The following is a 57,671-nucleotide window of genomic DNA, read 5'->3' as shown; positions in this document are numbered from 1 at the left end:
CACTCAGCGAAATTAACCAGACGGTTGGCTTTACGGATTCGTAAATCCAGCGAAAACCTTCGGGCGGCAGGGGCGAACCTGTTGAGCCGATCGTTCGTAAATGGCTTAGGTTTACAGTGTCGATGGGCCGTAATCCCGCTCGTAAACAAGCCAGATAATAGGCTGCCCCACCACCAAAATGATTGATTCGGGCCGTATCGGCCAGTTTCCAAAGTATATTCTGATTGGGGTAACCCGGCGCTCCGTCGTACAACACAAGGGTGGCCCCAACGAGCATGGAGCCAACGGCGTAATTCCACATCATCCAGCCAGTGGTGGAATACCAGAAATAGCGCTCACCCATGCGGACATCCTGATGCAGCCCCAACGCTTTCATGTGTTCGAGTAAACAGCCACCAACGCTATGTGTAATGGCTTTCGGTTTACCGGTGGTACCTGATGAGTAAAGGATCCAAATTGGATGGTCGAATGGAACCGGTTCAAACGTCAGGCCATCGGGTGCGGGAGTTTCCAGAGCGTCGTGCCAATTTGTTGTACCCCTTAGCTCACTTTCCTGATCGAGGTAAGGTACCCAAATCACATGTTGAAGTGTTGGCAATTGAGCGCGAAGCTCCCGAATGGATTCGGTCTTGTCAATCGCTTTGCCGTTGTAACTATAGCCGTCGGCCGCAATCAACAGTTTGGGTTCGATCTGCTGAAACCGGTCAATGACACCCGATGTACCGAAATCGGGCGAACAGCTCGACCAGACGGCCCCAATGGCGTTTGTGGCCAGAAAGGCGATAATGGCCTCGGGTCCATTTGGCAATACCGCTACCACGCGGTCACCAACGCCTACGCGCTGTTGGCGCAGAAAAGCAGCCATGGCCGCTACCTGCCGTTCCAGCGTTTCCCAGGATAAGCTGGTTACGGCGGGTTGTCGCTCCGAAGAAAAAAGAATGGCCGGACGCTGGGGGCTTCGGTGACGAAAAATATGCTCGGCATAATTCAGCGTTGCTTCCGAAAACCAGCTGACGCCAATCATATCTTCCCGGTTTGGCCTGAAAATTACCTGATGATAGGGTGTATGGCTTTGGACATCAAAAAACTGCCAGATGCTTTCCCAGAAATCTTCCAGATCCGTTACCGACCAGTCCCACAAATCGTCGTAATCCCGAAAATAAAGACCTTTTTTTACGAAAAGCCAGTCCATGTATCGTTTTAAAAGCGACTGTCCGATAGCGTTTCTGGTGGGTGTGTAGAGTGGCGTTAAAGTGGGTCGGGACATAAACGTAGTTTTCGATTGAATGAGGGATGTTGGGAGCCGGTATGACCACGTTGGAAAATAGCTGTACCAATAGCTCGGTATTGACTAACGACTAAGGCCTTCTGCGGATTGTTTTTAGAATAAAAAGCGTTTCAACAAAGCAGCCATGGTCGGGTTATCTTTAAAAGCCCTACCTTTGTAGCCCATTTTGTATTTTCTAGTAACAGCTATGCTGACAATCAGTCAGATTTCTCAAAATAAAATCTGATTTACTGTATTATTCCATGAGTCAAGATTCAGAACAGAACGATCGGGGAGGCAGACCAAACCGTGATGGTGATCCGCAACGGCGGGACGGTCGTTCATTCGGGCGTCGGGATGACGCCCGCTCCAGTGGTCCAACGGGATCACGCACAAATTCGGACCGGAGTGATGATCGCCCCCGGTTTAGTCGGGACAACAACGACCGCCCGAAATTCAATCGCCCTGCTGATGGCGATCGGCCCCGCTTTAATCGAGACGACCGCAACAGTGGACCACGTAGTACCGATTCGCGCGACTCCGGATCATCCAGCCGACCTTTCCGGCCAGCCGGATCACGCGATAATAACCGTAATGACGGACCACGTAATGACGGACCACGTAATGACGGACCACGCTTTGATCGTGGTCAGAATGATCGCCCAAAATTTAACCGTCCTGCCGATGGTGACCGCCCTCGGTTTAGTCGGGATAATGACCGTTCTACGTTTAATCGGCCTGCTGACAGTGATCGCACGGGAGGTAGTAGCCGGGATAATGACCGCCCAAAATTCAATCGGCCTAATGATGGCGATCGGCCTCGCTTTAACCGGGACGACCGCACCTATCGGCCAGCCAGTGCCGGACCGCGCAGCGATAAGCCCGCCGGTACACCACGCTTCAACCGGGAAGATCGTCCGGACCAACGTAACCGGGATACAGACTCTCCGCGTTTTTCAAATGATCGGAGCCGTAGCAATGATCGTTTCGGCAGCGAGCGTCCGAAACGGGAAGATCGTCCAGATGGGGATCGCCCACGCATAAATCGGAGTGATTCTTCTCGTTCGAATGACCGTAGAAGCGATTCCCGCAGTACGGGTTCGTCCCGTTTTTCGCGCGATGGCGGATCGGCCAGACCTGATAAACCAGCTTTCAAGCGGGTGGGTGGTTTCAGCCGCGAAGCCGATGAACGAAATCGATTTGGCAGCGCCGATCAGGAGCGGAATAATCGCCGTAATGACGGACCACGTAATGACGGACCACGTAATGATTGGGATACCGAAAGCCGGTTTACGGGTAAGCAACGGAAAGAATCTGGTGATCGGCGCACGGGCAATTACACGAAAGCCCCCGATTATAATCTGGAGCAGACCCGCGCTGCCGACACGTTTAAACGGAGTCGGTCAGATGACAAACGCCAGTCAGATCATAACGACGGACCAGGAACGACTCGTCTGAATCGGTATATCGCCAATTCGGGTGTTTGTTCCCGCCGGGAAGCTGATGAACTCATTGCCCGAGGTGATATTTCAGTAAACGGCAAAGTGGTAACTGAGATGGGTTATAAGGTGAAAGAAGGCGATACGGTTAAGTATGGTACGAAGGTGCTGAATCCTGAGCGGTTCGTGTATGTACTGCTGAATAAACCGAAAGATTACATTACGACGACCGAAGATCCCGAAGAGCGCAAAACCGTAATGGAGTTAGTAGCTGATGCGGGCAACTTCCGGATGTATCCGGTCGGGCGCCTGGACCGCAACACAACGGGTCTCTTGCTGGTAACCAATGACGGTGAACTGGCCGATAAACTGACGCACCCATCGAACAACATCCGTAAAATCTACCAGGTTGAGTTGGATAAACCCATCACGGAGGAGCACCTGAATGCCATCAAGCAAGGCATTGAACTGGAAGATGGCCCGATTAAGCCCGATGCAGTAAGTATTGTCACGCCTGATGCCTATGTCGTGGGGATTGAAATTCATTCGGGTCGTAACCGTATTGTGCGCCGGATATTCGAAAGCCTTGGTTATGAAGTAACTAAGCTCGATCGTACAACCTATGCCGGTTTGACCAAGAAAGAGTTGCCCCGTGGTAAATGGCGCTTCCTCGATCCGAAGGAGGTTGTAAAGCTGAAGTACCTGAACGCATAATTTCTAATGAGCGAAAGAAAGAATGAGTGAAAGAGCGACGCCGAATGGCACTCTTTCACTCATTCTTTCTTTCGCTCTTTTATTTATGAACCACCTTTTCCCGTATATCGAACGAACTTTGCTGCATCCTGGGGTGACCATCGGAGAGCAGTATGACGCACTCGATGAGGTGATCCAGTTAGGCATGGCAGGACTGACGGTTGCGCCCTTTTGGGTGAAGAAGTTCCGGCGCGAATTGGGCGATACTCATCCCGCCATCTTGTCCACCGTCGTCGGATTTCCGTTTGGTTATCAGCGCACTGAAGCCAAGCAAACCGAAATTGAGTGGGCACTGCGCGACGGAGCCAGCGAGATTGAAGTGGTTCTGAATACGTCGGCTCTGTTCTCGCCATCGTCCGTTTGGTTGAAGATCGAACTGGCCAAGCTGGTTGCGCTGGTTCACGCACAGGAAAAGTTTTTTACAGTTATTATGGAAACCTCGCTGCTCGATCAGGAGCAGATGCAAAAGACGGTTAAACTCGCTGCCGATGCCGGGGCTGATTTCATTAAAAATGCGACCGGGGCGCTCAACAATGCGTTTTCGCTTGATGCGGCCCAACACTTTCGCCAGCTTGTTCCTAAATCGGTAGGTGTCAAGATCGTAGCTGACAACGCTACGGAGCCTCAACTGGAAGCCCTGATCTCGGCGGGTGTAGAGCGGTTGTCAATAGGCCGCCTTTAACTAAGTACCTTTAGGGTTCTGGAAGCCATTTTTATATATTTCGGTCGATTCATTGATCGTCTCGTTATGAAATTCTGGCTTACTTTATCCCTGTTTCTCAGGATCTCATGGGCTGTTGCTCAAACGACCATTTATCAGCCGTTCGAAGCTGATAGTGCGGCCGAACCTCGTGGTGGTATTCCCTTTTTCAACACATTTCTCCAGACGAATCTGCGCAAACCCACAGCGGCCGAAGCAAAAGGGGAAGGTGGGCGCGTGATTGTGAGCGGCATTGTTGAAACCGACGGCCGCCTAACGGATGTAAAGCTTGGCAAAACCTTTCGGCCTGATTGTGACCACGAAGCCTTACGGGTATTCAAGCTGTTTAATGCCTGGAAACCAGCTTTGAAAGGTGGTAGACCAGTCAGACAACAAGTCACTATGCCAATAACATTCAAACCTAATACACCTTTCATCTACGAAAACGGTACGCGAACCGACTATTTCGACGCGAATAACAAACCGCTTCCAGACAGTAGCCGGGCGCGTTATAAACAAGTTTCACCGATTGATTCAATTGGTATTCCTACCGGCGATGCGGTTGTGTACAAAGCCAGTAAGAATTCCTGGAAAGAAGAGTTTCGTCTGCCACTGGTTCGTAAAGAGAATGGCTTTCGGGGAAAGTCGGGGAAGACCGGTTACCTGATTGGCTATCAAAACGCAATTAGTCAACTTGATGGGCAACTAATCAGTGTGGATGATCGCGGGGCGTTACTTAGACAAGCTTATTTCAAGGACGGAAAACGGGTAGGTGCTGAATTGATTTACTATTCGAATGGTCTTGTTGCTGAAAAAATAGAAGAATTCGACGCAACGACTATAATTAATTCCTGGTATATGAACGGGCAAATAAAGCAGGTGCGAACGGTTGCCAAATTTAAGCCCCAGCAAGTTGGTAGCCCGGAACAGGTAAATGCCTATTGGGATAGCACAGGCCACCAGCAAATTGTAGCAGGTATGGGCCGCGTAACGTACAGCACGCGAGTACGGTCATCAAGCGATACGACCCAGTTTAAGCTTTTTCTTGAAGAAGGAGCTTATCAAAATGGATACAAACAGGGCGTTTGGACGGGCCATTATGAGGATGGTTCCTATTTCTACGAAGAGCAGTATGAAAAAGGAATCTGTCAGACAGGTAAAGCCTCAACGATGGGTGGGGCCATGACGCACTATACCGTGGTACAGCAGCCGCCAGAGTTTATTGGGGGTATGCAGGCATTGGGCCAGTTTCTGAGTCAGAATCTACAGTATCCACCAGATGCCGTTCGAGCCCGAGTGCAGGGTAAGGTATTTATCTCGTTTGTGATAAACGCCGAGGGGGCCGTTGAGAATGTTCGCGTCTTAAAAGGAATCGGCTATGGTGCCGATGAAGAAGCCCTGCGTGTTGTGAAGAAGACCAATGGGCATTGGAAACCCGGCGTTCAGCGGGGAAGAAAGGTAAATACAAACTATAATTTGCCGATCAATTTTAACATGCCTTAACCTTATTCGAAGGCTATACCACAGAAACCCACGTTTTTCGGTAAATTTGCCGGATAACCTCTCAGTACATGTCGCTTAAGCAAGTCCCACTTCATCACATTCACCAACAGTTAGGTGCGAAAATTGTGCCGTTTGCGGGTTTTGAGATGCCCGTTCGCTACTCCTCCGATCTCGATGAACACAATACCGTCCGCAATGGCGTTGGTATTTTCGACGTGTCGCACATGGGCGAATTCATCCTCAAAGGAGAGGGCGCTCTGGCCCTGATCCAGCGGGTGTCGGCCAACGATGCCAGCATTCTGTTCGATGGCAAAGTGCAATATAGCTACCTGCCAAATGGCCGGGGCGGCATCGTCGACGATCTATTGGTGTATCGGATCGGCGAGCTGGAATATATGCTCGTAGTCAATGCCTCCAATATTGAAAAAGACTGGAACTGGATTAGTCAATACGCGCCTGACTATGACCAGGCAGGCGCACCGCTCACCATAGTGAATGTATCCGATGACATGTGCCTGTTTGCGGTGCAGGGTCCGTTGGCGGCCAAAGCCCTTCAGTCGCTCACAAACGTCGATCTGGACTCGATGGAGTATTACACCTTTGAGAAAACCGATTTTGCCGGTTATGCCAACGTCATCGTATCGGCAACGGGCTATACCGGCGCGGGTGGCTTCGAAATTTACGTATCCAACCACCAGGCCGAAGGCGTTTGGCATGCTATTATGCAGGCTGGTGCGCCGTTTGGCATCAAGCCAATCGGCCTTGGCGCCCGCGATACCCTCCGTCTCGAAATGGGCTATAACCTGTACGGAAACGACATTACCGACGAAACATCGCCCATTGAAGCGGGTTTGGGCTGGGTTACTAAGTTCACGCATGACTTCATTGATGCCGATCTTCTGAAGGAGCAAAAGCAGCAGGGCGTTCCACGTAAACTCGTTGGCTTTGAACTGCTTGAGCGGGGTGTTCCGCGCGGTCATTACGAACTTGCAGATGCTACCGGCGCGGTCATTGGCGAGGTCACGTCGGGTACGCAGTCGCCTACACTGGGCAAAGGCGTTGGCCTGGGTTACATTCAAACCGCGTTTAGTAAGCCAGGTTCCGAGATTTTTGTTAGAGTTCGTGATCGCCTGTTAAAAGCACAGGTCATCAAACCTCCTTTCGTGAAAAAATAACTTATTCTTTTGTTCTGCCGACGCAGGAAGCATCGTAAGGTGTCCTAAACGAGCCTGTTACGATGCTTCCTGCGTCGGCAGAACAAAAAAGCTTATGAAACAAATTGATGTTTGCTTAACGCCTGATTTACTGCACCTGCACAAGGTTGAAAATACGATTGTCGTTGTTGCCGATGTGTTTCGGGCGACTTCGTGCATGGTGACTGCGTTTGCCTATGGTGTCAACAGCATTATTCCTGTTGCTACTATCGAGGAGTGTCAACTGTATCAGGAGCGTGGGTACCTGGCCGCTGCCGAACGAAACGCCCGAAAGGTCGACGGGTTTGAGTTGGATAATTCGCCGTTCACCTACATGGACGAACGAATTCGGGGGGCTAATGTGGCCATGACAACCACCAATGGCACGCTGGCGATTACCAAGTCACGCTCGGCAGTGAAAGTGCTTGTCGGATCGTTCCTGAATTTAGATGCGGTCGTTCAGTTCCTGAAAACGGAGCGCTATGACGTCATGGTGTTATGTGCCGGCTGGAAAGGACGTGTCAATATGGAAGACACGCTCTTTGCGGGTGCGCTGGTCGAACGCCTAAAAGATAGCTATGCCATGGCCGAGGATAGCGCTATTATGGCATGGCGGCTTTACTGCCAGGGGAAAGATAACCTGCCAAGTTATCTGTCCAGTTCGTCGCATATTCAGCGGCTTCAACGGCTGGGTATACAGAAGGACATAACGTATTGCCTGCAGCATGACCTTTACGACGTTGTTCCGGTGTTAAGGGGCAATGCGCTGGTGAGTATGCAGATCTAATATAAACGAAAAGGGAGGCTGATGAAGCCTCCCTTTTCGTTTATATTACAGTCAGTTCGTGTAGTTCGTTATTGGCGAAACGGGTGCTGAACCCTATGGTCAGGCAGTTGCCTGTTCGGATTCCAGATAGGTTAATACGCCCTGCATGGTTGTTAATTTTCCGTAGTCTTCATCAGGAATGCGAATGCCGAATTCCTTTTCGAGTTGCATAATCAAGTCAACCGAATCCAGACTGTCAAGACCCAGATCGCGTGAGAAATGAGTTTGGTCAGTTATCGCTGACTCTTGTACACCAAATTCTTTCAGAATTCCTATCACTCGTTTTTTCATGATGCGTTGTTCGTTTATCAACCAGTGTCTTTTGTATAGAATCCTTCCTTTCCGCAGTTTAGTATGTACGCCCGTGCATTTTTAACATACTTTAATGTTAGGGATCTTTTCGGTTAGCTCGGTCGGAGCTAAACCAAAGGCCTGTCTTAAAATAAATTTTCGCCCAGTAAGCGTTTCAGTTCCAGTTGGTTAAGCATGAGTTGATACTGGAAGTTTAGCCGGCCGAGCTCAGCCTCTTCTACACCCGTTTCAGCACTCTGTAATTCAACATTTGTGATAACGCCGTTTCGTAGACGGGCGTTGGCAATCTGGAGTGCCTTGCGGGCCTGCTCTACCTGGGTTTCCAGGTTAGCCAGCCGAGTCTGATTGCTTCTAATGTCGGCATTGACCTGGGCGATGCTCTGACGTAACTGAGCACTGGCATTCTCAACAGCGTAGCGGCTGGCATTTAACGTAAGTTGAGCGGCCTGATTTTGTAATTTGTAGCGCTTGCCAGCATAAAGCGGAGCAATAAAATTAATGCCAGCAGCCGTATTGGCCCGTAGTTTTTCAACCTGGAGCGGATACCCGTTTTTATAACCAGCCGTACCACTGAACGTAATACTCGGCTGACCAGCCCGATTTATAACCAATACGTCTGTTTCAGCCGCCCGAACCTGATCCTGTGCCAATAATACAGCTTTGTTGCCCGCAACGGCCGTTTGAAACTGACCATTGAGGTCAAACAGAGATACCGTTCCTGACTGAACGCCAAGCTGAAATTGCTCAATAGCGCGGCTCGTTTCCGGCTGTGGGTTCCCCGTCAGGTAAATCAGGACAGCCAATTGCCGCTCTAACTGATTCTGAATCTCAATTCTACGGTTCTGCGCTGCTTTTACCCGTACGGCTTCTGTCAGTACATCGTATTGAAGTGCATCACCATTCTGTAGTCGTGTCGATAAAAGCCTGACGTTGGCCGTTGCTGTTCTGATAACTGAGTCCTGAACAATCAGGCCACGTTGTAAAAAGCCAACGCCATAGTAAGCAGCCGCCACCTGATAAGCCAGTGATTGCTGGGTTAGTTCGAAATTTCGACGCAGGATCTGTACATTATCCGTGGCTTGCCGAATGGCCGCGTCTGTACGGCCGAAGTCATAAATCGTTTGCCCAACCGACACGTTTGCGTTCACGTTATTGTTAGGAGCCAGTTTGGCGACCACATCCTGCCCATTGATTGGAATGGCAAACTGGGGTACGGGCGTTACGTAGGTGTAATTGCCGTTCAGGTTCACATTAGGGCGCATTGCGGTTCGGGCAATGTCAACCCGCACTTCGCCCGCCTGAATCTGTTGTTGCTGCTGTTTCAGCGTGGGATAATTGGTATTAGCCTGCTGAACCAGCGCCCGCAAATCGTCGGGTACTTGTATTGGCTGGTTTTGTGCATGAACAGCCGCAAATGCTAACAGTAATGGTATAGTAAGAAGTCCTGGTTTCATAGTAAGTGAAGTTTAAGGTTTTCAGTGGGTGGTGCTTGGTTTACGGGAAGGCCAAATCACAAACTGGAAACCAAAATCAGTGGGCTGCATCGGCAACCGCTTTGGCGGTTGCGGCATCCATCTTTTTGTTTTTAAGTAAGAATAGGAGTGGGAACGTGACTACGAAAAACAGACCGGCCAACTTGAACGTATCCAGGTAGGAGATCATAAGCGCCTGCCGTGAAATAATCGAATCCATGTTTTTATAGGCTCCCGTTAAGGCATCGAACGCATTTACGCCTTTAGCTACCAGGTTCTGCGTCATGGCATTGAGCCGTTCCGTAGTGAGCATATCACCCGGTTGCAGGTTCGATACCAGATCGCCCCGGTGCACGGCTGTTCGCTGCGTAACGTAGGTATTCGTGATGGCTACGCCGAAAGCCCCGCCAACCTGCCGCATCATATTGACGATGGCAATACCGGTTGGTAATTGGCGCGGCTCCAGCGTGGAAACCGATTGGTTAATGAGCGGTACGTTGACGAAGGCAAGCCCAATTCCCCGAATGATCAGCGCCGTAATAAAGTCGCCGTTCGAGGCATCCATGTTGTAGGTGGACATGATGAAGCAGAAGCTTGCAAACGCAATGTAGCCACCAATCACGATGATCTTGGGCGAGACCCCTTTGGCCAGCAAGCGACCCGCCAGCGCGAACATAGGCAACGTGACTAGCCCCCCCGGAATCAGAAGTTTACCCGTTTGGGTAGCCGTGAGGCCAACAATGCGCTGGGCAAAAAGTGGATAGAGCAGGACCGACGTAAACAAGCCATACCCGATAACGACCATCAAAATAGAGCCGATGGCCAGGTTACGGTTTTTCATCGTTCGAAGGTCCACCACGGGGTCTTTGGTCCCTCTAAACTCCCACCAGATAAAGGCTGGAATCGCAATGGCAGCTGCAACCGCTAACCACATAATCGCTTTACTGTCGAACCAGTCGTCGGCTTCGCCCCGTTCCAGAACGTACTGCAAACTCCCGATACCAATGGCAAGCAGGAGAATTCCCATCTGATCAATGGGTATGTTTTTGCGGTCAATATTCAGTTCATCTTCTTTCTTGTCGATAAACGTAGAGCTCAATAAGACGGCAATAATACCAATCGGCACGTTGATGTAGAACATCCAGCTCCAGTGGTAATTGTCGATAATGTAACCACCGAGGGTAGGGCCAAGTGTTGGGCCGAGTACAATACCCATCCCGAACAAGGCCGAAGCAACAGGTCGTTGTGAAGGCGGAAAGGCATCGAACATCAAGCCCTGCGAGGTAGACAAGAGGGCTCCTCCACCAATTCCCTGTAAAAACCGAAAAGCAACCAGTGTCCACAGGCTATCGGCAAAACCGCACCCGTAGGATGCAAGTGTAAACAGAATGATGGACCCGATATAGTAGTTTTTACGCCCGAAATACCGTTGCAAAAAGCCCGTCATCGGAATAACGATCACGTTGGCAATGGCATAGGCCGTTACCACCCACGATACATCCTCAATCGTGACGCCGAGATTTCCGGCTATGTCGGTCAGGCCGACGTTCACGATGGATGTGTCGATCAATTCAATAATAGCCGCAGATATAGCCGTGATGACCACAATCCATCGGCGAAATCCTGTTGGTTGAGACATAATCGTGCTCGTTCCTGGTCTATTTCTTACTTGGCTACCCGCACTTCAGCGTCAACGCTCAAACCCGCCCGCAGTTGGTTCTTGTATTTTTCCGGATTCAGAATTTCAATTTTTACCGGTACGCGCTGGGTGATCTTAACAAAGTTGCCCGAAGCATTGTCGGCAGGTAAGAGCGCAAACCGAGCGCCTGTAGCATCAGAAAGGGAAGAAACACGGCCTTTAATGTCGAGATCAGGATAGGCGTCGAGTTTAATGTCAACTGGCTGGCCAAGCTGCATTTTCTCCAACTGAGTCTCTTTAAAGTTGGCCACAACCCAGAAGGTCGAATCGGCTACAATCGTGAACAGATTCTGGCCGGGTTGTACATATTGACCCACAACCACGTTTTTGCGGCCAATTTTACCAGCAATTGGCGCGGCAAGCCGGGCGTAACCAACGCGCAGTTTGGCATTATCGATTGCCGCCTGTTTCACTTTCAGGACCGCCTGAATTTTCTGGACGTTCGCCTGCGCTTTGGCAATGCCAGCCTGAGCTACGCCCTGCGCCGTTTTGGCGAGGTTAATCTGCTCGATATTGGCATCGTACTGGCGCGATTGAACCTCAACATTGTTCTGCGTATCTTCCAACTGTTTTTTCGTTAGAGACTGCTCTTTGTACAGGTTCTGGTCACGTTGCAGATCCTGCCGTGATTTGTCGCGCCGGGCCGCCTGCACCTGGGCGTTCGACTGCGCCACGCGAGCGTTTTGGGCGACATTGCGCGCGTTGGCCAGGGCGTTCTGCACATCGGCACGAGCATTCTCAAGATCGGCCAATGATTGTTGGTAATCGGCTTCGGCCTGCGCCAGTGCAACATCGTATTCCTGTGGATCGATGGTTACTAACGGCTGACCCTGTTTAACGTTTGCGTAATCGTCAACGTTGACGGCTGTTACATAACCAGCTACACGGGCCAGTACAGGAGCTGAATTGCCCTCAATTTGGGCATTGTCGGTTGTTTCGTATTGCTGGGCATGTACGAAGGCTTTATAGCCAAAATACCCGCCAACCAATACAACGAGGGCAATAATGATACGAGGTAAATACGTTTTTATACCACTTTTCTCTTCTGAGGTTTCCATTTCTGTTGTTAGAGTTGCCATAGAATCAGTAATAGTTTAGTCATAGCCTGCGTTGAGGTAAAGAACTAATTAGTAGTCAATCATTCGGGCGCCCCGGCTGTTTGACTAATGTTGCACAAAAGTAAACCAGGTTGACTACAAGGTCAAATAGGTTGACTATATTTGTACGATTTTTTGCCAGAAATCGTTTCAGTGTTTTTCAAATTGCCAATATGTTCGTGGAAACAGATAAAGATTCCTTTGATTTTAACCAGTATCGGACGTTCCGGGAACGCTCCATCGGGCGTATTTTATGGCGTCTTAAGCGATATACGAGTAACTTCATCGAGCCGCGCCTTCATGCGTTGGGGTACACTGATTTTAAAATGAGTTACCTGATGTTTCTTGCGAACATTGAAGAAAGTGGCATTACCAACAATGAACTCGCCAAACGGGCTTGTGTAACCAAGCAAATGATGAGTAAAATTGTTGGCTTGCTGGAAACGGCGGGCTATATATACACGGAGAAGAATCCGAACGACTCACGATCTAGTATAATTTTTCTCAACGAGCGGGGCAAAGAACTATTTGTAAGCCTCAAGGCATGCATGCAGGAAGCCCGCGAGAAGTTTGATCTCGTTGTGGGGCATGAGCGAATGGAACAAGTGATCGACACTATGGTTGAGTTGGTCAATAAATTAGAAAGTGAAGAACAATAGAGAGATGTAGGATGTATGATATAGGATGTATGGTGTATTATACATGATACACCATACATCCTATATCATACATCACACATTCCGCTCGCTATGTTTGCTTCCATCAATCCGTATACGCAAAAAACGATCAGGACTTATCGGGCCGATAACGCCAGCACAATTGAGCGAAAACTTAAACAAGCCGACCGGGCATTTGCCGACTGGTCGGCTTTGTCTATTCGCGGACGTGCCGATTATTTACGGAAAGTTGGTCAGTACTTAACCGATAATAACCAGCGTTACGGCGAACTGATAACCGCCGAAATGGGCAAGACACTCAAAGAAGCGATTGGCGAAGTAGATAAGTGTGCGACGACCTGCACTTTTTACGCCGATCAGGCTGAAACATTCCTGACTGACCAGCGAATTGATTCCGATGCCCAGACCAGTTTTATAACTTATCAGCCTCTGGGGCCGGTACTAGCCATCATGCCCTGGAATTTTCCCTTCTGGCAGGTCATGCGTTTCGCTATTCCAGGTCTTATTGCGGGAAATGTCGGCTTGCTGAAGCACGCCCCCAATGTGTTCGGCTGTTCACTTGCCATCGACGAAGCGTTTCGGGCATGTGGCTTACCCGCTGGCGTCTTTCAATCACTTTTAGTTGATGTGCCTGCTGTTGACGGTTTGTTGAGCGATAAACGGGTAAAGGCCGTGACGCTCACCGGTAGCGGACGGGCGGGCGCATCGGTAGCCAGCATTGCTGGTCGTGAAATCAAGAAATCCGTTTTGGAACTGGGCGGGTCTGATGCATTGATTGTGCTAGCCGATGCTGACCTGGATAAAGCGGCCGAAGTGGCCGTTAAGTCACGGATGCAGAACGCCGGCCAAAGCTGCATTGCTGCCAAACGATTTATCCTCGAAAGATCCATTAAGAAGCCATTTACGGAACGGCTCCTGCACCAGATTAGCCAAATCAAACAGGGTGACCCGTTGGATAACTCAACGACGATGGGCCCGATGGCCCGGCTGGATCTAGCCGATGCCATCGAACGACAATACAAGGCTACGCTGGCAAAAGGGGCCAAACGACTGGCGGGCGGTGAGCGGAATCAATGCAATGTGCAGCCCATGCTGCTCGATAAAGTGAAACCCGGTATGGCTGCGTTTGACGAAGAGACCTTCGGCCCGCTGGCGGTACTTGTTGAGGCTAAAGACGAAAAAGAGGCTATCCGGCTGGCAAATCAGTCAGACTTTGGGCTGGGCTCCGCCATCTGGACGCAGGACTTAGATCGGGCTGACCGACTAGCTCGCCAGATTCAGGCCGGCTCGGTCTTCGTGAATGGGCTGATGCGCTCCGATGCACGCGTGCCTTTTGGCGGTATTAAACAGTCGGGTTTCGGCCGCGAATTATCGGAAGCAGGCATTAAAGAGTTCGTGAATATAAAAACGATCTGGGTCGAGAAACCCTGATATTAGGCGTCGCCGGTTTTACGCTGATTCTCCTTGCGTGCATTCAGATAACCTCTGACAACGGTAAAGGTTGTGATGGCCAGGAAAAACAAAATGATGTATTGAACGTAATCGACGATCCAGGGAAACCGCTCACCAAAGAAAAATCCTCCGCCGACCAGCGTTAACACCCAAATGCCCCCGCCAATGATGTTGTAGAGCATAAAGAACCGAGCGGGCATGTGGATCAGGCCAGCCAGAAGTGGGGCGAAGGTTCTGACGATGGGCAGAAATCGGGAAATAATTAAGGCGCTATTCCCGTATTTGATAAAGGCTTCTCGTGTGTTTTCAATGTACTTCTGTTTGAAAAACAGGGAGTCCGGTCGATTCTTGATCTTCCCGCCAAAGTAATAGCCTGTCAGATAGCCAACCAGCGATCCGATTATAGCCGCCCCAAAAATGCAGCTCAGCAGCAGCCAAAGGGGTACGTTCAGCAGTTTGATACCCGCAAACACGCCCGATAGAAACAGGAGGTAATCGCCTGGTAGAAAGAAGCCGAAGAAAAAGCCATTTTCGACGAAGACAATGGCTGTAATCAGTACTAACCCACCCGTCCGGATAATTTCTTCGGAGTTGAGTAACGTCTGAAAGAAAGTAATAAACTGATCCATAGTCAAAGAGTGAAAGAGCGCATGAGCGAAAGAGCGCATGCGCTCTTTCGCTCTTCAAATATATTCTGCCAACTCCAGCCAGCGGTCTGATTTTTGAGCAATGGTTTGATCTATCAGCTCAATTTCACGTGCCCAGGCCGTTAGTTGTTCATGTGGGCCTCCCGAATTCAGTAGGTTCACCAGGTTGTTTTTATGTTCTTCCAGCGATTCAAGTTCTTTCTCGATGCTTTCATACTCCTTTAGCTCCTTAAACGACAGTTTCCGCTTGGCACTATTTGCGCTGGACGTCACGGGAGCGGCCGCCGGGGCTGAAACCTTGGTCTCCGCTGGAGCTGCTTTGCCGGAGCGTATAGCCTTGGGTTGTGCATCCCGCCAATCGCGATAATCAGTATAGTTACCGGGATAATCGCGGACTTTCCCCTCGCCTTCCAATACGAAAACGTGCTCGACCAGCCGGTCCATGAAATAGCGATCGTGGGTTACAATGAGTACACAACCTGGGAAATTAAGTAAAAAGTCTTCCAGCACGTTCAACGTCATAATATCCAGATCGTTGGTTGGCTCATCCAAAATCAGGAAGTTTGGGTTTTGCACCAACACGAGCAGTAGTTGCAGGCGTCTTTTTTCGCCCCCGCTCAGCTTGGCTACAAAATCATACTGCTTGGAACGATCGAACAAAAACCGGCTAAGAAGTTGTGTCGCCGTGATGGTATCGCCATTGGCTAGTTTCATTACTTCGGCCACATCCTGCACCACATCGATTACCCGCTGATTTTCGGGTAGATCCAGTTCTGTTTGTGTATAATAGCCAAATTTAACGGTGCCGCCTGTCGTAATTTTCCCTGAATCGGGGCGCAACTGGCCGGTCAGCATATTCATCAGCGTGGTTTTGCCCATGCCATTTTTACCAATCAACCCCACGCGGTCGGGCCGTTTGAAGGTGTAATTAAAATGGTCGAGCAAGACTTTATCGCCAAAGCGCTTGCTCAGGTTTTCGACTTCCAGGATTTTACTGCCCAGCCGCGCCATGCGCAGGTTCAGATCCAGTTCGCCGTCATTCCGTTTGCCGCTGGTTTTTTCTTTCAATTCCTCGAAGGCATCGATGCGGTATTGCGCTTTTGTGCCCCGGGCTTTGGGTTGCCGACGCATCCATTCCAGTTCCCGCCGGAAAGTGTTACGGTCTTTGGTCAGCTCCGAAGCCGCTGCCGTTTCGCGTTCCTCTTTTTTCTCCAGAAAGTACGCGTAGTTGCCTTTGTAGGTATAAAGCTGCCCACTGTCCAGCTCGGCGATTTGGTTGCACACCCGATCCAGAAAATACCGGTCGTGGGAGACCATCAGCAAGGTGCCGTTGTTAGTATTCAGGTAGTTTTCGAGGTATTCGATTGCTTCCAGATCGAGGTGGTTGGTTGGCTCATCCAGAATCAGCAAGTCAGGATTTTGGATGAGTACCCGTGCTAACGCAACGCGTTTACGTTGCCCCCCCGATAAGGAACCGGCAATCTGATTGACATCCTGAATACCCAGTTCACCCAGAATCTGCCGAATCTGCGCTTCATAATCCCAGGCTTCGAGCTTTTCCATGTTCGACATGGCTTCTTCGAGGGCGTCATGGTCTTCGTTGGCGAGGGCCTGTTCGTAAGCGCGTACGGCATCGAGCTGAGCGCTTTCGCCCGCCAGCACCACTTCCATGATCGTCAGGCTATCATTCAGGTCTGGCTGCTGATCGAGGTAGCCAATGCTGATGTCTTTGCGGTGGCTAACGATACCCGCATCGGGCGGCATTGACCCGGCCAGAATGGACAGCAACGTTGTTTTACCCGAACCGTTGGCACCAACGATGGCTACTTTATCGCCCCGGTTTATACCGAACGTAAGGTTTTTAAAAAGAGTACGGTCGCCGTAGGACTTCGCTAAATTTTCGGCTGATAGATAATTCATTCGTTGATCTTGTCGTGGACGGACTAGAAAAGGCTGCCACAGGCAGTCAGTCTAGTCGGCTTAACGGATGTGTTAGCCCAGCCACCTTTTGATTTATTTCTACAAAGGTACAACAAAGGAAATCGTTCGTACTTTTACCTATTAATCAATACAACGTCCTTTTCCTGAATAACCAATAATGCGTCTGAAATATCTCTTTTTAACCATCGCTTTTCTGAGTGGCGTAGTGGTTAGTACAAGTGCTCAAACCACAAGTTCAATTAAATCATACACCCAGGCGGTGCCCGGCAGCAACCAGACCTACGCGATGGTCGCTATTCCCGGCGGAACGTATCTGATGGGTAGTCCCGCCACCGAGAAAGGACGTAATGCCGATGAAGGCCCCCAGCACAAAGTACAGATCGAACCCTTTTACATGGGCAAATATGAGGTGACCTGGGATCTGTACGACCTGTTTGCTTTTACCAACATGGAAAAGGAAATGGCAGCTAAATATACCGAGTCCGACGCTAACCTGGCGAAAACAGATGCCACGACACGGCCAAGCCCACCTTATGTAGACATGTCTTTTGGGATGGGCCGGGCGGGCTATCCGGCTATTAACATGACCCAATATGCGGCTATTAAATTCTGCGCCTGGCTCTATGCCAAAACGGGTGTCTTCTACCGATTGCCGACGGAAGCCGAGTGGGAGTATGCCTGCCGCGCAAATACCACAACGCCATATTCATTCGGTGCCGACGTCAAGCAACTGGGCGAATATGCCGTTTTTACGGGTAACAGCGACGGTGGCTACAAGAAGGTGGGGACAAAAAAGCCCAATCCATTTGGCCTGTACGATATGCATGGCAACGTGATGGAGTGGACGAAAGATCAGTACGTAGAGGATTATTACCAGCAGGTGGCCAGCGGAAAAGTGAAGGAAGCCTATGCGCCCACCACCACACTCTATCCCAACTCGGTACGCGGTGGCTCCTGGGACGATGAGGCCATTGTACTACGGTCGGCTGCCCGGACACCTTCGGCCCCAGCCTGGAAAGTACTTGACCCCCAAAGCCCTAAGTCAGACTGGTGGTTAACATCCGCTTCGTTTGTCGGATTTCGGCTGGTCCGGCCCGCTAAAGCGCCCAGCGAAGAAGAAATCAAGGCGTATTACGGAATCAAGCCCATCAAGGACTATTGATTGGAGTAGGATATATGATATAGGCTGTATATATATTGAGTGATTAGAGGGCTATTTCAAGTGTTGTGGCCTCGCTGCCCTCATAAGCGCTAGCAACAGCCGCGCCATCCGGAAAAATGGGCCGTGAGAACACGGCCCACGGAAAAGAGACACCTTACTATTATTCTATAAATTCTACAGCCTGCATCATGATCTATCTTCTTCTGGGCGCTAACCTCGGTGACCGTGTGCAAACTCTTCATCGGGCAGTTGACCTGATTGCGGAACGCCTTGGGACAGTGATGCAACAATCAGCTTTGTACGAAACAGCGCCCTGGGGTGTCGTGGATCAACCGGCGTATCTGAATCAGGTGTTGGCCGTTGAAACTATGCTGCGGCCGGAAGACGTACTTGTGCAGACACAGATCATTGAACAGGAATTGGGGCGTGTCCGCTTCGAAAAATGGGGGGCACGCGTCATCGATATCGACATGCTGTATTACGACCACCTCATTCAGCAAAGTGATACGCTGACGATTCCACATCCGTACCTGCATCAGCGACGCTTTACACTGGTTCCGCTGGCAGAAATCGCGCCCAACCTTGTGCATCCTGTTTTTAAAAAAACGACAAGTGAATTGCTGGCAGAATGCGCTGATAACGGTGAAGTCATACCGTATCTTTAAGTCATTCAGCCGGAGACGGAAATTGCTGGAAAATAGCTAAACCTGACTGATGCAGGTTATATCTCCGCGAACCAGCTTTTTTAATTTTCCAAAAACATCTGCCCTCCGCTGAAAACCGACTACCTTTGCAGTCAGTTTGTTATCATTTTCTTAAAACATCACCGATTATGTCTGCCACGCTTGACACCGTGAGTTTGTTAGCCGACCGCATCAATGCGCTGGAGGAATCGTCCACGCTGGCGATGACCAAGAAAGCTCGTGAATTGGCCGCTCTGGGCCATAAAGTAATCAGCCTGAGCGTTGGGGAGCCGGATTTTAAAACACCCGCCCACATTTGTGAAGCGGCCAAAAAAGCCATTGATGATGGCTTTCATGGCTATTCACCCGTTGCTGGCTACCCTGATCTTCGCAAAGCCATTGCCGATAAGTTCAAGCGCGACAACAACATCGACTGGAAGCCCGAAAATATTGTCGTGTCAACGGGGGCTAAACACTCGCTGGCCAATGTCATTCAAGTATTGGTAAATCCAGGCGATGAGGTGATCATTTTCTCTCCTTATTGGGTTAGCTACTCCGAAATGGTGAAGCTGGCTGAAGGAAAAGCCGTCGTTATTGACGGTAGCTTTGACAATAACTTTAAGGTAACGCCCGAACAATTTGAAGCCGCTATTACGGACCGGACCAAAATTGTCATGTATGCGTCGCCTAATAACCCGACAGGGTCGATCTATTCCGAAGCTGAGCTTCGTGCCATTGCTGACGTTGTGGCGCGGCATGAGAATGTTCATGTGCTGGCTGATGAAATCTACGAATACATCAATTTCACACCAGAAGGCCACTTCAGCATGGGGTCAATTCCTGAAATTGCAGAGCGAGTCATTACGGTGAATGGTGTGGCAAAAGGATATGCCATGACTGGCTGGCGTATTGGTTATATCGGTGCGGCAAAATGGATTGCTGATGGGGTCGAAAAGCTACAGGGCCAGGTTACGTCGGGTACGAACTCCATTGCTCAGAAAGCAACCGTTGCTGCCTTAAATGGCCCGATGGAACCCTCCCAGGAAATGGCTAAAGCCTATCACCGTCGGCGCGATCTGGTTGTGAAATTGCTCAAAGAGGTCCCTCACTTCCGGACCAACGTACCTGAAGGAGCTTTCTACGCTTTTCCTGATATCAGCTATTACTATGGCAAATCGGATGGGGCAACAACCATCAACAACTCGGATGACTTTGCCGCCTGGTTGTTAAACACAGCTTACGTAGCGACTGTAGCCGGTTCTGGTTTTGGCGCTCCCAATTGCTTGCGCATTTCAACGGCAGCATCCGACGAATCGCTTGTTGAAGCCGTACAGCGGATTAAAGACGCTGTAGCAACACTGAAATAGAGTTTGAATAAAGGTATAGATAGGGGTTCGGTTTATACGTTAATCATGACGTGTAAGCCGAACCCTTTATTTTTACGCGTTACTGATTCCTAATGGCACCTACCACTACCTGACTTCTTTGAAAGAAAATTATTCTTCTCATTAACGGAAATAGACAGAAGAATGTAGTAGCTATATCCAACTATCTATTGCCTTTCATGTAGGTATGTTACCTGAAAAGCAATGTGTAGAAACAAATAAGGTCTACTTTACTATTCTATGCGATTGTCTGTAATCTTGAAACAATCCTATAGTAGCTAAATTGAAGGAGATGTATTGTACTAGAGAATATTATTTGGTTTTTATGTAAAATGGGAGTTATTTATTAGCTTTATGACGTGGTTGTCTAAATTTATTTAGAAACTTATGTAATTGTAAATTTTTGGCATAGTAGTTGATGCCCATTATCTTGATCAAGAGTGACAACAACTTTACCGAGTTTAATAGAAAAGTTGTATATTCACTGATGAACTTTTTCAAACTGCCCTTGTTTTTGTACTAAGTCAAGGTTAATTTTGAATATGAATAGAATAAAGTTTTAAAATTGATTGATAGAAGTGCTCTTTTTGATTTTGCCGTAAACTTAATCTTTAATTATCCCCTAAGCTGATGAGAAATTTTAAAGTGTATATGATTTTTCAGTGGGTTTTTTTCCTGCCTATCATACTTCCGTTGTGCATTGTATTCGGCGCTTTAAGGGGGATTGTTCAAATGATTGAGCGCGTTATGGACCAGATTATTCTTGACATAGCTCCTTCTGAACAAAGTACAACACATACTGTAACCGAACACTGAACTCCATTTAGTGCATATATAAAGGGGCGCATTTCCTGATTAGGAGGAATGCGCCCCTTACTATTTCAGACAACATTGGGTTTTGGCTTACTCAAACGTAAAATCCAGATTCTTGTCATTATATATTTCGTCATCCAGGATCAAAAATTCTTCCCAGAATGGATCATTTGGTAAACCCGCCTTGCATATCAATGGCCGATCTGGGGCGCCTGGTTGTTTAATTGGGTGAATAAAATATAGCCGACGGGCATGGAGGTAGATTTTCTTATCGGCAACGGCACGGTCGTAGCCATATTTTATGTCGCCCCGAATCGGGCAGCCCATATGCGCTAGCTGTGACCTGATCTGATGTGGTCGCCCCGTGATCGGGTTCACTTCCAGTAAATAGTGTTCGTTGATCTTGCCAAGTACCCGATAGGAGAGTTCGGCCTTCTGCGACTTGGGAACTTCAAAATCGTGGACCGTTACCTGGTTCTTTTGCTCATCTTTCGTAATCCAGCCAACCAACTTGTCGGAATCTTTGGGTGGCTTGCGCCGAACCACTGCCCAATACGTTTTCTGCACCTGCCGCTTTCGAAAAATTTCGTTCATGCGTTCCAATGCCTTTGACGTACGGGCAAAGACAACCAGGCCGCTTACCGGACGGTCGAGCCGGTGAACCAACCCCAGAAATACATCGCCCGGTTTATTATACTTTTCCTTAATGTAATCTTTCAGTAAATCCAGCAACGTAACATCGCCGGTGCGGTCACCCTGTACCAAAACGCCCGGCTCTTTGTTAACAATGAGCAGGTGATTGTCTTCGTAAATGACCTGAAATGGTTTATGCTTCATAAGTTGCGCAGGTGAGAACCCACATTTTTTGAGGTTTCTAAAAACCTCTTGTCTGCCATGAATGAGGTTATTCAGACCTTCAATCACCAGCGTTGAAAATCCGACGTCATTGTATTCGTATCTCTCTTAACTCAATACGCTTCTTTCTCGTTCGGGAAGTCGTTGGTTTTCACATCGTCTACGTAGTGGGCAATAGCCTCTGTCATAACCTTATGCAAGTCAGCGTACCGGCGCAGGAAGCGAGGCTTAAACTCGTTTGTAATGCCCAGTAGATCGTGTATAACCAGGATCTGCCCATCGGCATCAGGCCCGGCGCCAATACCTATTGTTGGAATGCTCAGGCTGCTGGACACCTGCTTTGTCAGGGCAGCGGGAATCTTTTCGAGTACGACACCAAAACAGCCAATTTCCTGAAGCATGTGCGCATCGTCGATCAGCTTCTGGGCTTCGGCCTCTTCTTTAGCCCGCACGGCATATGTTCCGAATTTATATATGGACTGTGGTGTCAGACCAAGGTGACCCATTACGGGTACGCCAGCGCTTAAAATACGCACAATAGACTCTTTAATTTCGAGGCCACCTTCCATCTTAACGGCGTGGGCACCGGATTCCTTCATAATCCGAATGGCCGACCGTAGCGCTTCGGTAGAGTTGCCCTGATACGAGCCAAAGGGTAGATCGACCACAACCAGTGCCCGCTTAACACCCCGCACAACTGAGCTGGCGTGGTAAATCATCTGGTCGAGCGTGATGGGCAGGGTTGTCTCGTGCCCGGCCATGACATTGGAGGCTGAGTCACCAACTAAAATCAGTTCGACACCAGCCGCATCAACGACCTGTGCCATCGCATGGTCGTAGGCGGTTAAGGCCGAAATTTTCTCGCCCTTATTTTTTAATTCCTGGATAGTATGCGTTGTAACTCGCTTGATATCGGGATTATGTACGGACATAAGTCAAGTTTGTAGTTTACAGTTTGTGGTCATACCTAGTCAACCAACAATCAAAACTACAAACTCTGCACTACAAACGATGAATTACCTTGGGGTCAGCCACGATTCGGGGTTAAGTTTGGTGAACTCCTTCCAGATCTGGAACTGAATTTCGGAGACGCCATTCTTATCGGTGGCCACCGTCCCGATCGACTCGCGGGCTTTAACCCGTTGCCCAATTCGGACGGATACGCTACGGAGTTTGGCATAAACTGTGAAGTAATCGCCGTGTTGAATCGCGACGACGTTGTTCATGCCGGGCATACTGGTCACATCCTGAACAATGCCATCGTATACCGACCGGACGCCCTCGCCCGCGTTTGTCTGAATATCGACGCCCTGGTTTTCGACATAGATGCCCTTGAGCACGGGGTGGGGTTTACGGCCAAAGTGATCCGAAATAAAGCCTTTTGTGACGGGCCACGGCAAACGCGCGCGAGCCCCCGTAAAGGACGAGGCCAGGGCTGTTTCTTCATCATTGAGGTTATTGTTCCGTCGTTCGTCGGGTTTTCGGGCGGCTGCTTCCGGCTCCGCTGGGCGTTCTACTTTAGCTACATCGGCGGGCGCTGGCTTTTCGCCCGCTTTCTCGGCTGCGGCAATGGCGGCTTCGGCGCGTCGTCGTTCGGCGGCTTTACGCTCAGCTTCAAGTCGGGCAATTCGTTCACGGTCGGCGCGTTCGCGGGCTTCACGTTCCGCCCGCTCTCTTGCTTCGCGCAGAATCAGTCGCTTGATCAACGACTCAAGCTGGGCAACGGCCCGGCGACTTTCGTCCAGCTCTGTCTTCAGCTCGGACTCTTTCTGACTTAATTCTTTAACAACCTGATTTTTGACCACCTTCAGGGTTTCGAGACTTTTTGTCTCGTTCACTTTGGCCCCAATGGTATTTTTCTGCTCCTGTCGTTTGCGAAGGGTAGCCTGCTGTTTCCCTTGCAGCATGGTTTTGACGTTGTTCATTTGCCGAACCTGGCTTAAGCGGGCGTCGGAGTACTGGCGCAGGTACCGGTAGCGGGCAACGAGCTGATTAAAGTTATCGGCAGCAAACAAAAAGCCCAATGGATTTACTTGCTGACGCCGTTTGTCGGCGGCATAAATCATGGACCCATATTCAGCCCGTAGTTTGTTCAGGTCTTTGGTGAGGGTGGCGCTTGCCTGGCGAAGTTCAGTAATTTCGGACTCGGTGAGTTGGAGGTCTTTATTCAGCAGGCCAATCTGCTTCGACTGGGTTTGAATCTGTTGATCCAGGGCTTTGAGTTGCCCCAGACCCGCCTGTTTCTCCGATGCTGTTTGTTTCAGAATAGTCCGGATCTGGTTCATTTTCTCCAGATTCTGCTTTTTTTCTTTCTCCAATACTTGCCGATTGTGCACTGTTTGCTGCGCTTGTAGCGGATTTATCAGGCATAAACAACCGACGACAAGCAGGCTGATGACCGACCAGTGCACAACGTTGGAAAAAGGGCGAAACGAGACGTACATAAAAATAAAACCAGCGACTATTCTTATGGTCGACGAGTGTAAGAAGCGGGTATTGAAAACGGGAAGCCCGGATTTTTATCGACCAGTTCGACTTTATTATGCTTGATACGCAGCAGGGTCTGATAAAATTGCCCGTCGGCTTTCGACTTATAATCGACCGTTACTAAGCTGGTGTAAGGAAATAGAAAGTTGTTCAGCGAGGTAAAGTCATCATAATCAAGACGCAGCGTATTTTTTGTTGGCTGCTCGGTAACCATCAACTTTTTCAGTTTTCTATCCTGCTCCCCGATATAATTTTCAACCAACACTTTTCCTTCACTTTGCCGAAGGAGCAGATAATCCCGCTCGTTTTTAATTTTTTGGGCCGGGCGTTTGGGTAAAGGTAGGTTCCCGACAATCAGGGCTTGCAGTAGTTCGAAATTCATGTCGAAATTGAACTGTTTGCTCAGCGTCGGAAAGTCATAAACAGAGTATTCCCGGTGAATCTTATCAATAATCGTAATTGAATCGTGGGTAATGAGCCCCCGAACGGCTTCAATGCCCAACTTGGAAACGGATAACCAGATAAGGCTGTCTTTCCGAACCCGAATGTTTACATTGGCATTGTCGATATCCTGTTGCTGACCTTTAAAGGAAATTTTCGATTTGGCCGTCAAATAGCGAAAGTCAATTTCGGCCACATTGGAACGGGCTTCTTCGATGCCCGGCCTCGTGGCGGCTGGGCGTGTGGTCGCGGCTGAATCAGCGGGTAATTTTTGGGGCGGGTTGCTGGCAACGGTTGAGTCGATAGGGGCAGGCGCTGACGAAACCGGCGTTGACCGGGTGCTGTGCGACATGTGATGTCGTCGGCAACCTTCCGACTGTAGTAGAATGCCTAACAGAAACGCAATGAAGAAGTATTTATTCATTTAGGTGATTTCGGTCTACGGTTTTTGGTTTACGGATTCAGTCTGTCAAAAGACATGGTTATAATGAATCCGTAAACTAAAAACCGTAAATCGGTTTACATTTTGCCAGAGGCTATTTTCTTCTCTAAATCGGTACTGGCACCGCCTTTACTTTTTGCCTGCTTCCACTGTTCAAGCGCTTTGTCGCGCTCACCCAGTTGATAGAGCACATCGCCGTAATGTTCAATGACTGTTCCGCTCACATTGGCCGGATCGGCCAGTGCTTTTTCCAGATACTGTTTTGCCTTGGCGTAGTCTTTCGATACATAAAGTACCCAGGCGTAGGTATCCAGATACGTGGCATTCGTTGGGTTCCGCTCAACGAGTTTTTGAGCCAACTGAACCGCTCGGGGTAAATTCTCTTTTCGCAGGGACAGAAAATAGCTGTAGTTGTTCAGAACGTGATCGTTCAGCGGGTCTACTTTCAGAACGGCTTCATAGGCTTCATCGGACTTCGTATGGTCGCCTACTCCGTTGTATGCGTCGCCTAGCTGGGCGTAAATGCCTTTTCTTAGTTCATTGTTTGAGCTGGCCGCCAGTAGCTTCTGGCTTTCTTCGAGCGCATCGACCGCCTGTTGGTACTTGCGCTTGTATAAATTAGCTGATCCGTTTGAGTACCAGAAATAGCCCTGTGTTGGAAATACTTCCAGGGCTTTCTCGGAGTGAACCAGCAGACTATCCACCTGATTCAACTCACCGTCCAATTGCAGCAAAGCCTCCCAAACCTCGTAAATAGACCCGTCCAGCCGAGCCGCTTTGGCGTATGCATCGCGTGCTTCGGCCTTTTTACCCTGCTGGTGCAGCAAATTAGCCAGCATCACCTGTGTTTTAGGATCATTGGGGGAGGTTTTGGCCAGGTTCTGTGCCATCCCGAGCGCATCCTGCTGCGCTGCTGGATTGGACCCCGTCATGCCCATATAGCTCGACAAAATACGGGCTTTCAGGCCTGCTTCCAGGTTTGGGTTGGCCAGTACCTGATTCAACTCTTTCGTGACGCGGTCCATATCGCCTTTCTTGCGATAAATATCTGCCAGCAACACATGAGCCTGGGGTAAGTCGGTGCTTAGTTTGAGCGCCCGGTCGATCCAGCTAATCGCCTGATCGGCCCGGTCATTAGCAATCAATAACTCCGCCCCTTCGAGCAGGTAGTCCGGATCCGATGGCTCTGACGCTACTAATTTTTCGGCTTCTTCAACGGCTTTATCTATCTTGTTCTGTTTGAGATAAATACGTTGTTTTTGCCGGGTAATTTCCTCGTTCAGTCCTAATTCGCGCTCTACTTTATTGTACGTTTCAAGCGCTTTGTCGGGCTTATCGTTAAAGAGGTAAATAGCAGCCAGTTCCACACCATATTCAGCGTTTTCCGGGCCCTTTTTCAGAAGTGCTTCATAGAGTTCTTCGGCCTCGCCATAGCGTTTCTGTTTAACGTATAGCTCCGCCAGAAGCAGTGAGTAAAACTTGTTCTCTACATCCAGTGAGTGGGCTTTTGTGGCGAAGGGAATGGCCTCCACCGTTTTACCGCTCTTCAAATAAGCGCTGGCTGTTGAGTACTGAGCAGCAGCGTTGTTGGGATCCTTTTGCAGTACTTTGGCGAACTGTGCGATGGCCTTGGTTGGCTCGTCGGTCATTAAATACCGAATGCCTTCCGTAAACTGCGTTTCTTCTTCCATCCGCACGGTAGTTGTCGAGCCAGAGCCTGGTTTTGCCAGGGCTGTATCGTCTTTTTCGCGCTTGCGCTGGGCAAAAACTGGCTCGGCCGACAGCCCAAGCAGTAGCGCCAAACTACCCGCTACGCCTAGAAACAGATGACGGGTTCGGTATGGTATAGATAATGGAGTCATGTTGGTCTGCGTGTCGTGATGCATACGTACGAAAAACGCGGCTCAACCCGGTCTATTGCGGTTCTGATTTAAATAAACCGCTAAGACAAAGGTAGTTTAAAATGATGGAATGTCAGTAAACGACTAAACCAGCCTGAACAACTAACCTTTTTATCGGGAAACCGTCTGGTAAATGAACGCAAAAAGTTTGCCTTAATCGTAACCGTGAACGACGGATTCGTCAATAAAACGGTTTAAGGCCTGCCATCGCTTCTTTCTTTATCGCTGGTTTGTGAACAAGTAGCGTTTCTTGAGTGTATACTACACCAATTGGCCACGTCAGTGCCGGTTGATACTTATCAAAACTCAATAGAATGGAAACCTTGTATACGGCCACCGTCAGTAATGTTGGCGGGCGCGAAGGTGACGTTAAGTCGCTCGATGGTATTTTAGAATTAGACGTTAAACGTCCGGTAGAAATGCATGGCCAGGGTGGGGCTCCTAATCCCGAGATGTTATTTGCGGCTGCTTACAGCGCCTGCTACAACGGAGCGCTCATGGCAGTTGCCGAACGGCGGAAGGTTATTCTGCCCGAACATTCCGTAGAGGTCGGTATTTCCCTCAACAAAGACGGAAACAACATGTTTCTGTCGGGAAAAATTACGGTCAAAGCGCCCCACATGGATCATGACCAACTTCAGCAGTTAGCGGAATCTGCCCATGCCGTGTGTCCGTATTCCAAAGCTGTGAAAGGGAATATGGATATGAAGATCGAGGTACTGGTATAAGAGTTAAGTAATAGGAGCGAGGAGTCAGATGTGAGGAGTTGCTGACGCCTACTGTGCCGTCGAATATCTTCTCACGTCTAACTCCTCGCTCCTATGATTTAACTTACTGCATCATAAATCTGAACCCGCTCCCAGAGGTGCGAACATTTGTCGACAAAAGCCAAATGGCCCGGATGCACCTGATAGGCATCGTGAGCCGCTTTGTCGGCAAAGACAAGCGTTAGGGCGAAATCATAGCTGTGGTCGATGACAGGCCGACGCGTTTCGGCGGGGGTACCAACGTAAGCAGTCGTAATGTCGGTGATCGACTTGAGACCTTCCAGGCCAGCGCGGAGGGCCTGGTGATCGTCCTGGCTTTCGGGATGACGTAGCCAGAAAAAAACGGTATGTACAAACATAAGAGTAGAAGGCAGGCTAAGGTATTGGCTGCCCGTAAAAATAAGCATAGTTTTTGGGACACGTGACCGAAAAAGTAAATGAAAAGCTGCCTAAAAACGGCAATTACTACCGTCTTAAATTATCGGTAGGAACGGTTTCTATTTTTTTAACGCCATATCATCTTTCTAGCAAACATTTCGCTACCTTCAAAACGTTATGGGAGAACAAGAGACACCACTTACGAGACGAACGAATGGAGGGAGATAGCAACGCTACGAATAAACCTGGCGGTCATGAAGTTGATGGGCGCGGAAACCGAATTCAGAACGATAAAACGACGGTTCGGATCCCCATGTTATTAGGCATCACCCTGGCTGGTGGTATGCTTATTGGCGCAACATTTTTTGGTGGGACAAAAAGCATGAATAACATCGGGAAAGGCTACGCCAAATACCGGGAAATTTTGCAACTGATCGAAAATAACTACGTTGACTCAGTTAATACCGACGAGCTGGTTGACTACTCGATCACAAAGATGCTCGAAAAGCTTGATCCGCACACAGCCTACATGAATCCGCAGGATGCGGTTGCGGCCCGCTCGCAACTCGAAGGCGGCTTTGATGGTATTGGCGTTGAGTTCAATATTTACAAAGACACAGTTTATGTGGTCACGCCCCTGGCTGGTGGCCCGTCGGAGTCGGCCGGTATCCAGAGTGGTGATAAAATCATCAAAGTGGATGATAAAGCGTTGGCGACGGGTGGTAAAATTGAAAACAGCGCTGTTTTTAAGGCGCTTCGGGGCAAACGGGGTACCAACGTTAAATTGACCATTCTTCGGAAAGGTGACAAGCAGGCTAAAGAATTTACGGTGACCCGTGACCGGATTCCTACCTATTCTGTCGATGCAGCTTACATGATCGACGCGAAGACCGGTTACATTAAAATCAACCGTTTTTCCGAAACGACGTACGATGAGTTTAAAACCGCGTTGGCGTCTCTCAAAGCAAAAGGGATGACGCAACTGATGATGGACTTGCGCAACAACCCTGGTGGTTATATGGATCGGGCCACCAATATTGCCGATGAGTTCATTTCGGGTAATAAACTGCTGGTCTATACCGATGGAAAAGACAATCGGTACGACCGTAAAACCATGGCCCACATTGCGGGTCAGTTTGAGGAAGGACCATTGGTAGTGCTGATCGACGAAGGGAGTGCCTCGGCATCGGAGATTGTGTCGGGCGCGTTACAGGACCACGACCGGGCGCTGATTGCAGGTCGTCGGTCATTCGGAAAGGGGCTGGTACAGATGCCGGTGCAACTGTCTGACGGCTCAGAACTACGGCTAACGATCTCTCGCTACTATACACCCAGCGGCCGCAGTATTCAAAAACCTTATGTGCCCGGCCACGAAGGCGACTACGAGAAAGACCTTGAGCTGCGTTCAAAACGCGGGGAATATTACGTCGCTGACTCCATTAAGAATGACCCCAAACTCAAATTCAAAACCGACGGTGGACGCATTGTGTATGGCGGGGGCGGCATCACGCCCGATTATTTTATTCCAAGGGATTCGACTTGGCAGACAGCTTATCTAGTTCAGCTTTATGGCAAAAACATCATTCGTGAGTTTGCTATGGAATACGCCAACGACAACCGGAAAAAACTGGAGAAAATACCGTTCGAAGAATTTGACCGCACCGTTACGATCAACGATGAGCAGATGAACCGTTTGGTAAAAGATGCAACCGCCGAGGGAATTAAGTTCAACGAGAAAGAATACAACCGCTCGAAAAATTACCTGCGGAATCAGATCAAGGCGCTGGTAGCGCGGTCGATTTACCAGAAAAACAACAAAGGCGGTCAAAACAACGAGTTCTTCCGGGTTATCAGCCAAACGGATGATACCTACCAGAAAGCACTCAAGCTTTTCGACAGGGCCAACAAACTGGAACACGGCGCGATGTCGTATAACCAGAAGTGAGGGTGGGATTCGGTTTGTGGTTTACGATTTGTAGTTTGTGAATGGCACTAAGCACGCGCCAGCCAGCCACAAACCGTAAACCATAAACCGAATCACTTTTTGCTAAACTGATAAACGAGCCCCAGAAATGACTGGAGGTTTCCTGTCTTGAAATCCTTCCGGGAGTAGGGAGCCAGCTCGAAAGCAACACGCAAATTGGGGACCATAAGAAGCGGTTTGATGCGTACGCCGACATGAAGCGAGTAGCCTTCCAGCACATCACGATCATCAATTCCGTTCAGTGCGTTAAAGCGCACCCCTAATCCTGTGTAATAATTAACCTGAGCCTTGCGGGCTACATTAACCATTGGGCAGATGGTGGTGCTCAATGAGCCAAATACCGTGTTGGTTTGTACCCGGGCATCCACCCAAAACGCACGATCGGCGTTAGTGCTAACCGTAATCAGGTTGTTGAACGGGTAATAAGCTACCGATGCCTGACCAAAGGCCGATAGGGTGATTGCGAAAAGTAAAGCAGTTAATGCATGTTTCATGGCCGCAAAACAACAACTTTATCGTAATAAAAAAACGGTATACGGGGTAAAACGACTGTCTGGTTAGCTCGTACACATGCCAGGTGGTTAGCGGAAGCTTCTCTTTGAATCGATAAAGGCTAGCGTTCATCGTGCTTTTGTTTGTACCTTTGTCGTTCCTTTCCTGATAATTACTTACTGAAAATGTCTTGGTTCGTCCGAAAAGATAAGGGTATTCAGACCCCAACCGAAATGAAACGGGAAGCTCCCGATGGGTTGTGGTATCTATGTCCGAACTGCAAAAAAGTAATGAATACGCGGGAACACAAACTCAACGCGTACACCTGTGTTCATTGCAATTACCACGAAAAAATAGGGTCGGATGCGTATTTCTCGATCCTGTTCGATGAGAACGAGTTCACCGAACTCGATGCCAATATGCAGTCAGCCGACCCGCTGAAATTTGTCGATACCAAAGCTTACCCAGACCGTTTAAAAGCGACTATGGCCAAAACGGGATTGAAAGATGCCGTCCGGACAGCCTATGGCCCCATGAATGGCCTGACGGTGACGATGGCCGTCATGGATTTTAATTTCATTGGAGGCTCCATGGGGTCTGTTGTAGGCGAGAAAATTGCCCGCGCTATTGATCACGCTATTGAACACAAAACGCCGTTTCTGATGGTATCAAAATCGGGTGGTGCGCGCATGATGGAAGCCGGTTTCTCACTGATGCAAATGGCGAAAACATCGGCCAAGCTGGCCTTGCTGGAAAAAGCTAAACTGCCGTATGTGTCACTATTAACAGACCCAACAACAGGTGGTGTTACGGCCTCGTATGCCATGCTGGGTGATTTTAACATCGCTGAACCCGAAGCGTTGATCGGTTTTGCCGGTCCGCGTGTCATTCGCGAAACCATTGGCAAAGATCTGCCCAAAGGTTTCCAGAGTGCAGAATTTGTTCTCGATCACGGTTTTCTCGACTTTATCGTTGATCGGAAAGACCTGAAAGATAAACTGGTGAGCCTGTTTAAGATGTTGCTGTAGAAACCGGTCCGCCGGTTTCTACAACGTTGCCTATGCGCCTTGTCTCCCATCCTGTTCTGTGCAATTACTACCTTACATATCGTTGCAATGCGACCTGTAGTTTTTGCGATATATGGGAGCGCCCCTCGCCGTATGTAACGCTCGATAATGCTCGGCAAAACCTACGGGATCTTAAAAAGCTGGGTGTCCGAGTGGTCGATTTTACGGGGGGCGAACCGTTGCTCCACCGCCAATTGCCCGAATTGCTTCAGGAAGCCAAGCGGCTTGGTCTGATTACGACTGTTACCACCAACGGCCTTCTCTACCCAAAACAGGCTGAACGGCTGCGCGGCCTGGTCGACATGCTCCACTTTTCGCTCGATTCGCCCATTGCCGAAGAGCACGATGCTTCACGGGGGGTAAAATGCTTCGATAAGGTAATGGAATCCATCGCCATTGCTCGTAGCCTTGGCGAACGACCGGATATTCTGTTCACGGTTTTCGAACACAATGTGGACAAAATCAAACGGATGCACGAGACCATTTGCCTTCCCAACGACCTCGTACTGATTCTTAATCCGGTATTCGAGTATAATGCTGTTGAAACGGGCGACCGCTTTTCGGAGGACGCTCTGGCGAAGATGTCGTGGTGGGGCAAGCAAAAAAAAGTGTACCTGAACGATGCCTTCATTCAGCTACGGCGCGATGGGGGTAATCACATTGAAGACCCCATTTGTCGCGCGGCCAGTACAACCATTGTTCTTTCTCCTGAAAACAAGCTCATTTTGCCCTGCTATCATTTAGGGATAAAAGACTTCGCTGTTGAGGACAACCTGTATGCGCTTTATCGCTCCGCAGAAGTACAGAAACTGGTAGCCTTGGAGGGACGTTTGCCCGCTTGTGAGGGCTGTGCCATCAACTGCTACATGCAGCCTTCCTTTGCCGTCGAGGTGAACAAATACTTCTGGAGTGCCCTCCCCAGTACGCTCAAATATAACTGGGTCAAAGGCACTTGGAAGCAGTTGTTTTAGTATTTGTCAGGTTAGCGTACGATCAAAAAATCATCTTTTTACCACCTTTCGCACCAGGGTTCGTTCGCCAACCATCGCCTGAATTAAGTAGACACCCGGTGCCAGGCTACTCAGGCTGATGACTTGTTCGTGCTGGCGAGCCAGCCGATTAAACGTTAATTCGTGAAGTTTGCGGCCGTTGGCATCGCTTAATTGCACCGTAGCTAGTGTCGGATTGCTTGTCTGGATAACCACCTGCAACCGGTCATCTACCGGGTTTGGAAAGGTAATGAGTTGGAAATTAGCGTCTACAGGCTCTCCAATGGCCGTTACCAGGCCCGTGAACGCTCCTTCAATAGCAGCCTCATAAGGTGGAATGGTGTCGGGTGTACCGGGCTTGTCCTCTACGAGCAAGGTGATTTCCTGAATTGTCTGGCTAAGCAAAAGGCCCGTCCGATATTCACTGATGGTGATGGCTACGCTATAATACCCTAGTTCAATGGGGATGTCCCAAACTAGTTCTCCCGTGCGGTTATTGATTTTGAAAGTGCCTTTTTGGGTTAAATCATTCGGGAATTGATACGGTATAAGTGGCCGATAACCACAATCGTCCTGCCTTGTATTGGTAAGTGGTTTGGCTAAGCCATATACCAGACTATCGCCATCGGTATCAGTTGCGGTCAGTAAAATCGCTGTCCGTTTTCCTGAGCTGATGTGGAAACCGCTCGAAGGAAAGCCAGGAACTGGCGTTTGATTGACTGTTGGCGAAGTGGTAGAAATGGTGGTTTCGAGGCTAAATAACTGTTGGTCTGCATTGCTACTATTTTTAACGATGGTTCTGTTTGCCAATGAAACGGCCAGCGTAAAAATGCCTGCTCCCGCATAAGTGTGAACGATGGTGTAGCTGCTAATACTCGCACTTTTGTCCGCTATGTATAACCGGTTTTGGCGATAAGCTATCCCCGTAGTTCCATCGCCAAAACAAATCTGGATCGACTCGGCCTGGTCGGCAGCTGGCTTTCCCCGAATCTCGTCTAAGTAAAGCACCGTCGTAATGGTCTGACTGAGTGCTGAACCGGCCGCAGGCTTTGCCTGGATGTAACCGCCAAGCAAATGCGAAGCCCGCGAAAGCTGTATACTCAGTAAGATTAGGTAGAAGGTTAGCGTAGTTTTCATATCAATTGGAAAGGCCGGGATAATAGACTTATCCGGATAACTTTAAATGCATATGCAACCATATAATTGAGACTGGACATTTCGTAAGCGGTATTTTTGTACTTTCGGCTATGCTCTATTCGCCTGACCAAACTGCTCACCTGCCTGCTGACGGGTTCCGGTATTTGCTCACATCGCTCAGCGATCACGTGCTAACCATTACCTTAAACAGGCCCGAAAAAAAGAACGCGCTTCATCCGCCGATGCTCGCTGAATTGGCTTTTGCATTGGCATACGCGCAGTATACGACTGAGGTTTGGCTCGTGGTGCTGGCGGCTACGGGGAATACATTCTGTGCGGGAATGGATTTGAAAAGCCTGTCAACGGGCGATATTGAACCCATTTCGGTGCCTGAGCCATCGGGACCGGTTCGGCTGGGCGAGCTCATGGCCAGTTTTCACAAACCCAGTATTGCCCGCGTGCAGGGGTCGGTTTATGCTGGTGGTTTCCTGTTGGTAGCCACAAGCACATACGTCGTAGCGGCTGAGTCGGCTACGTTTAGCCTACCAGAAGTAAAACGGGGCTTGTTTCCTTTTCAGGTGCTAGCGGTGTTGCTCCCTATAATGCCCGCTCGCACCGCTCTTGATCTTTGCCTGCGGGCTAAAACGCTCTCTGCATCAGAAGCCTTGACGCTTGGCCTGGCAACAACCGTTGTGCCTGCCAACGCTTTAGACGGTGCCGTCGTCAGCTTGGCGGATGAGCTAAAACAGTTTTCACCTACGGCCATGCAGTTTGGTTTGCGCGCTTATCAACAACTAAAAGACCTGCCATCCAGTGAACAGCAGGCCTTTTTGTATAATCAGTTTATGCAGCTGCAGCAAACGCCCGATGCAAAAGAAGGCATGGCGGCTTTTCTGGAAAAACGCCCGCCGAAGTGGTCGGGAAGCTGATTAAGGCTTTGGCAAATCCGGGCAATTGTCTTTCCGGCGCGTGTCGATAATAGATTGAATTTTCCAGTTGCCGTTTACTTTCACAAGGGTGAAGGCATTGACACCACAATGGCTTTTCTGATCCTTCAAATAAAAGACATAGGGCGTCCAGGCCGTAGCCAGCTCCGCATCGATTTTAATATCCATGGCGGACAGACGCTCGTCAAGCGTAAAGGCTGGATACTTCACCACCGAAGCCGCAAACTTGTTCAGGTCCTCGGTGCGTACCGACACATCTCCTTCTTTATTCTTGGCGATAGTCTGTAGAGAGCCACCAGGCAAAAACGTATTTTTAATCTGCGTCGAGTCACCTTTACGCATGCCATCGAACATCAGTTTGATGGTTGTGCGCACGGCGGCTTCGTCTGTAGATGTTTGCGCGAAAGCCGAAAGACTAGCCAGTAGAAGGAGTAGTGTTTTCATTGGAAGGATGGAACGCCGATTCTTATGATTTTTAAGATTTGCGCTGATAAAAGCATATCAACTCTTAAAAATCACAAGAATTGGCGTTTCATTACGGGTTAAATGTACTGATTCACAATCATTTCGTACAATTCCTGTTTGCCGCTCAATTGCTTCGGCTCACCGTTGGTCAACGCGTACTGGCGCAGGTCTTCAAGGGTTAATTCGCCTTTCTCAAAGCGGGCACCCTCGCCTGAATCGTAGCTGGCATACCGCTCAGACCGTAATTTCTTGTACTGCGATTTAGCCAGAATAGCTTCGGCGGCAATGGCGGCCCGGGCAAAGGTGTCCATACCACCGATGTGCGCAATGAAAATATCGTCCAGATCCGTTGAGTTCCGGCGCGTTTTGGCATCGAAGTTAACCCCGCCTGATTTCAGTCCACCTGCTTCCAGAATGACCAGCATAGCCTCGGTCAATTCATATACATCCACCGGGAACTGGTCGGTATCCCAGCCGTTCTGGTAATCACCCCGGTTTGCGTCGATGCTGCCGAGCATGTTGTTATCGGCGGCCACTTGTAATTCATGCGCAAACGTGTGATTGGCCAGTGTTGCGTGGTTTGTTTCGATATTCAGTTCAAAATCATCCTGCAAGCCAAACCGATTCAGGAAGCCAACGACGGTAGCCGCGTCGAAGTCGTACTGGTGTTTGGTCGGCTCCATCGGTTTCGGCTCAATATAGAACGCTCCTTTGAACCCTTGCTTGCGGGCGTAATCACGGCTGATTTGCAGGAATTTGCCTAAGTGCTCCTGTTCGCGCTTCATGTTGGTGTTCAGCAGCGACATGTACCCTTCGCGACCTCCCCAGAACGTATACCCAGCACCACCCAGCTCAATCGTTGCATCAATGGCGTTTTTTACTTGCCAGCCGCCGTGGGCCAGTACGTGAAAATCCGGGTTAGTCGATGCGCCGTTCATGTAGCGCTCGTGCGAGAACAGATTGGCTGTTCCCCATAACAATTTTACACCACTGGCGGCTTGTTTCTGCTTGGCATAGTCGACAATGGCGCGGAAGTTTTTCTCGAATTCGGCGTTTGAGTTCCCTTCTGGTGCCACATCGACATCGTGGAAGCAATAAAATTCCATGCCAATTTTCGTGATAAACTCGAACGCTGCGTCCATTTTATCATGAGCCGCTGCCAACCGATCAGGGTTCTCATCCCACGGAAAGTGTTTAACGCCAGGGCCAAAGGGGTCGGCACCGGTGCCACAGAAGGTATGCCAGTAGGCGGTTGCGAACCGGAAAATATCCTTCATGGGTTTGCCCAAAATGAGCCGGTTCGCATCGTAGAATTTAAACGCCATTGGGTTATCGGACTCGCGGCCTTCGTAAGCAATGGGCTTCTCTATGGATGGAAAATACGTTTTCTCGCCGAGGGTTAATTTAACGTCAGACATGAAAATGGAAATTAAGGTAATAGGTAAGATAAAAGAAAACCAAAGATAGTTTCTCCTTATTCAGTAGCAAAGCCTTTCGCTCATATGGTCAGCTTACTTCACTTCTACGGACTGCCCGGTGCTGGTAACGGCTTTGCCTTTCTCAAAGGACAGATCGATTCGGCCGAGGTTGATACCCGCAAATCCAACCTGGTTGATCCAGACGGGTTGCCCGTTGAGGTTGTTGACCGCCACCGGAGCATCCAGGAACGTATGGGTGTGACCACCAATGATCAGATCGATATGCTGCGTTTTGGCGGCCAGGACGTTGTCGGAAACAGTAGGTTCGCCCGTGTATTTGAACCCAAGATGCGACAGGCAAACGACGTAATCGCATTTCTTGTCGCTGCGCAGTTTGGCGGCCGTGTCGTTGCCAATCTCAATCGGGTCGAGGTATTTCGTCTCCTTGTAGGCATCGCGCGGAATCAGGCCTTCGGGCTTGATTCCCAGCCCAAACACACCAATGCGAATGCCGTCTTTCTCGAAAACTTTATAGGGCGTTGTCATGCCATCCATCACGGTATTTTTAAAATCGTAGTTGGCAATCAGCATGGGGAAACGGGCCTTGCCAAACTGCGTGACCATGTTGTCGATACCGCCATCGAAATCGTGGTTGCCAATGGTGCCTGCATCGTAGCCAAGTCTATTCATGGCCAGGATTTCGGGTTCACCCTTATAAACGTTAAAATATGGTGTTCCCTGAAAAATGTCGCCCGCATCAAACAGCAACACGTTTCGAGGGCGGCCATCCACTTGCTCACTCCGGATTTTCTGGATAAGGGTCGCCCGTCGGGCAACACCGCCTTTGCCGGCATTCCGGCTCCCATCCATCGGAAACGGATCCAGCCGACTGTGTACGTCGTTGGTATGCAGAATGGTCAGCGATGTCCATTTACTACGTCCAACCGCTGTGGCCAGACTGTCAGGCGTAACGGAGCCAACAACAGCGGCTGTACCTAATAATTTCAGAAACTGGCGCCTATTCGATGCTAATGCGTCCATCAGAAACGGGATTAATGGGTTGTCCGGTTTTGCCCTGTTCCCGAAAATAGTCGATCAGGGCATCACGCATGAGGTAGTTGATATTTTCACTTTTGATGGGGTTCTTCAAAAAGCCGGCGTCATCGCCCCCATTGGCCACGTAATCGCTCATGACAACGGTATACGTCTCATCGGGCTGGAGCGTTCGCCCATTCGTAAACGTAACAGATTGTACCTGTTCATCGTGAATTTTAGCCCGTAGACCACCCACCACCAATTTATTTCCTTTGGCAAAATGATTCAGCATTTGCCGGAGCATATCGCCTTTAACGGTCAACACGATCAACTGATTATCGAATGGCATCACCTCGAAAATTGAGCCGGTTGTAATGTTGCCCTCCGGCAGATTACTACGAATACCGCCAAAGTTGAGGTGCGAGCAATCGATGGGTTTACCATACCGCTGGCTAGCCTGTTTGAGTAGCGCATCGGTCAACAAATCGTTGAGTGGGGCTTCTGGCTGGCCTTTTTCAATGCGTCCGCTTGAGCGCGCCAATACCTCGTTCATGGTCTTTTCGAGGCCCTGCCGATAAGGCTTCAGGAAATTGGCAACGCTGCTGTCGGTCTGAGCCGTCACCGAATCCACGCCAATCCGTTCGGCCGTTCGGTTGGTTAGGTGATAGCTTGGGTTACAGGCTGACAGGGCGGCCAGGACCAGTATCAGTATGTGTTTTTTCATATGGGTAGCAAGTTCGGAAACTCTGAGCAATGATGTGTTAACAAATCATTAGAAACCCAGGCTTACTGGCCAGTCGGGTATATTCTCCGCGCCGTTTGGCCTAATTGAGGTTCGTGCCTTGTAAGGGGATGAGGGTGTGTTCAGGCTTGTAGGCCACTTTACGAACACGGCTAAATCCGCCAAGACTAACTTGCAGATTGATCAGCCCACCCGAAATGGTATCGGTAGAGAGTAAGGGGCTGTAAGAAACTTTGGTGCGTACAAACCAAAAGCTGTCTTCTGAATGATCGGCCTTAGGCGTGTTATTTCCCAGCTTAATATCCAGTATCAGACCAGCCGTTGGCGCATGATTGAACAGCGACAAACCCTTATACCGTTCGTCGTTCTGGTCGCGTGGGGCCAGGTCAAGCAACCGATAGCCAACATACGGAATCAGCCGCTGATGGGGCGAATTGGTCAGAATATGGCCCAAGCCTACTTCAAATAAGCTTGATGTAACCTTCATGTCGTCCACCCAGGTTTGACTGCCATGCGAGAAGCCTGATCGGAGTGTGCCGTTATATAAAGTTGGATGGAGCAGGAGCACTGTTCGCCGAAACGTAACGTCTAACCCGAAAACAACCCCAGCTGCCGGGTTAATGGTTTGCGTGACGGGGCCGGTCGGCAAAAAACCGCCCACGCCCACAAACATCCCAAAACCGACATTGGATGAGAGAAACGTCGTTACCAGATCGGGCGTGTCATACAGGCGCTGAGCCACTTTTAGCTGCCATTGTTTTAGGATTGGCAAATCGTCGCCACCACCCGTTTCAGCCCGGAATCTGTTGACTTCGGCACCCAATTCAGCATTGGTCAGGTACTCGATTTGAGTGGCCTGTTGCTTAAAATGGCGATCAGCCCGAAGGGCGATCAGTTTCGCTTTCATCAGCCGCGTATGTACTTCGACCAAATCGAACAAAACCTGGTTATAAGCCAGTGTACGCTCGTTGCGAGCCGTTTCCGACACCCACGACAGGTTGCGGAACATCAGGCAAAAGGCATCAATGGCAGGCTGGCTCCATACCGAGGTGGGGCGAACTTCATAACCAATCTGGTAATGAAAATCTGAGCCACCTAATCCTGGTTGGGTTGGGGAGTGAAAATCAGTGAGTTGTAGCCGTCTGGAAGCGCTCCAGTGCAGCGTATCAATTGTCGCCTGCGCCGAGCCGAGCAGGGGTGACAATAGCAGCACGAGGAGCAGACGGTTCATGTCGAGTAATGTTTCCTGGGGTCAATACTAACAAATTTAACGCAAAAAAGCGCGACCCTTTTTTCCGAGGTCGCGCTCACTGAGATAGGATGTATGATGTAGGGTATATGATATAGGGCGTACATCATATGCCCTATATCATACATCATCTAGTACCGATACATTTCTGATTTGAATGGACCCTGAACCGATACACCGATGTAATCGGCCTGATCTTGTGCCAGTGATTCCAGTTTTGCGCCTACGTGAGCCAGGTGAAGCGAGGCTACTTTCTCATCGAGAATTTTGGGTAGCACATACACCTTGTTTTCGTATTTGTCGGCGTTAGCCCATAATTCCAGTTGTGCCAGCGTTTGGTTCGAGAACGAACACGACATCACAAAGGACGGGTGGCCCATAGCACAGCCCAGGTTTACCAAACGGCCTTCAGCCAGAATGATAATTTCCTTGCCGTTGATTTCGTACATATCCACTTGTGGTTTGATCTGGCTCTTCGTCTGACCGTATTTCCCGTTCAGCCACGCCATGTCAATCTCGTTGTCGAAGTGACCAATGTTGCAGACAATGGCTTTGTCGCGCATGGCTTCGAAGTGACGCTCTTTGATAATGCCTACGTTACCAGTTGCCGTTACAAAAATTTGCGCCCGGTGAACGGCTTCGTCCATTGGAAGCACTTCAAAGCCATCCATAGCTGCCTGGAGCGCACAAATGGGGTCAATTTCGGTGACCAGCACGCGGCAACCGGCACCCCGTAGCGATTCGGCAGATCCTTTGCCCACGTCACCGTAGCCAGCCACAACCGCTACTTTGCCCGCCAGCATGAGGTCGGTAGCCCGACGGATGGCGTCGACCAGCGATTCGCGGCAACCGTATTTGTTATCGAATTTAGACTTTGTTACCGAATCATTTACGTTGATGGCAGGCAAGTGCAACGTGCCGTTCTTCATGCGCTCATACAGGCGGTGAACACCGGTCGTTGTTTCCTCCGACAGGCCTCTGATGCCCTGAATCAGCTCAGGATAATCATCGAAAACCATGTTCGTTAAGTCGCCACCATCATCAAGAATCATGTTCAATGGCTGACGATCTTCGCCGAAAAACAGCGTTTGCTCGATACACCAGTTGAATTCTTCTTCATTCATTCCTTTCCAGGCATATACCGGAATACCCGCAGCCGCGATAGCCGCAGCCGCATGGTCCTGTGTCGAAAAAATATTACAGGACGACCACGTTACGTCGGCTCCCAACTCAACCAGTGTTTCAATCAGAACAGCGGTTTGAATGGTCATGTGCAGACAGCCAGCAATGCGTGCGCCCTGCAGGGGTTTCGACGGGCCATATTCGGCACGAAGGGCCATAAGTCCTGGCATTTCGGCTTCAGCCAGTTTAATTTCTTTGCGGCCCCACTCGGCCAGCGCAATGTCCTTAACTTTATAGGGGACGTAGGTTGATGTTTGCATAGTTGAACTAAAAGAAGTAACGGAGCGATTATGCGTCTGTATGAATGGCCATCCTGGCAAGGGTGACAATTTCTTAGGAAAGTGCAAAAATAAGCACAGACAGCCAGAATCCCTATCCGAATCAAAAGACTTTAGTAAGTGGCAGAGGTCTACCCCTTAAAAGCAAAAGCCTATTATAGACATTTTACGAGCGTTCACAACTTGCTCGTACGGCTTAAAATGCCACAGTAATCAGGCGCATGCGTCCACTGCCTGGTCCACTAATCCAACACATTTATCTCCTCCGGGAACGTACCGGGCATAGGTAGGCGCTTTTTCTGCAAGTCAATATAAAAAAGACGGCCGTGAGGAGTGGCCTGAGCGGTGTAAATCTCTGTCAGCGCTTCCTGCCAGAAATCGAGTAATACGTACGTGTAGCGACGCAATTGTAGGTGAATAGTAAAGACCAGACTAGCGTCACCGAAGAGTGTTTCGGTGAGCAACATGCCCGGATGTGATGACGGCAGCATCTCCGACCAGTGTTGCAACCGGGTTTGTGCCTGTTGCTTGGCTGTTCGATGCGTCTCTTTCGTAAGCAAACTTCCATTGGCTAACGCATAGGGATGGACAACGGTCAGCTGTATCGCTTCGCCTTTGTATTGGCTCATCCAATTGCGTAGAGTAAGTGCTGAATCAATTGAGCAGTCTGTCAAAAAAAGAGCCGTTTTCATAGACGAGGGTTAAACGTTTGTGGCACAAACGTAGAGGTTTCAACCAGCCCAGTGCATGATTTGTATTCGGCTGCTGGCTGATTTTTGTCAGTTGCTTTTACCAGTTGGCCCGTCGTAGCTTATCCGGCTGAAGCACCCGAATACCGGCGTTGCTCACGTCGATTAGGCCATCCTGCTTAAACTCACCGAGTGTACGGATCAGCGATTCGGTAGCCGTTCCGACGACTGCTGCCAGATCATCCCGCGACAATTGAATAGGTCCGCCCGCTAATTGCTCATGCAACCGTAGCAATGCATCCGCCACCCGACGGCGCAACGATCCGTAGGCCATTCCCAGCAACTGCTTTTCGATTTCGTCCACCCGACCCGCCAGCAACCGCACGAACTGACGGCTTACGCCGGGTTGCGCCATCAGGAGCTGTTGAAAGTCGGACTGAGGAATGTAGATCAATTCGGATTCATCCAGCGTAACAGCCGAGTCTGTATAGGGTGTATTATCGATCAAAGCCAGGTAGCCGAAAAACTCGCCCGGTCCATGCAGACCGGTTACCAATTCTTTGCCGTCGGTATTGATGCGCATGGTTTTAACGCGTCCGCTTTTAAGAAAATACAGCCGCGTCGGCTCATCGCCTTCGGTATAAATAAACTGCTTTTTGAGAACGCGGTGCGCCTTGCGGTCAACTGATAACGCCTGTAGGCCGCCCGCTGACTGGGCACTGTCTAAAAAATGGTTCAGTTCATTTGGCTGCACCCGACTGGTCGGATCGGCTGCCGTTGGCCCGACGTTCCGGAAGCGGTTTAGCCGTCCTTCTACGGCACTCAGCAACTCCGTATCATCGAAGGGCTTGGTCAGGTAATCGTCAGCGCCGAGCTCCATGCCTTTGCGAAAGTCGACCCGTTCGGATTTGGCTGTCAGGAAGATAAACGGAATGCCGCTCAGACCCGGATTGCTGTTCACGATGTGCAAAACGCCATAGCCATCCAGAACCGGCATCATGATGTCGCAAATGATCAGATCAGGGCGATTGGCTAAGGCTTGCTCAACACCCATCTTACCATTTTCGGCCGTCAGAACCCGGTAACCGGCCAGTTCCAGTATCTCTGCCGTATTCTCACGAATATCGGCGTTGTCTTCAATGAGCAGAATTGTTTTCATAAGGTAATGTCAGCGTAATGGTGGTGCCTTGGCCCAACTGGCTGGTCAGGTCGATGGTGCCACCCAGCAATTCGAGGTATTTGGCAACGATGTGCAGCCCAAGGCCTGTACCGGCAAAATTGGTAACGTTTTTCGCCCGGAAAAACCGTTCGAAGAGGTGTTTCTGGTCGTCGGACGAAATGCCGATCCCTTCGTCGCGGATGGTTATTTTCAGGGCGCTGTCCAGGCTATCCGCTTTCAGCCAGACGGACTGGTTTTCGCCCGAATATTTGATGGCGTTGGATAACAGGTTCACTAAAATCTTACGCAGCAGCGAAGGGTCGGATTGCACCGTCTCTGCACCGTTGAACGCCGTTTGAATGACCTGCCCCGCTTTTAACAAACCCTGTAAATCGGCCACTACTTCACTGACCAGCACAGGTACGCTTACGGACGACCAGTTGGCTTCCACACGCCCTTCTTCGAGCCGCCCAACCGACAGAAATTCTTCGAGAATGTCATTCAGGTGGTTAACGGAGGATTTGATGCGCTGGATATGGCGCAGCCGCTTGTCCTGCTGATCGCCACCAGGGTATTTTTCGATGAGCGAGGCTGAGGTTAGTACGGCGCTTAAGGGCGTTCTGAACTCATGAGAAGCCATGGAAACGAAGCGGGATTTAAGTTCGCCCAACTCACGTTCGGCGGCCAATGCCCTGGCCAGTTCATCTTTCGACTGCTCAAGCTGGTGGAGCGTTGCCATGAGCGCGTGCGTGCGGTCGGCGACCTTCTGCTCCAGTTGCGCGTTAAGCTGCTCGATGCGGTCTTTCTGCTCCAGCAGCGTCCGCTCGGCTTCTTTTTTGAACGTGATGTCGATGATGTAGGCAACGGCGAACAGCGCATCGTTCTGGCGATAATAACTCAGGCTGATTTCGGCCGGAAACACCGACCCGTCGCTTCGTTTGGCGTACAGATCGCGGCCGTGCCCCATGGCCCGCACCTGCGGATTAGCGTTGAATGAAGCCCTTAGTCGCTCGTGGCGGTTGACTACCGAGTCGGGAACAAGCGCTTCAATACGTAGTTCGGTCATGTCCGTGTCGTAACCAAATAGTGTCCGGGCAGAGCGGTTAGCAGAAATAATGCGCCCCTGCTCATCCGAAACGAGGATAGCTAGCGTAGCATGGGAAAAAACGGCCTCGAACGAGTCGTTGGACATACAATACGAATTTCAACGGGTAAAATTAACACGAACCGTCGTTGTTTCGACTGACAAAAATCAGTTTATCATGTGATCCGGCTCACGGGTTAGCGGCATTAACCAGCGCAACTTTACAGCGGTAAACTAATTTGTTGTCATGATATCCCCTTCTTCGTTGCTGACGCCGGTTCAGCTACCCGTGCTGCTGGTCTTTACGCCAGCGACTCTGACCCAGCGGGCCGAGGTGGACCAATTGGTAGAAAAAACCCGGTCGGTGCTTAACCCGGCCGTGCGGATTATGCGTATTACCGAAACGACTCATCCCGAAGTGGTTAGTAGTTTCGAGTTCACGGCGCAGCCCTCGTTTGTGCTGCTCCAGCGTGGACTCGAATTATGGCGGCACACGGGCAGCATTGACGGGCCGGAACTCCTTCAGCAGTTAAGTGCCCGGCTTGGGCAATCTATTTTCAGAAACCTTACCGATTAAACCCTATGAATCACACATCTCTTTGGCAATCGGATGCACTCACCTTACCTGCCTGTCGGTCGGGCTACCAGGATCAGCAACAGGCCATTGGTCGGCAAACCGAAGAAATCGACCAGCTCCAAACGCTACTGCTTGACGTCCTGAACCGTTATAACTACCGCAGTCTGCGCCACTCGGCTGTGGAATACTATCGCAAGCTGAACAATTTACGGACGCGTTTGAACTGGCTGCATCGTGACTTCGTCTGCGAGGGACTAAACTGCGGAACTGCCACACAAAACAGGGCCTGTTATGATCTGCATTTTGGTCTGTCCGTTGCGTTGGAACACCATATCACAACGGTGACGGATGAATTTGAACGGATCAAAGCCGACTGTATCCAGTTTCTGTCAGGTATGATGACGCTGAATCTGCTTTAAGGCATTCATCTCAGAAACAAGCGTCATCCCAGCGTTTCAGCTAACTTGCTTCGAGGGGGTGAAGTCTGCTAAAAGTAGGCATCAGGTAAGTGTTGGCCACAGTCACAGACTAAGCCAATCATCAGCGTTAGGCTCTCAAACCTGACGCTTTTTATTTTGTCAGTACACCATGACAGACAGGAATGCTCACTGAAGGTTGACTGGGAAATTGGTAAGTTACGAGACCCCGTCCGATAAGCAGCAGACCAACAACGACCGTAGCAACGGATAACACCCGGTTCAATCGCCTGCGACCCACTGTGGTTAACCAAGCTGCCAGGGCATTAACGCTCAGCAGGGCCGGGAGTGTACCTAGCCCGAAAAGCAGCATGTATGTAGCCCCCGCCAATGGCGTTTGTGTAGTCAGCGTTCCGGCCAGCGCTACGTACGTAAATCCGCAGGGCAACAGGCCGTTCAAAACGCCCAATCCGGCGAAACCTGCCCAGCCCGGTTGGCGCAAGTGCTGCCCAAAGGAAGTCGTTACCCAACGATTAAACCACGCCCAGCGTAATCCCGTGGCCCAACCACTTCGCCAGACCGAACCGACCAGCAGCACAATCCCGCAAAAAATGGCAAGGGGGCGTTGCCAGCCCAGCATATGCAAACCGAAACCCATTGTGCCTGCCAATGTGCCCAGCGCGCTATAGGTTGCTATGCGGCTGGCATGGTATAGGCCAATGGCTAGTCGGCGCTTCGGGTAAGGCAGGCGACCAACGGGTAAAGCCGCGACCAAAGGTCCACACATGCCCACGCAGTGCAGGCTGCTGATCAGCCCCGTCAGGAGCGCGGTAACCAGCCAGGGTGACATCGTTATATAAATAGCTGTTCTTCTGTATAATAGTCCTGCCGCCCGTCCGACCAGGTAAATTGTACCCGCCAGTACCCTTTCGCGAGCGTTTTGGTTGGAACCACCTGCCGAACCGAATGGGTCGGCACAATCGGAACCTGAAAATCTGCACGGCGGTCGGCAGGGCGATAAAACGTAATCTTGCCTTTTTTAAAGGTATCGGGCAGGACAAAAACGACCTGCTGCTGATCGGATTGATACATCATGGCGATAGAGGAGTTCGTGTGGCCCTGTCTGGTATGGTGTGCGTTACTGACTCGGTCGATGTGTTGCTGATAGGTAAGCTCGTCCTGGTAGTAGTCCTCGCGTACCAGATCGATGCGCTGGCTGCTCATCCGAAACACCATCGTGCCTATGAAACCAGCAAACAGAATGAAAACAAGTGGTATGGCTTTGCCCCAGTTCATACGCAATGAGTGAAAGAGTGAAAGTGTGAATGAGCGAAAGAACGAATGAAGGAACGACTTGTGGCAGGCGGCAGCTGGCAGCTATTCGCTCTTTCACTCATTGAATTGGTCCCAGAAAGGTTGTTTTAATGTTATCGAGTACGACACCTTCGGAAAGGACTTCGATCTCTAGATGAGTGCTGTTTTGATGGATAGCCTTTTCGGGCAGCAAGATGAATAACATACCCTTGGCCAGTTCGTCGGCGGGCACCCGCACGAGGGGTTGCACCATCTTCAACTGAGCGCCGGGATACGTCACCCGAAAGGTTACGGGTCGGGTGTGATGCGTTTTGTTCACTACTTCGACCAGATAAAGGTTCGAAATCCGTCCACCCGATTCGCGCTGAAACAACTGCCCCGGTGCCCGAAGTATGGTCGTTTCCAGATCGGTGCGCCCGGCTAGTAAATAGCCCCACACGCCCATAATCAGGAGTAGTACGAGACTGTAGGCCATCATTCGTCCCGAAAAACGCCACGGTTTACGGGTTTGAATACCCTCCAGCGAATCATGCCGGATAAGTCCCTGCGGACGACCAATTTTGTCCATTACCTCGTCGCAGGCATCGATGCAGGCGGTACAACTGATGCACTCCATTTGGATACCCTTGCGAATATCGATGCCGGTAGGGCAAACCTGTACGCAAAGTTTACAGTCGATGCAGTCTCCTTTTGGCGCAAAAGACAGGGGTTGCCATGTGTGGTTAATGGCTGTTGGCTTCTGCATCTTTCCACGTGGTTCGCCACGCCGGTCATCGTAGGCAACCACTACCGATTTTCGGTCGAGCAGGACGCCCTGCAGACGCCCATACGGGCAGATAGTGGTGCAGACAATTTCGCGCAGCCAGGCAAAAACTGCATAGAATACGCCCGTAAAGATCAGGATGGCCATCAACCCGCCGAGGTGGTTCATGGGGTCGTCGGTGATGATTTGCAGCAGCTCATCTTTCCCGATGATATACGCCAGAAACGTGTTGCTGATAACGAACGAGATCAGAAAGAAGACGGTGTATTTAGTGCCCTTCTTTAAGAGTTTCTCCGTTGTCCAGGGAGCGGCATCGAGTCGTTTACGGGTATTAGCATCTCCTTCGATTGCCGTTTCAATTTTCCGGAATACCATTTCCATGAAAACCGTCTGAGGACAGGCCCACCCACACCACACCCGGCCATAAACGACCGTAAAGAGCGAGATGAAGACGATGAACGCCAGCATTCCGATGGCCACAAGGTGGAAATCCTGTGGCCAGAACGTAACGCCGAAAAAGTTGAATTTTCGTTCCAGTACATTGAACAGAAACAGCGGTTGCCCATCGCGACTTAGGAACGGGCCGCCAAAGAACAGCGCCAGTAATACCCAGGCAACCAGCGTCCGCCAGCGGTAGTAACGACCCTTAACCACACGTGGATAAAGCCACTGCCGCTTGCCGCCCGTCATGTCAGGCTTGGGTGCATGCTTTTGCCTGTAGGCATCAACGGGTGTTTCGAAGTCGTTAAATTCCGTCGTCATGGGATTGGTCGTTGCATGAAGGTGCGCGAAAAGACACTGAGCTTTGCCAGGTCTGCGTTTCGTTGAGCGTCAGGCTTAACGAGCCGCTACGGAAGGGCTTTCGGGTGTTACTTTGTCACCCTGCGGCTCTTTGGCACCCGCTGGTTTCGATCCCTGTAGCGAAAGAACATAGCTGGCCACCTGCTGAATTTGCAACGGATTAAGTTGTTTCTTCCAGGAAATCATGCCCTTTTCAGGGACGCCCTCATTGATGGTATGATAAACAGCCTTAACCGAACCGCCGTGCAGCCAGTACTCGTCGGTCAGGTTTGGTCCCACTTTGCCTTCGGCATTCTGGCCGTGGCAGGCGGTGCAATACTGAACAAAAAGCGCCTTTCCGCCGTCAATATCCTTTGCATTGGTGAGCCGGGTCACATTGTTTTCGTTGACCTTTCCTGCCACCAGTTTCAGGTAGGCTTCGCGTTGCTTATCCGCAACGGCTACTTCCTGCGTATACTCCTGCTCCATGATGTTGCCGGAACCGATCACGTGAAAAACTAATAGGTACACAACCCCAAAGCCGATGGTACCGTAGAACAGGCCCATAAACCAGGGCGGTGTTGGGTTGTCCAGTTCAGCAATCCCATCGTAGGCGTGTTCCATCACCAGATCACTCTCGCTGCTGAGCGTGTGCAGGCCTGCCCACCGCTGCCAGGACGAGCGGGTGTCGACGGGGCGGGCGACTTCTTGCGGCCCAAGTGCCTGCCGTAAAATATAGGCTAAGTACAAGGTTGCGACGAGCATCAGGCCGACTCCCGCAGCAATCAGAAAGAGGATAACTACCCACAGCAGGTCCTCGCCCGAACGGAGGGTCCAGATGGATGAGCCAGCGGCCGGATCGAATAGGTTGGTTAGAAACAGGTTCATATCAGGAAGGAATTAAAGTACTGGCGCTCCGGCATCGGTCGATTCGTCCAGGGGCAGGCGGCCCATGCGTTGGATATGCCCCTTATCCGCAATGAGCAGGTACAAACCCACCAGCATGAAAAAGAAGAAAAATGTCAGGAACGAGCCGATCATGTAGACGTCCGCCCCCGGAACAGTGGATATGAATTGCTTAAACATGGCTAGTTTGATTCCATTTTCTTAATGTCTGTACCGAGTCGTTGCAGATAGGCAATCAGCGCGACGATTTCGCGGTCTGATTTGACCTTGATGCCTTCTTTCGCCAGTCGGCCACTGACTAGGTCAGCCTGTTTCATGAGGGCCTCGTTGGCATAGTCGATGGTTTGATCGTCGTAGGGAACACCTACTTTCTTCAGTGCCCGCAGCTTATCCGACGTCGTCGATATGTCCAGTTTCTGCTCCAGCAGCCACGCATACGGCGGCATAATCGAGCCGGGCGACATGGACGCCGGATCGCGCATGTGGTGATAATGCCAGGAGTCGGGGTACTTGCCGCCTTCGCGGTGCAGATCCGGACCCGTGCGCTTACTGCCCCACAGGAACGGGTGGTCATACACGAACTCGCCCGCCTTCGAGTACTCGCCATAACGCTCGGTTTCAGAGCGGAAGGGACGGACCATCTGGCTGTGGCAGTTGACGCAGCCTTCCCGGATGTACAGGTCGCGGCCCTGCACTTCGAGTGCCGTATAGGGCTGGACTGAAGCAATGGTCGGCACGTTCGACTGCACCATAAAAGTCGGAATCAGCTCGACTAAAGAACCAATTAGAATCACCACCAGCGAACCAACCAGCAGGGGGAAGGGCTTCCGTTCAAACCAGCGGTGCCAGTAAGTATCCGAGCCCGTGGGCGTATACGCCTTTGGTAACGCGGGCGCTTCGGCGGCTTCGTTGGCAACAAGTGTTCCGGCGGCCATCGTCTTGAAGAGGTTGTATGCCATCAGAATAGCCCCGAGCAGGTAGAACGTACCGCCCAGCGCCCGCATCTGGTGCATCGGTAAAACCTGGAGCGTCGTTTCGAGGAAACTGGGGTATTTCAGAACGCCTTCGGGCGTAAATTCTTTCCACATCATTCCCTGCGTGAAACCCGAGATATACATCGGCACCGCATAGAACAGAATACCCAGTGTACCGATCCAGAAGTGGATATTCATCAACTTCTTCGAGTAAATGGGGGTGTGGTACATGCGCGGAATGAGCCAGTACAAAATGGCGAAGGCCAGGAAGCCGTTCCAGCCCAGGGCACCCACGTGCACGTGTGCTACGATCCAGTCGGTGAAGTGGGCAATGGCGTTGACGTTCTTCAATGAGAGCATCGGCCCCTCGAAGGTGGCCATGCCATAGGACGTTAGCCCCACGACCATAAATTTCAGAATGGCATCCTCCCGAACCTTATCCCAGGCACCGCGCAAGGTTAGCAGCCCATTGATCATACCACCCCACGACGGCGCAATGAGCATGATCGAGAACACAACCCCCAGCGACTGTGCCCAGTCGGGTAGCGAGGTGTACAGCAAATGGTGAGGGCCTGCCCAGATGTAGATGAAGATCAAGGCCCAGAAGTGCAGAATCGATAGTTTGTACGAGTACACCGGGCGGTTGGCCATCTTGGGCAAGAAGTAATACATGAGCCCCAGAAACGGTGTCGTTAGGAAAAAGGCCACGGCATTGTGTCCGTACCACCACTGCACCAGAGCGTCCTGAACGCCGGCATAGAGGTAATAGCTTTTGAACAGGCTCACTGGCATCTCGAACGAGTTGACAATGTGCAGCACGGCCACCGTCACGAACGTAGCGATGTAAAACCAGATGGCTACGTACAGGTGGCGCTCCCGGCGTTTGATGATGGTACCGAACATATTGACGCCGAATACCACCCAGATCAGCGTAATGGCAATGTCGATGGGCCATTCGAGTTCGGCGTATTCGTGGGAGGTTGTCATCCCCAGCGGCAGGGTAATGGCTGCCGCAACGATGATGGCCTGCCAGCCCCAGAAGTGAATTTTGCTGAGCAGATCAGAAAACATCCGTGTTTTACAGAGCCGCTGCAGCGAGTAATATACGCCCATAAAAATGGCGTTACCCACAAAAGCGAAAATGACGGCGTTGGTGTGTAGGGGTCGAATGCGCCCGAACGTGGTATACTGGGTGCCCAGGTTGGCCGATGGCGCAAACAACTGACTGGCAATCAGGACGCCGACAAGCATCCCAACGAGTCCCCAGATAATGGTGGCCACCGCGAAGTTGCGGACGGTCCGGTTGTCATAAGCGAAATACTCCACCGGCGCTCCGGCCCCTGGAGGTCGCTTTCCGATGGCCTCGCGGTCGGACGAGATACTGGTTACGGGTGGTTTAAACGAGACATTCATGGCAAACAAAGAGGTGATTAAAGTACGGTAGGTTCGGTTTCAGGGGTTACGGGTGTTTCGTCGTCCAGCAGCATACGCATCGACGGTGTGTAGAGATCGTCCTGCTGGCCGGTTTTCATGGCCCAGAAAAAGGCGCCCAGAAAACCCAGTGCCATCAACAGGCTGACGCCGATCATGAAGAAAATAATGTGCATAGCCTGACGATTTGATGAATCAAAGGTGCGGCTATTCAAATCGGCGTTTTATGAGGAATGTCAGTTAACGGGCTGATAGAATTCAGGCAGGCCATGACATGAGCGGGTCTAGGGCTAACATCGCCCAACTACATGTATTTTAAATCGTTATTGACCTTTAGTCGGATGATCCTTAGGCGGTTCAGCAGGCGTATAATGGGATAGGTCGGATCGAATTCGTGCCAGCGGAAGCCGCCAAAATTGGCCCGGCCCCCAAACTTATGATGGTTGTTGTGATAGGACTCGCCCATCATCAGAAAATCAACCGGTAGCAGGTTTCTGGCCGTGTCGTTCACGGGGAAATTTACGTAGCCGTAACGGTGCGCGTACCAGTTGATGATGGCTCCGTGGATTGGCCCCATCAGGTAGTGAACCGGCAACAACGCAAACCACCAGGCCGAGGGCGCATAAAAAATATAGACGAGCGTATACGCTGTTCCCCACGCCAGACGTACCGGCCAGCGGTCGCCGAGCCATTCCATGAACGCCCAGTTTGGCACGCCCTTTTTAAATTTTGGTTCGATATGGTCGCGATTGTTGAGGATGTCGTTATAAAATATCCGCGTTTTCCACATCATATCGAGCAATCCTTTGGCGTAGGAAGGCGAGTGCGGGTCATCTTCCGTGTCGGCATAGGCGTGGTGCAGGCGGTGCATGATGCCGTAAGCACGGGGACTCAGAAATGACGACCCTTGGCCAATGAACGTCAGGATGTAAAAGAATTTTTCCCAGCGAGGGCTCATGACAAACATCTGGTGAGCCGCGTAACGATGCAGAAAAAAGGTTTGGGTGAAAATCGAGAGATACCAGTGACAGAAGAAAAACGTAAGAATAATAAGCATGGAAGAAGCAGAAAGTAGTAGCACAAAATTGAGTCAGGCCCGTTGCCGATACCATGATGAGCGTCAGGCCGACGTATGAAGCCAATCAGGTTTGGCTCAAAGATTTCTAATTGATGGTTCGGAGTTAAGCACTCAGTTTTTTAGCAGCCCACCACCGCATACCGAGCGTCCCGATGAGAACCATAGTCGTTGAACTAAGTGGCATCAGAATGGCCGCTACAATCGGAGAAAGATGGCCTGTCAGAGCGTAGCTCAGACCGACGAAATTATAGAGTAGTGATACGCAAAAGCTAAACCGGATCAGTTGCATCCCGAACCGGCTGAACCGCAGAAATCGGGGTAGCTCACGCAGCGCCGACGCGTCCAGAATACCATCGCTGGCGGGTGTAAACTGGATAGTATCCCCTGTTACCGCAATGCCCACGTCGGCCTGTTTCAACGCACCGGCATCATTCAGGCCATCGCCAACCATTAGTACACGGTGACCTTCAGCCTGCAACCGTCGCACCACATCGAGCTTCTGTTGAGGGGTACACTCAAACACCATTCGGTCATTCCGGAACCAGCGCAGCAGTTGCGGTTTTGCGGCATCGTTATCACCCGAAAGCAGGTGAAGTTCATGTGTCTTGCTCAAGTCTGCCAGCATCGTGTCAATGCCGGGGCGGTATTGGGCTGGAAAGTGAAAGCAGCCCCGATAATGACCTTCTATGCTAAGATGAACCACAACACCTGTCGCTTTCTGTGCTGACGGATCAGCTCCAACAAAATTCAGTCGCCCCAACTTTACCATCCAGTCATCCACCAGTGCCTGCACACCCTGTCCGGACAGTTCCGTAAAGCCTTCGGTCGGCAGTGGATGCACAGAACTAAAATAAGCCGTCAACCGGCGGCTGAGCGGGTGAGCCGACTGGCGTACTACCGATAGCACCAGCGCCCGTTCAAAATCGGTTAGTGCCGGTGAAAAGTCTTCTGCAACGCTTATCGGACCGGTGCCTGTTCGTTCGGTTGCTTGCTCAGTAGCCGTTGTGAGGGTACCCGTTTTATCCAGCACAATGGTATCGCAGGCGGCCATCTGTTCGATGACATCCGCGTTTTTTAGGTAAAATTTTTGCTTACCCAATAGCCGCAGGCCATGCCCCAGCGCAACCGGATAAGACAACGACAGCACGCAGGGGCAGGCCACGATTAGCACCGCCGTAAAGGCGTTGACTGCCGTGCTGACCTCGCCCCGATAGGCGTACCAGTATAGACCAGTGAGGGTCGCCAGGCTGAGTACCGTCAGAGTGAAATACTTGCCTACGTAGTCGGCAAATGTGGCGAACTTGTCACCGTCGGCCTTTCGGAAGGCGTCGTTGTTCCAGAGCTGGGTTAGGTAGCTTTGCGAGGTTTCCCGGACAATCTCTATGTCAATGGTTTCGCCCAGTTGCCGCCCTCCTGCGAACAATAACGTGCCTGGTTCCTTATGCTCCGGTTCGGATTCGCCCGTTACAAAGGAGTAGTCAACGATGCCCCTACCACGATACAGCATACCATCTGCCGGAATTAATTCACCGTGGCGAATACGGATATGATCACCTTTCTGCAAATCGGCTACCGGGACGGGTGTTTCAGCGTCGGACGAGGAGCGTTGAGCACCAACTCCTTCCAGGTCTGTTTTCAGGCGCATAACGGCCAGAGGAAAGTACGCCTTGTAATCGCGCTCGAATGAAAGGAAATCGTAGGTTCGTTGCTGAAACCACTTGCCACAAAGCAGAAAGAAAATCAGCCCCGCCACAGAATCGTAATAACCCGCCCCATTGAGGGCAAAGACTTCATACGTGCCTCTGCAATACGCCACCAGGATGCCCAGCAAAATAGGAAAGTCGATGTTGATGAGCCCGCGCCGAACATCCCGGTGCAAGCTTCGCCAGACGGACTCAAAATAGCCCGACCCAGAATAAAACACGACAGGTGTTGCCAGGAGCAAATTAATGATCCCGAACCAGTGCCTGAATGATGGATCATCGAGGCCGAGGTATTCGGGGAAGCTGAACAGCATGATGTTGCCCGCGCAGAAGCCTGCCACCGCCAGCCGGTAAAGCAGGGGGCGGTAGGTTGGCGCCTGCTGTTGCTGCACGACATCGCTCAGGCTGATAAGTGGCTCATAGCCTAGCGAGGTAAGTAATTCGGCCAGTTCACGGAGCGATAGCTCAGCCGTGGCAAACGTTATATGAACCTGCTTTTTAAGAAAATCAACACGTGACTGCCGGATGGCTGGGTTCAGCCGATAAAGGTGCTCCAGCAACCAAAGACAGGAGCTACAATGGATCGTCGGGATGTAAAACGTAACGATTGTGATGTTTTCGTTCGTAAATTCCACCAGTTGACGCAGCACATCGGGCAGGTCCAGAAAAGCCATTCGGGCAATCTGTTTGGGCGTCTGGCCCGGCCGCGTGTTGAGGTCATAATATTGGCAAAGCTGATTGGCACTCAGAATCTCGTACACGGTCTTACACCCGTCGCAACAAAAGTGCCTGTCGTCAACGCAGAGGTCATGCGCAGTGCAGTCGTTGCCGCAGTGGTAACAACTGGTTATAGGTACCGAGGTCGTGGGCATGGTCGTGAAATTTGATGGCAAGTTGACACCACCTGCCATCCTGTGCCCTGACAACCATCAGCTTCGGAACTGATAGGGCTCAGCACGGTTCCCGCGAAGGCCACCCATCTTTGCCCGATCAAGGCCAAACACCGCATGCACACGCTTATTCAGAAATATAATGTTCCTGGTCCCCGGTACACCAGCTATCCGACCGTTCCGTTCTGGGACGAGACTACCTTCAGCGAAGCTGCCTGGACCACCAACCTGAACCGGGCTTTTAAGGCCACAAACAATACGAAGGGCATCAGCCTGTATGTGCATTTGCCCTACTGCGAAAGCCTCTGCACGTTTTGTGGCTGTACCAAGCGAATTACCAAAAATCATCGCGTTGAAGAGCCGTACATAGATGCCCTGCTTGCCGAATGGGATCTGTATTGCAACCTGTTGCCCAGTCGTCCACGTCTTGCCGAACTTCATTTTGGGGGAGGCACGCCAAGCTTTTTCGCTCCGGAACAACTCCGTCGTTTGCTGACTGGCCTGTTTCGCCGGGCTGATCCGACGGACATGCCCGATTATGGCTGGGAAGGTCACCCGAACAATACCACCGCCGAACACCTGGATGTACTTTATACTTTTGGATTCCGTCGGATCAGTTTTGGCGTTCAGGACTACGATCCGACGGTGCAGAAGGCCATTCACCGGATTCAGCCGGCCGAGAATGTTCGGTACATAACGGAACAGGCCCGGTCCATTGGATACACGTCCGTGAGCCATGATCTGGTGTTTGGGCTACCGTTTCAAACGCCCGAATCTATCGAAGACACGATCTACAAAACGTTAGTGCTGAATCCTGACCGCATTGCGTTTTATTCCTACGCACACGTTCCCTGGATTAAAGGAAATGGACAGCGAGGCTTTCGTGACGAAGACCTGCCGTCGGGTGAACAGAAGCGAGTGTTGTATGAAACGGGCCGCGACCTGCTCGAAGAGGCAGGCTACGTCGAGATTGGCATGGACCACTTTGCCCGGCCGCACGACCCACTTTATCAGGCCCTGCAGAACGGCACCGTACACCGCAATTTTATGGGCTACACCACCACTCAAACGCAGGTGCTGATCGGTCTGGGAGCGTCGTCCATCGGCGATGTCTGGTCCGCTTTTGCGCAAAACGAAAAAGAGGTTGATGCGTATACGACCAGGGTCATGGCAGGCAAACTGCCTTTGCTGCGGGGTCATATGCTGGATGAGCAGGACCAGTTTCTACGTCGACAAATTCTGAACATCATGTGTCAGGGTAAAACGAGCTGGCATCTGGGCCGTTGGTCGAAGGGCGAGTGGGCGCGCTTGGCTGAACGGCTCGAAGCGTTCCGGCTCGACGGTCTGCTGGACTACGATGCGGAAGGCTTGCGTGTCAGGGCCGAAGGCCGCCCGTTTCTGCGCAACATCTGTATGGCTTTCGACGAACGGCTTAACCACGCTCAACTGAACGCCCGTATGGCCCAACCGAGGTTGTTTTCGCAGACCGTCTGACGGATGCATTCGTCTGGTACGCTACTGGAATATCAGGAGTCTGACAGTATAAAGCCCGCAATCCAATGAATTGCGGGCTTTATACTGTCGGGGATGTTCGGTTCTACTTACAGAACATCGATCAAAATAATCAGCACATGAATCGCCACACTGATCGCGAACGTCGGTATGATGTATTTGACGGACATGGCCGATAGTACCGGAACCAGCACGAGCATGAAACTCAGCATCCCGACCAGAAACTGCCAGTCGCCCCCGCCGAAGTAAAACATAGCCAGTAACAGCGCTGGTGCCAGAATACAGCCCTGAATGGCAACGGCAGTGGCCGCCCAGCCAATACGGTTGAACTCGGCTTTATGAATGAAGTTTTGATAAGTCGTAAGCCAGTTTGACGACGGGTTTGTTGTATATACGGAGGGTTGTGTGAGCGTTGCCATGAGTCTAGTTCGGTTTAAATGACAGGGCAAAGTAACCGCCTGTTGCCCGGCCCTTACATGACGCTGGTTAGCTTTTAGGCTGATTATAATCTGGTCGCGCATGGGCAGGGAGGTGGTTTGCTACGCGAGATCTACTGTTTATAAGCCTAAGAGTTTATTTCCATTCCTCTCCAGTATTTCTATTGCTGTCTCCCAAGCTTGTTTTGCCTCCCAGGAAATTTCTGGATTATTTCGGATGTTGTTCACATGAGCCTTTAAGAGTTCTGGCACCAGCGCCATGTGCATAAATGATTCGGCCACAAACTCGATAAACGTATCCTTTTGGTATTTTTGCCTAGCCTGTGGATCGCGTGGTCGCGGCTTTTTTTGAGCATATTTTTCGCTGAACTCGACTTTGTCATAAGTGCCTAAGTCAAGACCAAAAAAGTTTTGCTCATCCTGGCAAAGTATGCTCCACGCTTCGGCAAGTTTCTTACCATCTTCAGTATCGATCTGCTGATGGTCTGTAATTTTTAAAAGCCTTTGCAAAGAAGCATGTCCCATTTCATGGACAAGTATTCCCATAAATGAATCTTTTATGCCTTCGCCGGGATTTATGTAAATGCTGCCGTTTTTGTGTAATCCTCCCCCCTGACCCTTGTTGTTTTCCAGAGAAATCTCCTTGATGATCGTGAGCAGTTTCGGATTAGCCTCGAAAAA

The 57,671-nt window shown here is 50.5% G+C and carries 53 protein-coding genes (2 of these 53 cut by a window edge); 18 read left to right on the top strand and 35 right to left on the bottom strand.

Annotation, left to right across the window (positions count from 1 at the left end; all coding sequences use genetic code 11):
* On the bottom strand, positions 1-1,267 hold the 5' portion of the coding sequence (locus SD10_RS23925) for an acetoacetate--CoA ligase (protein WP_082111681.1). It extends 704 nt beyond the left edge of the window; 1,267 of the gene's 1,971 nt are visible here — the first part of the coding sequence; its start codon is at positions 1,265-1,267; the stop codon falls past the left edge of the window.
* Between the two features lie 263 nt (positions 1,268-1,530).
* Here SD10_RS23925 and SD10_RS23920 point away from each other — a divergent pair, with 263 nt between their 5' ends.
* The 5 genes from SD10_RS23920 to SD10_RS23900 all read left to right on the top strand — a co-directional run bounded on the left by SD10_RS23920 (position 1,531) and on the right by SD10_RS23900 (position 7,642).
* Positions 1,531-3,420, top strand: a complete 1,890-nt coding sequence (locus SD10_RS23920; RefSeq protein WP_046577368.1) for a pseudouridine synthase — start codon at positions 1,531-1,533, stop codon at positions 3,418-3,420.
* Between the two features lie 85 nt (positions 3,421-3,505).
* Entirely contained in the window at positions 3,506-4,141 is a 636-nt protein-coding gene (locus tag SD10_RS23915; RefSeq protein ID WP_046577366.1) for a deoxyribose-phosphate aldolase, read from the top strand.
* Between the two features lie 66 nt (positions 4,142-4,207).
* On the top strand, positions 4,208-5,662 hold the full coding sequence (locus SD10_RS23910) for a TonB family protein (protein WP_046577363.1): 1,455 nt from the start codon (positions 4,208-4,210) through the stop codon (positions 5,660-5,662).
* Positions 5,663-5,730: 68 nt separating this feature from the next.
* On the top strand, positions 5,731-6,837 hold the full coding sequence (gcvT, locus tag SD10_RS23905) for a glycine cleavage system aminomethyltransferase GcvT (RefSeq protein ID WP_046577361.1): 1,107 nt from the start codon (positions 5,731-5,733) through the stop codon (positions 6,835-6,837).
* 94 nt (positions 6,838-6,931) lie between these two features.
* A complete protein-coding gene (locus SD10_RS23900; protein WP_046577360.1) occupies positions 6,932-7,642 on the top strand; it encodes a 2-phosphosulfolactate phosphatase in 711 nt (236 codons plus the stop codon).
* A 99-nt stretch (positions 7,643-7,741) separates the two neighbouring features.
* Here SD10_RS23900 and SD10_RS23895 read toward each other — a convergent pair whose 3' ends face one another.
* The 4 genes from SD10_RS23895 to SD10_RS23880 all read right to left on the bottom strand — a co-directional run bounded on the left by SD10_RS23895 (position 7,742) and on the right by SD10_RS23880 (position 12,243).
* Positions 7,742-7,972: an acyl carrier protein gene (locus tag SD10_RS23895; RefSeq protein WP_046577358.1), complete on the bottom strand. Its 231-nt coding sequence runs from the start codon at positions 7,970-7,972 to the stop codon at positions 7,742-7,744.
* Between the two features lie 146 nt (positions 7,973-8,118).
* A complete protein-coding gene (locus tag SD10_RS23890; RefSeq protein ID WP_046577356.1) occupies positions 8,119-9,447 on the bottom strand; it encodes a TolC family protein in 1,329 nt (442 codons plus the stop codon).
* Positions 9,448-9,523: 76 nt separating this feature from the next.
* A complete protein-coding gene (locus tag SD10_RS23885; protein WP_046577354.1) occupies positions 9,524-11,104 on the bottom strand; it encodes a DHA2 family efflux MFS transporter permease subunit in 1,581 nt (526 codons plus the stop codon).
* A gap of 26 nt (positions 11,105-11,130) precedes the next feature.
* Positions 11,131-12,243: an HlyD family secretion protein gene (locus SD10_RS23880; RefSeq protein WP_046577351.1), complete on the bottom strand. Its 1,113-nt coding sequence runs from the start codon at positions 12,241-12,243 to the stop codon at positions 11,131-11,133.
* A 191-nt stretch (positions 12,244-12,434) separates the two neighbouring features.
* Here SD10_RS23880 and SD10_RS23875 point away from each other — a divergent pair, with 191 nt between their 5' ends.
* Entirely contained in the window at positions 12,435-12,920 is a 486-nt protein-coding gene (locus tag SD10_RS23875) for a MarR family winged helix-turn-helix transcriptional regulator (protein ID WP_046580051.1), read from the top strand.
* Positions 12,921-13,010: 90 nt separating this feature from the next.
* Entirely contained in the window at positions 13,011-14,369 is a 1,359-nt protein-coding gene (locus tag SD10_RS23870; RefSeq protein WP_046577349.1) for an NAD-dependent succinate-semialdehyde dehydrogenase, read from the top strand.
* A 2-nt stretch (positions 14,370-14,371) separates the two neighbouring features.
* Here the strand turns inward: SD10_RS23870 and SD10_RS23865 are convergent, their stop codons facing one another.
* Both SD10_RS23865 and SD10_RS23860 read right to left on the bottom strand, forming a co-directional pair.
* Positions 14,372-15,019, bottom strand: a complete 648-nt coding sequence (locus tag SD10_RS23865; protein ID WP_046577347.1) for a DedA family protein — start codon at positions 15,017-15,019, stop codon at positions 14,372-14,374.
* Positions 15,020-15,073: 54 nt separating this feature from the next.
* Entirely contained in the window at positions 15,074-16,957 is a 1,884-nt protein-coding gene (locus SD10_RS23860) for an ABC-F family ATP-binding cassette domain-containing protein (RefSeq protein WP_046577345.1), read from the bottom strand.
* 178 nt (positions 16,958-17,135) lie between these two features.
* Here SD10_RS23860 and SD10_RS23855 point away from each other — a divergent pair, with 178 nt between their 5' ends.
* The 3 genes from SD10_RS23855 (at position 17,136) to SD10_RS23845 (ending at position 20,190) form a co-directional block, all read left to right on the top strand.
* Positions 17,136-18,140, top strand: a complete 1,005-nt coding sequence (locus SD10_RS23855; protein WP_046577344.1) for a formylglycine-generating enzyme family protein — start codon at positions 17,136-17,138, stop codon at positions 18,138-18,140.
* 188 nt (positions 18,141-18,328) lie between these two features.
* On the top strand, positions 18,329-18,805 hold the full coding sequence (gene folK, locus SD10_RS23850; RefSeq protein WP_046580049.1) for a 2-amino-4-hydroxy-6-hydroxymethyldihydropteridine diphosphokinase: 477 nt from the start codon (positions 18,329-18,331) through the stop codon (positions 18,803-18,805).
* A 167-nt stretch (positions 18,806-18,972) separates the two neighbouring features.
* A complete protein-coding gene (locus SD10_RS23845) occupies positions 18,973-20,190 on the top strand; it encodes a pyridoxal phosphate-dependent aminotransferase (RefSeq protein WP_046577339.1) in 1,218 nt (405 codons plus the stop codon).
* A gap of 921 nt (positions 20,191-21,111) precedes the next feature.
* On the opposite strand, the gene SD10_RS23835 is transcribed toward SD10_RS23845, so the two are convergent.
* The 5 genes from SD10_RS23835 to SD10_RS23815 form a co-directional block, all read right to left on the bottom strand.
* Positions 21,112-21,858: an RluA family pseudouridine synthase gene (locus SD10_RS23835; RefSeq protein ID WP_046577336.1), complete on the bottom strand. Its 747-nt coding sequence runs from the start codon at positions 21,856-21,858 to the stop codon at positions 21,112-21,114.
* A gap of 131 nt (positions 21,859-21,989) precedes the next feature.
* Positions 21,990-22,808 (bottom strand): 3-methyl-2-oxobutanoate hydroxymethyltransferase, encoded by an 819-nt coding sequence (panB, locus tag SD10_RS23830; protein WP_046577335.1) that lies wholly within the window; start codon positions 22,806-22,808, stop codon positions 21,990-21,992.
* Between the two features lie 84 nt (positions 22,809-22,892).
* Positions 22,893-24,320, bottom strand: coding sequence for a murein hydrolase activator EnvC family protein (locus tag SD10_RS23825; RefSeq protein WP_046577333.1), 1,428 nt, complete (start codon positions 24,318-24,320; stop codon positions 22,893-22,895).
* Between the two features lie 23 nt (positions 24,321-24,343).
* Positions 24,344-25,228, bottom strand: a complete 885-nt coding sequence (locus SD10_RS23820; protein WP_046577332.1) for a DUF4292 domain-containing protein — start codon at positions 25,226-25,228, stop codon at positions 24,344-24,346.
* Between the two features lie 95 nt (positions 25,229-25,323).
* On the bottom strand, positions 25,324-27,108 hold the full coding sequence (locus SD10_RS23815) for a tetratricopeptide repeat protein (RefSeq protein ID WP_227699056.1): 1,785 nt from the start codon (positions 27,106-27,108) through the stop codon (positions 25,324-25,326).
* Positions 27,109-27,461: 353 nt separating this feature from the next.
* On the opposite strand from SD10_RS23815, the gene SD10_RS23810 reads away from it, so the two are divergent.
* Complete coding sequence (locus tag SD10_RS23810) at positions 27,462-27,875, top strand: Ohr family peroxiredoxin (protein ID WP_046577329.1); 414 nt, start codon at positions 27,462-27,464, stop codon at positions 27,873-27,875.
* 98 nt (positions 27,876-27,973) lie between these two features.
* On the opposite strand, the gene SD10_RS23805 is transcribed toward SD10_RS23810, so the two are convergent.
* Positions 27,974-28,273 carry a Dabb family protein gene (locus tag SD10_RS23805; protein WP_046577328.1) on the bottom strand — a complete coding sequence of 100 codons (300 nt, stop codon included), beginning with the start codon at positions 28,271-28,273 and terminating at the stop codon, positions 27,974-27,976.
* A 233-nt stretch (positions 28,274-28,506) separates the two neighbouring features.
* On the opposite strand from SD10_RS23805, the gene SD10_RS23800 reads away from it, so the two are divergent.
* The gene (locus tag SD10_RS23800) at positions 28,507-30,237 is read left to right on the top strand and encodes a S41 family peptidase (protein WP_046580047.1); all 1,731 of its coding nucleotides are present in this window, start codon (positions 28,507-28,509) and stop codon (positions 30,235-30,237) included.
* Positions 30,238-30,329: 92 nt separating this feature from the next.
* Here SD10_RS23800 and SD10_RS23795 read toward each other — a convergent pair whose 3' ends face one another.
* The gene (locus SD10_RS23795) at positions 30,330-30,770 is read right to left on the bottom strand and encodes a hypothetical protein (protein ID WP_046577326.1); all 441 of its coding nucleotides are present in this window, start codon (positions 30,768-30,770) and stop codon (positions 30,330-30,332) included.
* Positions 30,771-30,953: 183 nt separating this feature from the next.
* On the opposite strand from SD10_RS23795, the gene accD reads away from it, so the two are divergent.
* Both accD and SD10_RS23785 read left to right on the top strand, forming a co-directional pair.
* A complete protein-coding gene (gene accD / locus SD10_RS23790; RefSeq protein ID WP_046577324.1) occupies positions 30,954-31,796 on the top strand; it encodes an acetyl-CoA carboxylase, carboxyltransferase subunit beta in 843 nt (280 codons plus the stop codon).
* Between the two features lie 32 nt (positions 31,797-31,828).
* Positions 31,829-32,806 carry a radical SAM protein gene (locus SD10_RS23785; protein ID WP_046577323.1) on the top strand — a complete coding sequence of 326 codons (978 nt, stop codon included), beginning with the start codon at positions 31,829-31,831 and terminating at the stop codon, positions 32,804-32,806.
* Positions 32,807-32,836: 30 nt separating this feature from the next.
* Here the strand turns inward: SD10_RS23785 and SD10_RS23780 are convergent, their stop codons facing one another.
* Positions 32,837-33,961: a T9SS type A sorting domain-containing protein gene (locus SD10_RS23780; RefSeq protein WP_046577321.1), complete on the bottom strand. Its 1,125-nt coding sequence runs from the start codon at positions 33,959-33,961 to the stop codon at positions 32,837-32,839.
* 110 nt (positions 33,962-34,071) lie between these two features.
* Here SD10_RS23780 and SD10_RS23775 point away from each other — a divergent pair, with 110 nt between their 5' ends.
* Positions 34,072-34,890, top strand: coding sequence for an enoyl-CoA hydratase/isomerase family protein (locus tag SD10_RS23775; RefSeq protein WP_046577320.1), 819 nt, complete (start codon positions 34,072-34,074; stop codon positions 34,888-34,890).
* Here SD10_RS23775 and SD10_RS23770 read toward each other — a convergent pair whose 3' ends face one another.
* From SD10_RS23770 to SD10_RS23730, 9 genes are all read right to left on the bottom strand, one after another.
* Positions 34,891-35,352, bottom strand: a complete 462-nt coding sequence (locus tag SD10_RS23770) for a nuclear transport factor 2 family protein (RefSeq protein ID WP_046577318.1) — start codon at positions 35,350-35,352, stop codon at positions 34,891-34,893.
* A gap of 98 nt (positions 35,353-35,450) precedes the next feature.
* Positions 35,451-36,791, bottom strand: a complete 1,341-nt coding sequence (gene xylA, locus SD10_RS23765; protein ID WP_046577317.1) for a xylose isomerase — start codon at positions 36,789-36,791, stop codon at positions 35,451-35,453.
* Between the two features lie 93 nt (positions 36,792-36,884).
* A complete protein-coding gene (locus tag SD10_RS23760; RefSeq protein ID WP_046577315.1) occupies positions 36,885-37,832 on the bottom strand; it encodes a bifunctional metallophosphatase/5'-nucleotidase in 948 nt (315 codons plus the stop codon).
* Positions 37,810-38,550, bottom strand: a complete 741-nt coding sequence (locus SD10_RS23755) for a 5'-nucleotidase C-terminal domain-containing protein (RefSeq protein WP_046577313.1) — start codon at positions 38,548-38,550, stop codon at positions 37,810-37,812. The genes SD10_RS23760 and SD10_RS23755 overlap by 23 nt, the downstream gene beginning before the upstream one ends.
* 100 nt (positions 38,551-38,650) lie before the next feature.
* Positions 38,651-39,799 carry a hypothetical protein gene (locus SD10_RS23750; RefSeq protein WP_046577311.1) on the bottom strand — a complete coding sequence of 383 codons (1,149 nt, stop codon included), beginning with the start codon at positions 39,797-39,799 and terminating at the stop codon, positions 38,651-38,653.
* Between the two features lie 149 nt (positions 39,800-39,948).
* Positions 39,949-41,259 carry an adenosylhomocysteinase gene (gene ahcY / locus SD10_RS23745; protein ID WP_046577310.1) on the bottom strand — a complete coding sequence of 437 codons (1,311 nt, stop codon included), beginning with the start codon at positions 41,257-41,259 and terminating at the stop codon, positions 39,949-39,951.
* Positions 41,260-41,519: 260 nt separating this feature from the next.
* A complete protein-coding gene (locus tag SD10_RS28925; RefSeq protein ID WP_052731279.1) occupies positions 41,520-41,969 on the bottom strand; it encodes a hypothetical protein in 450 nt (149 codons plus the stop codon).
* A 97-nt stretch (positions 41,970-42,066) separates the two neighbouring features.
* The gene (locus SD10_RS23735) at positions 42,067-43,125 is read right to left on the bottom strand and encodes a response regulator (RefSeq protein ID WP_046577307.1); all 1,059 of its coding nucleotides are present in this window, start codon (positions 43,123-43,125) and stop codon (positions 42,067-42,069) included.
* Positions 43,103-44,317: a PAS domain-containing sensor histidine kinase gene (locus SD10_RS23730; RefSeq protein ID WP_046577305.1), complete on the bottom strand. Its 1,215-nt coding sequence runs from the start codon at positions 44,315-44,317 to the stop codon at positions 43,103-43,105. Before SD10_RS23730 ends, SD10_RS23735 begins: the two co-directional genes overlap by 23 nt.
* A 139-nt stretch (positions 44,318-44,456) precedes the next feature.
* On the opposite strand from SD10_RS23730, the gene SD10_RS23725 reads away from it, so the two are divergent.
* Together SD10_RS23725 and SD10_RS23720 are read left to right on the top strand one after the other, a co-directional pair.
* Positions 44,457-44,786: a thioredoxin domain-containing protein gene (locus SD10_RS23725; RefSeq protein WP_046577303.1), complete on the top strand. Its 330-nt coding sequence runs from the start codon at positions 44,457-44,459 to the stop codon at positions 44,784-44,786.
* 5 nt (positions 44,787-44,791) lie between these two features.
* Positions 44,792-45,205, top strand: coding sequence for a hypothetical protein (locus tag SD10_RS23720; RefSeq protein WP_046577301.1), 414 nt, complete (start codon positions 44,792-44,794; stop codon positions 45,203-45,205).
* A 151-nt stretch (positions 45,206-45,356) separates the two neighbouring features.
* Here the strand turns inward: SD10_RS23720 and SD10_RS23715 are convergent, their stop codons facing one another.
* From SD10_RS23715 to SD10_RS23680, 9 genes are all read right to left on the bottom strand, one after another.
* Positions 45,357-46,052, bottom strand: coding sequence for a sulfite exporter TauE/SafE family protein (locus tag SD10_RS23715; RefSeq protein WP_046577299.1), 696 nt, complete (start codon positions 46,050-46,052; stop codon positions 45,357-45,359).
* A gap of 2 nt (positions 46,053-46,054) precedes the next feature.
* On the bottom strand, positions 46,055-46,498 hold the full coding sequence (locus SD10_RS23710; protein ID WP_046577298.1) for a FixH family protein: 444 nt from the start codon (positions 46,496-46,498) through the stop codon (positions 46,055-46,057).
* A 97-nt stretch (positions 46,499-46,595) separates the two neighbouring features.
* On the bottom strand, positions 46,596-48,041 hold the full coding sequence (gene ccoG, locus SD10_RS23705) for a cytochrome c oxidase accessory protein CcoG (RefSeq protein ID WP_046577296.1): 1,446 nt from the start codon (positions 48,039-48,041) through the stop codon (positions 46,596-46,598).
* A gap of 75 nt (positions 48,042-48,116) precedes the next feature.
* The gene (locus SD10_RS23700) at positions 48,117-48,947 is read right to left on the bottom strand and encodes a cbb3-type cytochrome c oxidase N-terminal domain-containing protein (RefSeq protein WP_046577294.1); all 831 of its coding nucleotides are present in this window, start codon (positions 48,945-48,947) and stop codon (positions 48,117-48,119) included.
* Between the two features lie 12 nt (positions 48,948-48,959).
* Positions 48,960-49,145 (bottom strand): hypothetical protein, encoded by a 186-nt coding sequence (locus SD10_RS23695; protein ID WP_046577292.1) that lies wholly within the window; start codon positions 49,143-49,145, stop codon positions 48,960-48,962.
* 2 nt (positions 49,146-49,147) lie between these two features.
* Positions 49,148-51,352, bottom strand: a complete 2,205-nt coding sequence (ccoN, locus tag SD10_RS23690; RefSeq protein WP_046577290.1) for a cytochrome-c oxidase, cbb3-type subunit I — start codon at positions 51,350-51,352, stop codon at positions 49,148-49,150.
* A 17-nt stretch (positions 51,353-51,369) separates the two neighbouring features.
* Positions 51,370-51,546 (bottom strand): cbb3-type cytochrome oxidase assembly protein CcoS, encoded by a 177-nt coding sequence (ccoS, locus tag SD10_RS29225; RefSeq protein WP_082111680.1) that lies wholly within the window; start codon positions 51,544-51,546, stop codon positions 51,370-51,372.
* A gap of 128 nt (positions 51,547-51,674) precedes the next feature.
* Complete coding sequence (locus tag SD10_RS23685; protein WP_046577287.1) at positions 51,675-52,427, bottom strand: acyl-CoA desaturase; 753 nt, start codon at positions 52,425-52,427, stop codon at positions 51,675-51,677.
* A gap of 124 nt (positions 52,428-52,551) precedes the next feature.
* Complete coding sequence (locus SD10_RS23680; RefSeq protein ID WP_046580045.1) at positions 52,552-55,023, bottom strand: heavy metal translocating P-type ATPase; 2,472 nt, start codon at positions 55,021-55,023, stop codon at positions 52,552-52,554.
* 135 nt (positions 55,024-55,158) lie between these two features.
* Here SD10_RS23680 and hemN point away from each other — a divergent pair, with 135 nt between their 5' ends.
* Positions 55,159-56,535 (top strand): oxygen-independent coproporphyrinogen III oxidase, encoded by a 1,377-nt coding sequence (gene hemN / locus SD10_RS23675; protein ID WP_046577286.1) that lies wholly within the window; start codon positions 55,159-55,161, stop codon positions 56,533-56,535.
* 107 nt (positions 56,536-56,642) lie between these two features.
* Here the strand turns inward: hemN and SD10_RS23670 are convergent, their stop codons facing one another.
* Positions 56,643-56,972 carry a hypothetical protein gene (locus SD10_RS23670; RefSeq protein WP_046577284.1) on the bottom strand — a complete coding sequence of 110 codons (330 nt, stop codon included), beginning with the start codon at positions 56,970-56,972 and terminating at the stop codon, positions 56,643-56,645.
* A 138-nt stretch (positions 56,973-57,110) separates the two neighbouring features.
* Positions 57,111-57,671, bottom strand: partial view of a hypothetical protein gene (locus SD10_RS23665; protein ID WP_046577282.1) — the end only. The gene runs 597 nt beyond the window's last position; 561 of the gene's 1,158 nt are visible here — the last part of the coding sequence; its start codon lies beyond the right edge, outside the window — the gene reads right to left on this strand; its stop codon occupies positions 57,111-57,113.

The organism is Spirosoma radiotolerans (assembly GCF_000974425.1).
GTDB lineage: Bacteria > Bacteroidota > Bacteroidia > Cytophagales > Spirosomataceae > Spirosoma > Spirosoma radiotolerans.
The sequence above is the reverse complement of the archived record's forward strand: the minus strand, read 5'-3'. Positions and strand labels throughout refer to the sequence as shown.

Excerpts from the sequence above, each read along its gene's own strand:
- SD10_RS23920 (WP_046577368.1), top strand. The coding sequence starts at position 1,531 with ATGAGTCAAGATTCAGAACAGAACGATCGGGGAGGCAGACCAAACCGT.
- SD10_RS23915 (WP_046577366.1), top strand. The coding sequence starts at position 3,506 with ATGAACCACCTTTTCCCGTATATCGAACGAACTTTGCTGCATCCTGGG.
- SD10_RS23910 (WP_046577363.1), top strand. The coding sequence starts at position 4,208 with ATGAAATTCTGGCTTACTTTATCCCTGTTTCTCAGGATCTCATGGGCT.
- gcvT (WP_046577361.1), top strand. The coding sequence starts at position 5,731 with ATGTCGCTTAAGCAAGTCCCACTTCATCACATTCACCAACAGTTAGGT.
- SD10_RS23900 (WP_046577360.1), top strand. The coding sequence starts at position 6,932 with ATGAAACAAATTGATGTTTGCTTAACGCCTGATTTACTGCACCTGCAC.
- SD10_RS23895 (WP_046577358.1), bottom strand. The coding sequence starts at position 7,972 with ATGAAAAAACGAGTGATAGGAATTCTGAAAGAATTTGGTGTACAAGAG.
- SD10_RS23890 (WP_046577356.1), bottom strand. The coding sequence starts at position 9,447 with ATGAAACCAGGACTTCTTACTATACCATTACTGTTAGCATTTGCGGCT.
- SD10_RS23885 (WP_046577354.1), bottom strand. The coding sequence starts at position 11,104 with ATGTCTCAACCAACAGGATTTCGCCGATGGATTGTGGTCATCACGGCT.
- SD10_RS23880 (WP_046577351.1), bottom strand. The coding sequence starts at position 12,243 with ATGGCAACTCTAACAACAGAAATGGAAACCTCAGAAGAGAAAAGTGGT.
- SD10_RS23875 (WP_046580051.1), top strand. The coding sequence starts at position 12,435 with ATGTTCGTGGAAACAGATAAAGATTCCTTTGATTTTAACCAGTATCGG.
- SD10_RS23870 (WP_046577349.1), top strand. The coding sequence starts at position 13,011 with ATGTTTGCTTCCATCAATCCGTATACGCAAAAAACGATCAGGACTTAT.
- SD10_RS23865 (WP_046577347.1), bottom strand. The coding sequence starts at position 15,019 with ATGGATCAGTTTATTACTTTCTTTCAGACGTTACTCAACTCCGAAGAA.
- SD10_RS23860 (WP_046577345.1), bottom strand. The coding sequence starts at position 16,957 with ATGAATTATCTATCAGCCGAAAATTTAGCGAAGTCCTACGGCGACCGT.
- SD10_RS23855 (WP_046577344.1), top strand. The coding sequence starts at position 17,136 with ATGCGTCTGAAATATCTCTTTTTAACCATCGCTTTTCTGAGTGGCGTA.
- folK (WP_046580049.1), top strand. The coding sequence starts at position 18,329 with ATGATCTATCTTCTTCTGGGCGCTAACCTCGGTGACCGTGTGCAAACT.
- SD10_RS23845 (WP_046577339.1), top strand. The coding sequence starts at position 18,973 with ATGTCTGCCACGCTTGACACCGTGAGTTTGTTAGCCGACCGCATCAAT.
- SD10_RS23835 (WP_046577336.1), bottom strand. The coding sequence starts at position 21,858 with ATGAAGCATAAACCATTTCAGGTCATTTACGAAGACAATCACCTGCTC.
- panB (WP_046577335.1), bottom strand. The coding sequence starts at position 22,808 with ATGTCCGTACATAATCCCGATATCAAGCGAGTTACAACGCATACTATC.
- SD10_RS23825 (WP_046577333.1), bottom strand. The coding sequence starts at position 24,320 with ATGTACGTCTCGTTTCGCCCTTTTTCCAACGTTGTGCACTGGTCGGTC.
- SD10_RS23820 (WP_046577332.1), bottom strand. The coding sequence starts at position 25,228 with ATGAATAAATACTTCTTCATTGCGTTTCTGTTAGGCATTCTACTACAG.
- SD10_RS23815 (WP_227699056.1), bottom strand. The coding sequence starts at position 27,108 with ATGACTCCATTATCTATACCATACCGAACCCGTCATCTGTTTCTAGGC.
- SD10_RS23810 (WP_046577329.1), top strand. The coding sequence starts at position 27,462 with ATGGAAACCTTGTATACGGCCACCGTCAGTAATGTTGGCGGGCGCGAA.
- SD10_RS23805 (WP_046577328.1), bottom strand. The coding sequence starts at position 28,273 with ATGTTTGTACATACCGTTTTTTTCTGGCTACGTCATCCCGAAAGCCAG.
- SD10_RS23800 (WP_046580047.1), top strand. The coding sequence starts at position 28,507 with ATGGAGGGAGATAGCAACGCTACGAATAAACCTGGCGGTCATGAAGTT.
- SD10_RS23795 (WP_046577326.1), bottom strand. The coding sequence starts at position 30,770 with ATGAAACATGCATTAACTGCTTTACTTTTCGCAATCACCCTATCGGCC.
- accD (WP_046577324.1), top strand. The coding sequence starts at position 30,954 with ATGTCTTGGTTCGTCCGAAAAGATAAGGGTATTCAGACCCCAACCGAA.
- SD10_RS23785 (WP_046577323.1), top strand. The coding sequence starts at position 31,829 with ATGCGCCTTGTCTCCCATCCTGTTCTGTGCAATTACTACCTTACATAT.
- SD10_RS23780 (WP_046577321.1), bottom strand. The coding sequence starts at position 33,961 with ATGAAAACTACGCTAACCTTCTACCTAATCTTACTGAGTATACAGCTT.
- SD10_RS23775 (WP_046577320.1), top strand. The coding sequence starts at position 34,072 with ATGCTCTATTCGCCTGACCAAACTGCTCACCTGCCTGCTGACGGGTTC.
- SD10_RS23770 (WP_046577318.1), bottom strand. The coding sequence starts at position 35,352 with ATGAAAACACTACTCCTTCTACTGGCTAGTCTTTCGGCTTTCGCGCAA.
- xylA (WP_046577317.1), bottom strand. The coding sequence starts at position 36,791 with ATGTCTGACGTTAAATTAACCCTCGGCGAGAAAACGTATTTTCCATCC.
- SD10_RS23760 (WP_046577315.1), bottom strand. The coding sequence starts at position 37,832 with ATGGACGCATTAGCATCGAATAGGCGCCAGTTTCTGAAATTATTAGGT.
- SD10_RS23755 (WP_046577313.1), bottom strand. The coding sequence starts at position 38,550 with ATGAAAAAACACATACTGATACTGGTCCTGGCCGCCCTGTCAGCCTGT.
- SD10_RS23750 (WP_046577311.1), bottom strand. The coding sequence starts at position 39,799 with ATGAACCGTCTGCTCCTCGTGCTGCTATTGTCACCCCTGCTCGGCTCG.
- ahcY (WP_046577310.1), bottom strand. The coding sequence starts at position 41,259 with ATGCAAACATCAACCTACGTCCCCTATAAAGTTAAGGACATTGCGCTG.
- SD10_RS28925 (WP_052731279.1), bottom strand. The coding sequence starts at position 41,969 with ATGAAAACGGCTCTTTTTTTGACAGACTGCTCAATTGATTCAGCACTT.
- SD10_RS23735 (WP_046577307.1), bottom strand. The coding sequence starts at position 43,125 with ATGAAAACAATTCTGCTCATTGAAGACAACGCCGATATTCGTGAGAAT.
- SD10_RS23730 (WP_046577305.1), bottom strand. The coding sequence starts at position 44,317 with ATGTCCAACGACTCGTTCGAGGCCGTTTTTTCCCATGCTACGCTAGCT.
- SD10_RS23725 (WP_046577303.1), top strand. The coding sequence starts at position 44,457 with ATGATATCCCCTTCTTCGTTGCTGACGCCGGTTCAGCTACCCGTGCTG.
- SD10_RS23720 (WP_046577301.1), top strand. The coding sequence starts at position 44,792 with ATGAATCACACATCTCTTTGGCAATCGGATGCACTCACCTTACCTGCC.
- SD10_RS23715 (WP_046577299.1), bottom strand. The coding sequence starts at position 46,052 with ATGTCACCCTGGCTGGTTACCGCGCTCCTGACGGGGCTGATCAGCAGC.
- SD10_RS23710 (WP_046577298.1), bottom strand. The coding sequence starts at position 46,498 with ATGAACTGGGGCAAAGCCATACCACTTGTTTTCATTCTGTTTGCTGGT.
- ccoG (WP_046577296.1), bottom strand. The coding sequence starts at position 48,041 with ATGACGACGGAATTTAACGACTTCGAAACACCCGTTGATGCCTACAGG.
- SD10_RS23700 (WP_046577294.1), bottom strand. The coding sequence starts at position 48,947 with ATGAACCTGTTTCTAACCAACCTATTCGATCCGGCCGCTGGCTCATCC.
- SD10_RS23695 (WP_046577292.1), bottom strand. The coding sequence starts at position 49,145 with ATGTTTAAGCAATTCATATCCACTGTTCCGGGGGCGGACGTCTACATG.
- ccoN (WP_046577290.1), bottom strand. The coding sequence starts at position 51,352 with ATGAATGTCTCGTTTAAACCACCCGTAACCAGTATCTCGTCCGACCGC.
- ccoS (WP_082111680.1), bottom strand. The coding sequence starts at position 51,546 with ATGCACATTATTTTCTTCATGATCGGCGTCAGCCTGTTGATGGCACTG.
- SD10_RS23685 (WP_046577287.1), bottom strand. The coding sequence starts at position 52,427 with ATGCTTATTATTCTTACGTTTTTCTTCTGTCACTGGTATCTCTCGATT.
- SD10_RS23680 (WP_046580045.1), bottom strand. The coding sequence starts at position 55,023 with ATGCCCACGACCTCGGTACCTATAACCAGTTGTTACCACTGCGGCAAC.
- hemN (WP_046577286.1), top strand. The coding sequence starts at position 55,159 with ATGCACACGCTTATTCAGAAATATAATGTTCCTGGTCCCCGGTACACC.
- SD10_RS23670 (WP_046577284.1), bottom strand. The coding sequence starts at position 56,972 with ATGGCAACGCTCACACAACCCTCCGTATATACAACAAACCCGTCGTCA.